This window comes from Mesorhizobium sp. M0615 (genome assembly GCF_040320805.1).
In the GTDB taxonomy this organism is placed as follows: domain Bacteria; phylum Pseudomonadota; class Alphaproteobacteria; order Rhizobiales; family Rhizobiaceae; genus Mesorhizobium.
The window spans coordinates 280673-335319 of record NZ_JAMYQI010000002.1; the positions used below are offsets into that span (position 1 = coordinate 280673).

Sequence of the window (54647 nt, forward strand, 5' to 3'; positions counted from 1 at the left end):
TCGACCTGCGCTTTACCCAGGCGCTGCTCTATGTGCCGTTCAAGCTCGCCTACCGGATCGATGACCGGCGCATCCGCATTGCCCGCAACGCGCCGACGCCGGTGATCTATGTGGTCTCGCACCAGTCACGCTTCGAGCCGGCGCTGATGCTGTCGCTGCTGCCCGACGACACGCTGCACATTCTCGACGAGGCCTCGGCGCGCTCGCCCTGGATGGAGCCTTGGCGCGAGCTTGGCCGCACCATCGCCTTCAACGCCGAGCATCTCTTCGTCAGCCGGCGGCTGGTCAGGGTGCTGAAGGGTAAAGGCCGGCTTGCCGTCTATCTGCCCGATGACGTCGAGCCCGATGTGAAGACGTTTCGCCTGTTCCGCGCCGTCACCCGCATCGCCATGCAGGCCGACGCCCGCATCGTGCCGATCTTCGTCACCGGCTCGCGCGACCTGCCGGTTTCCTTGACGCCAAAGAACCGGGCGCCGCGCCACTGGTTCCCAAAACTCTCGATCAGCGTGCTGGAGCCAATGACGATTGCCGAACTGGTGGCGCGCAACCCCGACCAGGCTTCCAACACCAATGCGTTGTTCGACCGCATCGCCGAGGCGCGGCTTTATGGCAGCAACCTCGATCGCGGCCTGTTCCTGGCCATGCGCGATGCCGCGGATCGCACCGGCGCCTCGCACCCGATCATCGAGGATGTGATCAGCGGCTCGCTCAGCTATCGAAAAATGTTCATCGGCGCGCGCGTGCTCGGCCGCCGTTTCGAGGCGGTGGCGGCGCCCGGCGAAGCGGTCGGGGTTTTGCTGCCCAACGCCAATGGCGTGGTGCTTTCCTTCGTCGGCCTGCTCTCGGCCGGCCGGGTGGCGGCGATGATCAACTACACGGCAGGGCCGGCCAGCGTAACCGCCGCGGTGCGCACGGCAGTCATCCGAACGGTGGTTTCCTCGCGCGCGTTCGTCGAGAAGGCGGCGCTTGCCGACATCATCGCCGCGGTCGAGGCCGGCGGCGCCAAGATGCTGTGGCTGGAGGATGTGCGCGCAAGCGTCACCACACTGGAAAGGCTCGCAGCAGCGGTGCTCTGGCGGTTCCCGCTGCAGCGGCAGGATGCGGCCAAGCCCGCCGCAATCCTGTTCACCTCAGGCTCGGAAGGCACGCCCAAGGCCGTGGTGCTGTCGCACCGCAATCTCCACGCCAACGCCATGCAGGCCGAGGCGCGCATTACCATTTCGCCGTCCGACATCCTGCTCAACGTGCTGCCGGTTTTTCACTCTTTCGGCCTGACCGGCGGCACCATCCTGCCGCTGGTGACCGGGGTGAAACTGTTCCTCTACCCGTCACCGCTGCACTACAAGATCATCCCGGAGATCGCTCGCAAGGTGAAGCCGACCATCATGTTCGGCACCGACACGTTCCTTGCCAACTATGCCCGCACCGCGAAGGATGGCGATTTCTCCAGCCTGCGCTTCGTCGTCGCCGGCGCGGAAGCGGTGAAGCCGGAGACGCGGCGCGTTTATCGCGAGCGCTTCGATGCCTCGATCATCGAGGGGTTCGGGCTGACCGAGGCCGCCCCAGTCGTTGCCGTCAACACCGCCATCCATGGCCGCGACGGTACGGTCGGACGGCTGTTGCCGGCGATGCGCATGAAGCTCGAACCGGTCGAGGGTATCGAGGGTGCCGGCCGCCTGTGGCTCGACGGGCCGAATTTGATGATGGGCTACATGACCGCTGACCGGCCCGGCGAATTGCAGCCGCTGGACGGCTGGCACGACACCGGCGACATCGTCTCGGTAGACCGCGAAGGCTTCATCACCATTCGCGGCCGGGCAAAACGCTTCGCCAAGATCGCTGGCGAGATGGTGTCGTTGGGCGCCGTCGAGATGCTGGTGCAGTCGCTGTGGCCGGAAGAGCGCCACGCCGCGGTGGCGGTGCCGGACAAGAGGCGCGGCGAGCGCATCGTGCTGGTCACCACCGCCGACGACGCCGATCCGGAAGAACTGCGCGCCTTCGGCAAGAAGGCAGGTGCGGCCGAACTGATGGTGCCCAACGACATCGTCAAGGTCGAGGAGATCCCGGTGCTGGGTTCCGGCAAGACGGATTATGTCTCGACGCGGAACCTGGCGATCGAGAAGCTGGGGCTGGGCCTGGCGGCTTAGCGTATCTCCCTCCTTGAGGGGGAGATGGCCGGCAGGCCAGAGGGGGTCGCCTCGCGTGAAGCGCCGACGTCCTCTTCGCTCAAACGAGGTCGCGTCCGGGGCGTACCGACCCCCTCTGTCGCCTTCGGCGACATCTCCCCCTCAAGGGGGGAGATAACAACTACCCAATATCCGACGGCGGCACTTTTTCGCCCTCGCGCTTGGCGCGCTTCGAATACGCCCGCACGCTGAAAGGCAGGAAGATGAGATAGCCTGCGACAGAGGCGGTCAGCGTGTACCAGGGATAGGTCATCAACAGCAGGACGTAGAGAACGACCGCCAGGATGATCGGCAGCACCTTGTCGCCCGGCACTTTCAGGCTTTTGCCGGAATAGACCGGCAGCCGGCTGACCAGCAGGAAAGCGACCAGCACAGTGAAGCCGGTGGCGACGAATGCCGTCAGGCGGTCCGGCTCGAGACCGAGCCGCAGGAAGGACAGATAGAGCGGCAGCATAACCAGCACGGCGCCGGCCGGCGCCGGCACGCCGACGAAGTATTCGCTCTGCCAGATCGGCCGGTCATGGTCTTCGTCGAGCACGTTGAAGCGCGCCAGCCGCAGGCCACAGGCGATGGTGAACAGAAGGGCTGCGATCCAGCCGAAGGAGCCGGCGCGGTCGAGCAGGAAGGCGTAGAGCACCAGTGCCGGCGCGACGCCGAAATTGACGATGTCGGCCAGCGAATCCATCTGCGCGCCGAATTTGGATGTCGCCTTCAACATGCGCGCCAGGCGCCCGTCTATGCCGTCCAGGAAGGCGGCGAGCAGCACCATCACCACGGCCGGCTCGAAACGGCCCTCGAAGCCGAAGCGGATGCCAGACAGGCCGGCGCAGATGGCAAGCACGGTGACCAGATTGGGCAGCACCATGCGCATCGGAATTTCGCGGATGCGCGGGCCGCCGCTGCCATGGGCCTCGAACTTTTTGAACGGCGCGCCCACCGCTTACGAAATCCTGACGAGCGGGGTTGCGGCGACGCCGCCGAATTCGGCGAGCACGGTTTCGCCGCCGACCGCCGTCTGGCCGACGGCGACGCGCGGCACCGCGGTCGACGGCAGGAAGACATCGACGCGCGAGCCGAAGCGGATCAGGCCAAAGCGTTCGCCGACTGCAATGGAGCCGCCGGTCTCGGCCCAGCAGACGATGCGGCGCGCCACCAGGCCGGCAATCTGCACGGCGACAACGATGCCGTTGGGACTGTCTATGACCAGCCCGTTGCGCTCGTTCTCCGAGCTTGCCTTGTCGAGTTCGGCATTGAGGAACTTGCCCGGCCGGTGCTCGATTTTGGTGATGCGGCCGCGCACCGGAGCGCGGTTCACATGGCAGGAAAAGACGTTCATGAACACCGAGATGCGGGTCATCTCGGTGTTGCCGAGGCCAAGCTCGCGCGGCGGCACGGCCGGGCCGACCGCCGAGATGACGCCGTCGGCGGGACTGACCACCAGCCTGTCATCGACGGGGGTGACACGCTCGGGGTCACGGAAGAAATAGACGCACCAGGCGGTCAGGATCAGGCCGATCCAGAACAGCACCGAGGAGAAATAGCCGAGGAACAGCGTGCCCGCACCAAAGGCGGCAATGAACGGATAGCCCTCGCGATGGATCGGAACGAAGGCATTCTTGATCGAATGGACAAGGCTCATCGGCTGGGGCTCATGGGATGGGGGCGGTCCCTGTTTCAGGTCCGGCCTCAATACCGGAAAGGCTCCGCTGCCGCAACGCAACATTGGGCAAGGCCGCATCGTCCGCAGCCGGCAGAAACGGTGACGTGCCTGCCTGTCGGCTGCTTTGCCGCCAGAATTCGGGCCAACGCCGGCTGAACGCGCGGCGAAAAGGCCGACTGGCATGGCGCCGAATTCAGGCAAAACGTATCTTGTTGCCATACGATCGTCAGCCGTGGGTGCCGTTTGACCGTACTTGTGGCAGCGAGCGACCACGCAGTTGCGCAAGGCAAGCCATCCTTCGACTGCGCCAAGGCCGCCAGCGTGGCGGGAAAGGCCATTTGCGCCGATCCGGTCCTGGCGCAAGCCGATGCCGACGTCGCGAAGAATTATACCGCGCTGCTGAAGAGGCTCGATGCTCATGCCGGCAAGGCGCTGCGGGACGACCAAAGCGATTTCATCGCCTATCGCGACCAGATCGCCGGCTTCAACGAAAGTTCGCCCAAGAACCAACAGACTTTCGATCTCGGCGAATTCCTGCGCGACCGCGCAACCTTCCTGTCCGGCATACGCAAGCCCCCCGATGCAGGTTTGATCGGCACATGGAGCAGCGTGCGCGGCAGCGTCGACATCAAGGCTGTTGGCGGAGGCAAGGTCGAAATCTCGGAAGATGTCGTTTCCAATCCAGTCTCGGGAAGTGGGTCATGCGAGATCGACGGCACGGTCGAGGAGCGCAACACTCTGCGGCTGGTCGACCGTGCCGTCGACAACGACAACCCAACCGGTTTTGTCTTTACCTTCCGACGCGACGGCGATGCGCTTGTCGTCGAGCAGAGCGACGCCGGCAAGGATGGCAGATCGGAGCCACCGTCATGCGGCGCCACGGCCATGCCGATGGAACGTTCCTCCTGAGCGAAAAACAGTAAACCTGCTGTCGGCAAAACCACCCCTCACCCGTCCTTGGTGAGACGGCGATCATGGTTCCTTGCCATGATTGCGCACCCAACAAGGAGTTACCTCAAAATGCTGAACCAGACGCGTCTCGTTGCCGCCGGCCTCGCGTTCGGGGAGTCGCCGCGCTGGCATGACGGACGGCTGTGGCTCTGCAATTGGGGCACCGGCGAGATCGTCGCCGTCGATGCAGACGGCGACAGCGAGATCCTGCTCAAGATACCAGCCACCCTGCCCTATTCCATCGACTGGCTGCCGGACGGGCGGCTGCTGGTCATCTCGGGGCGTGAAGGGCTGCTGCTGCGGCAGGAGGCGGACGGGACGCTCGCCACCCATGCCGATTTGAGAGAACTGTCAAAGAGCCCGTGGAACGAGATCGTCGTCGACGGGCGCGGCAACACCTATGTCAATGGCGGCGGGTCGGCGCCTGCACCGGGCGAGCATTTCGGGCCCGGCACCATCGTGCTGATCACGCCGGACGGCTCGGTTCGACAAGTGGCCGAGAACATCGCTTTCGCCAACGGCATGGCGGTGACGCCGGACAACAGGACACTGATCGTGGCGGAGTCGCATGCCAACCGGCTGACCGCCTTCGATATCGCGGAGGATGGCGGGCTTTCCAACCGCCGGGTCTGGGCCGATCTCGATGGCTTTCCCGACGGCATCTGCCTCGATGCCGAAGGGGCTGCCTGGTACGCGGATGTTCCCAACAAGCGCTGCGTGCGGGTGCGCGAAGGTGGCGAGGTGTTGCAGACAGTCGATGCCGATCGCGGCTGCTTTGCCTGCATGCTGGGCGGGCCGGATGGCACGACACTGTTCATCGTCGCCGCCGAATGGCGTGGTTTCGAGAACATGATCAGCGATGCCCGCACCGGCCAGGTGCTGAGCGTCGAGGCGCCAGCACCTGGCACGGGCTGGCCCTCCTACATCTCAGGCAGACGCTGATAGTTGGCGATATCGGCCTTCACACCCAACCGGGCAATGGTCTCCTGCGGGTTGAAGCCCGCCCGCTCGTGGGCCGCCTTGACGATCGGCACGACATTGTCGACGGCCGCCTGGTTTTCCCATTCGACAATGGTGACCAGGTTGAACTCACCCGGACCCGAAAATTGCTCGAGCACGAAATCCTGGACGAAGCCTTGCTGCAGACGCAGCAATTCATGAGTCGCCCTGACCTTGCGAAGGATTTCTTCACGGGCCTCGGCAGGAACGACGAATTTGTCGACCCTGAACACGGCTGCCTCGGCAAGTTTATCCATTTGAATCTGTCTCCGTTCTTGAACGACTTGGGTTCGGTGGCTCAGGAAAGGGTTTGCGATCTCAACTTAGGTTGAGGTCAAGGGGAAATTTTCGGTGGTGATGATGGCGACGACGCTGCGTATCTCCCCCCTTGAGGGGGAGATGGCCGGCAGGCCAGAGGGGGTCGGTTCGACTGGATGCGCCCCCCTTGCGACCGATGAAGGTTAGCGCTCCACGCGCGGTGAGCCCCTCTGTCGCCTTCGGCGACATCTCCCCCTCAAGGGGGGAGATCGGCGCTCCGCCGCCTAGCTCACCTCCGAAGTCCTTCTGCGCACAACCACACCCAACTCATCGCTCTCCCTGGCAATCCGAAGCCTCTCTTCGGCTTCCGTCGCCTCGCGCTGGCGATCCCACATCGAGGCGTAGAGGCCATGTTGGCGCATCAGCTCGGCATGGGTGCCGCGCTCGGCGATCTCGCCGTCCTTGAGTACGATGATCTCGTCGGCGGTGATCACCGTCGACAGGCGGTGGGCAATGACGATGGTGGTGCGGCCCTTGCTGACTAGGTCGAGGGCGGCTTGGATCTCCTGTTCGGTGTGGCTGTCCAGCGCCGAGGTCGCCTCGTCGAGCATCAGGATCGGCGGCGCCTTCAAAATCGTGCGGGCAATCGCCACGCGCTGCTTTTCGCCGCCCGACAGCTTTAGCCCGCGCTCACCGACCATCGAGCGATAACCTTCCGGCAGCCGTTCGATAAACGGGCCGATCTGGGCAAGCTCGGCGGCTTTCTGCATATCCTCTTCGCTGGCACCGATGCGACCGTAACGGATGTTGTAGGCGATGGTGTCGTTGAACAGCACGGTGTCCTGCGGCACCATGCCGATGGCGCCGCGCAGGCTCGCCTGCGTCACATCACGGACATCTTGGCCGTCGATCAGCACCTGACCGCCCTGGACGTCGTAGAAGCGGAACAAGAGCCGCGAAATCGTCGACTTGCCGGCGCCGGACGGGCCCACGATGGCCACCGTCTTGCCGGCCGGAACCTCAAAGGAGACGCCCTTCAGAATCTTGCGGCTGGGGTCGTAGGCGAAGTGCACGTCGCGGAACTCGACCTTGCCGGCTGTAACAGCGAGCGGCTTGGCATCCGGCTTGTCGGTGATTTCCTGCGGCACATCGAGCAGGTCGAACATCTGCTCGATGTCGGTCAGCCCCTGGCGGATTTCGCGGTAGATGAAGCCGATGAAATTGAGCGGCACCGAAAGCTGCATCAGCATGGCGTTGATGAAGACGAAGTCGCCGACCGTCTGCGTGCCGGCCTGCACCTCCAGCGCCGACATGCACATGACGATGACGGTGCCGAGACCGAAGATGATGCCCTGGCCGAAATTCAGCCAACCGAGCGAGGTCCATATCCTGGTCGCCGCCATTTCATAGCGCGCCATCGAACGGTCGAAGCGCTCAGCCTCCATACCCTCGTTGTTGAAGTATTTGACGGTCTCGTAGTTGAGCAGCGAGTCGATCGCCTTGGTGTTGGCGTCGGTGTCGCTGTCGTTCATGTCGCGGCGGATCGAGATGCGCCAGTCGCTGGCGCGCACCGTGAACCAGACGTAGAGCCACACCGTGGCCGCCACCACGACCACATATTTCCAGCCATAGGTGTAGGCGAAGATGCCGGTGGTCAGCGCGAATTCGAGGATGGTCGGCGCCGTGTTCAGCATGATGAAGCGCACGATCGTCTCGATGCCCTTGGTGCCGCGCTCGATGATGCGCGACAGGCCGCCGGTGCGGCGCTCGAGGTGAAAGCGCAGCGACAGCTGGTGCATGTGAACGAAGGTGCGGAACGCAAGCTGGCGCACCGCATACTGGCCAACGCGGGCAAACAGCGCATCGCGCAGCTGGTTGAAGCCGAGTTGCACCAGCCGCACGACATTGTAGGCGACGACCAGCATCACCGGCGCCAGCAGGAAGGACGGCAGCGGCGGCGGCGATTTGGCGTCACCGGCCAGAGAATCGGTCGCCCATTTGAAGAAGTACGGCCCGGCAACCAGTGTCAGCTTGGCAACGACCAGAAGCAGCGTTGCCCAGGTGACGCGTGCCCTGAGATCGGCGCGGTCGGCCGGCCACATATAGGGCCACAGATTGCGCAAGGTGCTGAAGGTCGAGCTATCGGAAACGGTTTTTTCTGCCACTTGTCTTGCCTTTTGGGTGAGAAATCAGCGGCCGGAGCAGCAGGAATTGACGAGTGCGGTCAGCGATGCGGAAACGTCGGCGAGCGCGGCGCGGTCGACTTCGTAGCGCGAGCGCTGACGGTCGGATTGGAAGCGGACCAGCCCGGCTTCGACCAGGATCTTCAGATGCTGGGACACGGTGGACTGCGCCAGATCGAGATGATCGACCACCTCGCGGCAGCAGCAGGAATTGCTGGCCGAGAGATGTCTAAGGATCTCGATGCGCGCCGGATGCGAGAGTGCCGCGAAGCGGGCGGCAACGGCGCGGCTTTGGGGCGGTGCGCAGTTTGCGTGGTCTGGTTCAGCGAGCGAGTCTGCCATCGTTCATCGGCGATAGACGATGAACGGGTGCGTGGCAAGCTAACCCGATGGGTAGAGCGACCTAATCTCCCCCCCTCGAGAGGGAGATGTCGCCGAAGGCGACAGAGGGGGTCGGTACGTCCTGACGCAACGTCGTTTGCAGCAAAGAGAAGGTCGGCGTTCTATGCGCGGCGACCCCCTCTGGCCTGCCGGCAATCTCCTCCACTCGGGGGGAGATTAGCCAATCGCCAAACTACTGCGTCTTCGTCTGCGCCGTCGTCGCTTGCTCGCCCATCGCCTTGAGGTCGGCGGCTTCGCCTTCCTTGGACTTTTCCGGAACCTTGAACACCTGCCCCGGCCAGATGCGGTCGGGATCGCTGATCTGGTCCTGGTTGGCGAGATAAATGGTCGAGAAGCGCACGCCGTGACCGTAGACGCGCCGCGAGATCCGCCACAGCGTGTCGTGCCTGCGGATGATGACCGCGCCGTCGGCATGTTCGAGCTTTGGCGCCACCGTCTCGGGCACGTCGGGCGTTGCCGCCGCGACGACGGCTGGAGCCTCAGCGGCGGGCGCTGCCGGTGACGCAGGTGCCTCGGCAACCGCCGGGGCAGCCGGAGCCGGGGCTTCAGCCGCCGGTGCGGCTGGTGCGGATGCGGCAGCAGCCGGTGCGGGCTTTGCAGGGGCAGCCGCGACATTGGCTGGCGCAGGCTCCGGAGCGGCTGGTGCTTCGGCAGCAGCCGGTGCGGCCGGCTCAGCAAGCTTTGCTTCGGCGGGCTTGGTCTCGGCGGGCTTGGCCTCCGCGGGCGCCACGGCGGCGATCGCCTCGCCGGGTTCGCGCTCGAACGGCACGGCGGCACGCGCTACCACCTTCACGCCGTCCGCATCGAGACCGTCGACATGGATGGTGTAGTTGCCGACCGGGATATCGCGCGTCGCCTCGACCAGGAAATGACCGTCGGGCGAGGTCACCGCATCACCAAGCAGGATATCGTTGGCATAGGCGCGCACCTTGCGGCCGGCGTCAGCCAGACCGGCAACGAAAATTTTGTCGCCGTCGATCTCGACCGCTTCGACGACGATCTTGGGTTCAGCCACGGCGGCAGCCGGCGGCGTCGCCGGTGCCGGCACCGGTGTTGCCGGAGCGGCGGCGGCTTCCACAGCCGGAGCTGCAGGCGCGGTTTCAGCGGGAGCGGCGGGTGCGGTCGCGGCAGGTGCATCGGCGGCCGGGGCAGCAGCCTGATCGCCGGCGGCCGGTGCCGCGGGCTTGGTCTCAGGCGCCGGGACGCTAAGCAGCTCGGCCGGCTTGCCGGGTTCCTCGACCATCGCCAGCACCTGGCCGGCGGCGTCCTTGGGAACCGAAACGACGGCGGTCTGCACGGAAGGGGTAACCACATCGTCGGCCGTCGCGCGCAACGCAATCGTATAGTCGCCGGGCTTCAGCGGATCGTCGAGAACGATGACGAAGGCGCCGTCCGGACCGGCGACAGTCGAGCCAAGCACCGAGGAGCCGTTGAGGATCTCGATCTTCGAATTGGGCGCAGCATTGCCGGCAACGACGATCGAGCCGTTGCTTTCGACGCGCACGACGTCGAAGCTCGGCGCAACCGGGCCGGCCGCGGCCGGCGCTGGGGTTGTTGGGGCAGCAGCGGGCGCGGCAGGTGCCGCCGGAGCCGCAGCTTCGGTCGCGGGAGCCGTTGCGTCGGCAGGCGCGGGTGCTGCGGGAGCCTTGGCATCGGTGGGCGCGGCGGGCGCCGGCGGCAGCCTTCCCTCGGTCCCCGGATCGGCCGGCTTTTCAGCCGGCGGCGTCAGCGATGCAATCGCCGCAGGCGGCGTGGGATTCAGATACGGGTCGAGTGCGCCCGATACATAGGCGGTTCCGACGACCGCGACGGTCCCACCGGCCGCGAACAGAAACGCCTTCAATGGATTAACAGCCATATTTCCCCTACCCCTTAGCCACCTGAAGCCGGTCTAGCGTGTTTTGCCGGCACCGACAAGAAAAAGCCCGGGCTTGTCAGCCCTTGGGGCTTGACCCCGCATTCAGACCCAATCACCAATCACGAATGAACACGATTCGATCCGTCTGCGTCTATTGCGGCTCGTCTCCGGGCCGCGATGAAATCTATGCCAAGGCCGGGCACCTGCTTGGCCGCTCGCTCGCCAAAGCCGGCCTGCGGCTGGTCTATGGCGGCGGCACCAAAGGCATTATGGGCGCAGTCGCCGAAGGCGCGCTCAAGGCCGGCGGCAAGGTAACGGGCATCATTCCGCGCTTCCTCATCAACAAGGAGGCGACCGAAACCGCGCTTGACCGGCTCGACGAGTTGCTGATCACCGACAACATGCACGAGCGCAAGCACAAGATGTTCGAGAAATCCGACGCCTTTGTGGCGCTGCCCGGCGGCATCGGCACGGTCGAGGAAATCGTCGAGATCATGACCTGGGGCCAGCTCGGCCATCACCGCAAGCCGATCGTCTTCGCCAACGTTCAAGGGTTCTGGGATCCGATGCTGGCGCTGCTCGACCATATGGCCAGCGAAGGCTTCATCCACACCGCACAGCGGGTCAGGCCGCTGGTGGTCGAAGACCCCGAGGCAATCGTCGCCGCCATCATGGTGGCGGGGTCGTCGGTCGATGCCCCGACGGAAGGCGTGCAGTCGGTGATTGATAAGATGTGATAGTGAATAGTGAGAGAGGCCCCGCTGCCCATCACGCCGTAGCGCGAAGATCCTCGACGATAGTGCCGGAGGCAGCGACCTCCGCTTCATGGTCCGGCTCCCGCCAGGTCTCGGCGAGACCCGCCGCATACCAGTCCTGCATCGCCGGCAGGCCGAGCAATTGCGCGGGATAGGCGGCAGCAGCACCTTCGAAAGACAATCCATAGGACTGGACGCGGAACGCCACCGGGGCGAAGAAGGCATCGACTGCGGTGAAATGGCCGCCGGCAAGGAACGGCCCGCCGAACCGGGCAAGGCCATCGTTCCAGAGATCGCCCAAACGGAACAGATCCTGCTTAAGCGCGTCCGACATCGGCAACGGTTTTACCCGCAAGCCGCAATTCATCGGGCATGCGCCGCGCAAGGCCGTGAAACCAGAATGCATTTCGGCGGCGGCCGAGCGCGCCCAGGCTCGCGCCTTGGCCTCGGCAGGCCACACGCCATGGTGGCGCTCGGCGAGATACTCGGCAATAGCCAGCGAATCCCAGACAGCCCAGCCGTCATCCACCAGGCAAGGCACGCGCCCGCTGGGCGAGAACGCCCGGTAGAGATCGAAACTGGGCCCGGTCGGAAACGGCGTCAATTGCTCCTCGAACGGAATGTCGAGGGTGCACATCAGCACCCATGGCCGCAGCGACCATGACGAATAGTTCTTGTTGGCGATATGCAGCACGTACATCGAAAGGCTCCCTACTTCGGGGCCAACGCCACCGGGCGGATTTCACGGCCACGAAACATCGACCAGGAATACATCGCCAATGCCGCCCAGATCAGCGCAAAGGCAATTGCTTGCGTGGTGCCGAACGGCTCGTCGAAAATCAGCACGGCGATCAGGAACACCATGGTCGGTGCGATGTACTGCATGATGCCGATGGTGGAGAGGCGCAGAAGCTTGGCGCCGAAGGCGAACAGAAGCAGCGGCACCGAGGTGACTGGCCCGCAGCCGATGAGCAAAGCCATATCGGTGCCGTTGCTGGAGATGAAATGGTCCTGGCCGTTGACGACTAGGAAGACGATGTAGGCAAGCGCCGGCACCGACAGCAAAAGCACTTCGAGCAGAAAGCCCTGGCTCGGGCCGATCGGCAGCGTCTTGCGGAAGAACCCATATGCAGCGAAGGAAAACGCCAGCGCCAACGATACCCAAGGCAATTTGCCGGCATCGACGGTCAGAACGGCAACTGCGACCGCCGCCAGCAACACGGCCGCGATCTGCAGCCGGTCGAGCTTCTCGCCGAGCAACAACGCGCCGACGACGATGCTAACTAATGGGTTGATGTAGTATCCGAGCGCGGTCTCGACGGTGCGGTCAACCGAGATCGCCCAGACATAGATGGCCCAATTGACGGAGATCAGGGTCGCCGTCAACGCCGCCATGGCGATGCTGCGTGGTGAGCGGATTGCCCCCTTGAAATCGGCGGTCCGACCGGCCCAGACCAGCACTGCAGCAGCAATCGGCACCGACCAAACGATGCGGTGGGCGATCACCTCGATCAGCGGCAGATGCGCAACCGCCTTCATGTAGAAGGGCAACAGCCCCCATAGCAGATAAGCGCCGAGCGCGAGGAGAAAGCCGTTGCGGGCTTTGGAGTCGGCGTCGGGCTGGATCGTGTCGCTGGCCATGGCAAACGCTATGGCCCAGTGGGCCATCCAAAACCATCGCAAAATTATGATGGATCAATGGACTTCCGCTGATGGTTCAAGGGGCGGCGCCAGTTCCTCGCCCCACTTCGGGGGGCGAGAAACCCACGTCTTGCAACCCTACTCCGCCGCCACCAATCCCGCCATGTCGCGGTTCTTCATCAGCTTGTAGACAATCGAATCCATCAGCGCCTGGAAGGAGGCGTCGATGATGTTTTCCGAGACGCCGACCGTCCACCAGCGTGCGCCGGTGCCGTCATGCGATTCGATCAGGACGCGAGTGATCGCCTCGGTGCCGCCATTGAGGATACGCACCTTGAAATCGGCGAGCTCCATGTCGGCGATCTCGCTCTGGAACTTGCCGAGGTCCTTGCGCAACGCGATGTCGAGCGCGTTGACCGGGCCGTGGCCTTCGGCCACCGACATTTTCTCCTCGCCCTCGACCATCACCTTGACGATGGCTTCGGAGACCGTCTTCAACTGGCCGTTGGCATCGAAGCGGCGCTCGACCATGCAGCGGAACGAAGTGACGTTGAAGAACTCCGGCAGGCCGTGCAGCATTTTGCGCGCCAACAGCTCGAAGGAGGCATCGGCCCCCTCATAGGCGTAGCCCTCGGCCTCGCGCTCCTTGACCACCGAGATCAGCTCATCGAGACGATGGTCGTCTCTGGGCACATCGATGCCGCGCCGCTTCAGCTCGGCGAGGAAATTGGCCTTGCCACCCTGGTCCGAAACCATAACGCGGCGGCGGTTGCCTACCGCCTCGGGCGGCACATGTTCATAGGTCGCCGGCTCCTTGGCCAGTGCGGAGGCATGGATGCCGGCCTTGGTGGCGAAGGCTGAGGCGCCGACATAGGGCGCCTGCGCTTCCGGAGCGCGGTTCAGCAATTCGTCGAAGGCGCGGGAAAGCCGGGATATCCCGGTCAGCGCCTCGGCCGAGATGCCGGTTTCAAACCGATCGGCGAAGGCCGGCTTCAGCGCCAGCGTCGGTACGATCGAGACCAGATTGGCGTTGCCGCAGCGCTCGCCGATGCCGTTCAGCGTGCCTTGGATCTGGCGCACGCCGGCCTCGACGGCGGCGAGCGAATTGGCCACCGCTTGGCCGGTGTCGTCATGGGCATGGATGCCGAGATGGCCGCCCGGAATACCTGAAACAATGACCTTGTCGACGATGGCGCGCACTTCCGAGGGCTGCGTGCCACCATTGGTGTCGCACAACACCACCCAGCGCGCGCCGGCATCATAGGCGGTCCTGGCGCAGGCCAGTGCGTAGTCCGGATTGGCCTTGAAGCCGTCGAAGAAATGCTCGCAATCGACCATCGCTTCCTTGCCGGCGGCAACAGCTGCTTCGACCGACGCGTTGATCGAGTCGAGGTTTTCCTCATTGGTGCAGCCGAGCGCGACGCGGACATGATAGTCCCAGCTCTTGGCGACGAAGCAGATGGCGTCGGACTTGGACTGCACGAGCGCTGCCAGGCCCGGGTCGTTGGATGCCGACACGCCTGCCCGCTTGGTCATGCCGAAGGCGACGAACTTTGCCTTCGCCGTGCGCTTCTGCTGGAAGAAGGCGGTGTCGGTCGGATTGGCGCCGGGATAGCCGCCTTCGACATAGTCCATGCCGAACTCATCGAGCAGCTTGGCAATCGCGATCTTGTCCTCGACGGAAAAGTCGATGCCCGGCGTCTGCTGGCCATCGCGGAGGGTTGTGTCGAAGAGATAGAGGCGTTGTTTGGTCATTGTTCTGTTGGCGCGCGAGCACCCCCCTCTGGCCTGCCGGCCATCTCCCCCTCAAGGGGGAAGATCGGCAGCTTTAGCGTCGGATCGTTTCCTGCAGCGACGGAGATTTGCGAAAGCGCCGATGACAGCCAATCTCCCCCCTTGAGGGGGAGATGTCCGGCAGGACAGAGGGGGGTGCCACGCGCTGTCATTTCCCCGCAAACCCATCCGTCGCGCGTATCAGCCGATCCAGAATCCCCGGCTCCGAATAGGAATGGCCGGCGCCTTCGATGAGGTGGAAATCCGCCTTCGGCCAGGCCTTGTGCAGGGCCCAGGCATAGCGCGCCGGGCACGGCATGTCGTAGCGGCCGTGGACGATTGTGCCGGGAATATCCGCGAGCTTATGGGCATCGCGCAGAAGCTGCCCCTCCTCCAGCCAGCCGGCGTGGACGAAATAGTGGTTCTCGATGCGGGCAAAGGCGATGGCGAAGTCGTCCTCGCCGAACTTGTCGCTGGTCTCCGGCTCCGGTAGCAGCGTGATCGTCTCACCTTCCCACAGGCTCCAGGCAAGGGCGGCTTCCAGCTCCGCCTTGCCATCGGCGCCGACCAACCGCCTGCGGTAAGCGGCCATCATGTCGCCGCGCTCGGCTTCAGGAATTGGCGCCAGGAAACGCTCCCATTTGTCGGGGAACATCTCGGAGACGCCGAACTGATAGTACCATTCGAGTTCGGCGCGGGTCAGCGTGTAGATGCCGCGCACGACAAGCTCGCTGACGCGATTAGGATGCGTCTCGGCATAGCCCAGCGCCAGCGTCGAGCCCCACGAGCCGCCGAACACCAGCCATTTTTCGAAGCCGCACATCTCACGCAGCCGCTCGATGTCGGCAACCAGGTGCCAGGTGGTGTTGGCCTCGAGCGAGGCGTTGGGTGTCGATTTCCCGCAGCCGCGCTGGTCGAACAGGATGACGTCGTAAAGCTTCGGGTCGAACAATTGCCGATGTTTTGGCGAGAAGCCGCCGCCGGGACCGCCATGCAGGAAAACGGCCGGCTTGGCGCCCCTGGTTCCGGAGCGCTCCCAGTAGATATGATGGCCGTCGCCGACATCGAGCATGCCGGACTCGAACGCCTCGATCTCTGGATAAAGAGTACGAAGTTCACTGTTCATTTCATTGCTCATATTTTCAGGCCGTGCGCGGGCCAGTCCGTGGTTTCGTGGTCGGGATGCTGGAAGGAGATGATCTGCTCCTGGCGGGAGTAGAAATCCGGATCCTGATGCATGGGCTGGTCAAAGATCGTTTCCACCCAAGGCAATCGGACCGCGTAGTTGACCTGGATCTGCGGCGCCAGATCGGAGCGGTCGTCGAAGGCGCCGATGGCGATCTCCAGTGCGCCAGGTTGGCGATAGGTCAGCGGTGTACCGCAGCGGGCACAGAAGCCGCGATCGATGTTGACCGACGACTGGAAATAGGTGGGCTCTTCGCGCGTCCATTCGACGCCATCCTTGGGCACTGTCACCAGCGCGCCGAAAAACGAACCGAACTGTTTCTGGCACATGCGGCAATGGCAGATGGACGCCCGGCCGAGCTTGCCCTTGATGCGGAAACGCACGGCACCGCACTGGCAGCCGCCGGTTCGAACTTCATCGGTCATGATTTTCCCTCTGGCGGCCGGTGTTCGGTGTCCCATTGTTCGGTGTCATGGTCGGGATGCTGGTAGGAGACGAGCTCGGCGAGATAAGGCGCCGACGACATGTCGGCCATGGTGTCCTCGCCCGGCAATTGCGGGATGGTATCGACATAGGGAAGTTTTGCCTCCGTGCCCCACTGGATCAGCGGCACGATATCAGCCGGATTGTCGAAGGCGCCGATGGCGAGGCCGATGCCGTCGGGCGCGGTAAAGGTCAGCGGCGTGCCGCAATTGGCGCAAAAGCCACGATCGACATGGCTGGACGAGGCGAAATATTTCGGTTCGCCGCGCGTCCAGTCGAGTTTGGCGCCACGCACCGAGACCAGGGGCGCGTAAAATGAGCCGAACGCCTTCTGGCACATGCGGCAATGGCAGATCGAGGCGTCACCCAGCGCACCCTCGACGCGAAAGCGCACCGCGCCGCACTGGCAGCCACCGGTGTAGATCGGCCGGTTGTCGAGGCTCATGGCGTCTCACTCCGTTTCATAGTCATTCGGGCGCATGGCAGACGGCCTCGACATTGTTGCCGTCGGGATCCAAGACGAAGGCGCCGTAATAGTCCGGGTGATAATGCGGGCGCAGCCCCGGCCCGCCATTGTCCTTGCCGCCGGCGGCGAGCGCCGCGGCATGGAAGGCGTTGACCTCGGCGCGGCTGCGCGCGGTGAAGGCGACGTGCTGATGGGTCCTCGGCTTGTCATCGCTGGCCTGCAGCCAGAACACCGGCCGGTCGCGGCCATAGCCACCGACCTTCGCGCCGCCGGTATATTCCAGTGGCACCATGTAGATCAGCGAGGCGCCAAGCGGCGCTATCGCCTGGTCATAAAAGGCTTTCGACGCGTCGAAGTCGGCGACATTGATGCCGAGATGGTCGATCATGAAACAAGCTCCTCCCTTGCTGGCGCCGGCACGTCGGCGCCGGCCAAGCCGGCCCCGATGAACGCTGGCGTTCCTTCGAACCCCCCTCTGTCCTGCCGGACATCTCCCCCGCAAGGGGGGAGATTGGCTGTCGCTGCCGCCTTCGCCAATCTTACAACGGTGTCTCGCGCCACCCTCACCGCTTCACCTCCCACGTCGTCACGCGTTCGTTGGTGACAGGATCCTTGCCGTCCTTCAGCTGCACGCCTTGCTCCAGAAGCTCGTCGCGGATGCGGTCGGCCTCGGCCCAGTTTTTCGCTGCGATCAGTTCCAAGCGCTTGGCGATCGCCTTGGCGATCGCTGCCTCGTCGACCTTGGCCGCGCCGATATCGAAGCCGAGGAACAACAGCGATGCCTTCAGCGATGCGGCCGCTTCGTTGCCCTCCGCGGCCTCACCGGCAAGCTGCGTGAGCTGCTGGAAGGCGGCATAGGTGGCGAGGTCGTCAGACAGCGCCGCCACAATCTCCGCCGGGACTTGCCCTGCCGACGGCGCCAGGTCAGCCGCGCGTTTCCATTTGCGCAGCGTGTTCTCGGCTTCCTCCAGCTTGCGCACGGAGAAATCGATCGGCTCGCGGTAATGCGTCATCAGCATCGCCAGACGCAGCACCTCGCCCGGCCATTTGCGGCCGCCGAAAGTTTCGGTCTCCAGCAGTTCGGCGATCGCGTAGAAATTGCCGACGCTCTTCGACATTTTCTGGCCCTCGACCTGCAGGAAGCCATTGTGCATCCAGATATTGGCCATGACGTCGGTGCCGTGGGCGCAACGCGACTGGGCGATCTCGTTCTCATGGTGCGGGAAGATCAAATCGAGGCCGCCGCCATGGATGTCGAAGACATCGCCGAGATAGGCGGCCGACATGGCCGAGCATTCGATGTGCCAGCCCGGCCGGCCCCTGCCCCATGGGCTGTCCCAGCCGGGCTCTTCCGGTGACGACAATTTCCACAGCACGAAATCGCCCGGGTTCTTCTTGTGAGCGTCGACGGCAATTCGCGCACCGGCCTGCTGTTCGTCGAGATTGCGCTTCGACAGCTCGCCATAATCCGGCATCGAGGCGGTGTCGAACAGCACTTCGCCGGCGGCGACATAGGCGTGGCCGCGTTCGATCAAACGTTCGATCAAGGTGATCATGTCAACCTTGCCGTCGGCGCGGCGCGCGACGAACTCGGTGGCGCGTGGCTCGACCGTCGGCGGCAAGCAGCCGAGTGCGGCGACATCCTTGTGATACTGGTCGGCGGTTTTTTCGGTGACGCGGCGGATCGCCTCGTTGAGCGTCAGGCTTCCCGACGCGATCTCGGCGCCGAAATCGCGCAGCGCGCGGGCGTTTATCTTGTCGTCGACATCTGTGATGTTGCGCACATACGTGACACCAGCCTCGCCATAGAGGTGACGCAGCAAACGGAACAGCACGTCGAAGACGATCGCCGGACGCGCATTGCCGATATGGGCAAAGTCGTAGACGGTTGGGCCGCAGACATACATGCGCACATTCGACGGGTCGATCGGGAGGAACACGTCCTTCGTCCGCGTTAGCGTGTTGTAGAGGCTGAGACCCTTCGATGCGTCAGACATGCGTGCCCTTCCGGTCCGTTAAGTTCTGGAGAGAGCCTTACCTGTGCCAAGGCACAAATCGGGCTCCAGCCTGCTGGCCGGGGCGTTTGTCCACTCTGGGGAAAGATGAGGCGAAAACGTCCTGACCAGCGCGAAGCTAGCCAATAATGCAAATGCCACAAATGGCGAAAAACGTTTTCATCGGCGGCTTTATCGCCTTGGCCGGTGTTGCCGTCAAGTCGCAACTTCCGGCAAAAGCATCGCTGGTTCATAGGTCAGGAGCCGCTGAAACATTTTATTAAACATGTCGGCACAGTCATGAAACATTCGCCGGCTAGTTCACCATAGGTCACGATTCGGTCAGATTCGGCCGGCAAACGCAGACACGGAAATGTTACAGGGAAGAGATCGATGTCACGAACCAAGCAGGAATCGAGCCGCGCCAAGCAACCGGCGCTCGCCAACCACTACCGTGCGATCGGCCCGGCCGCGATCGTCGCCGCCCTTCTCCACACCGCGAAGAATAAAAAGCCGGCGCCGAAAATCACTTCGCCCCGCGCTGCCTGAACAGGCATCGTGCCGCCGCCGACAAGGCGTGCGCCGGAACGGAAGGCTGAGGCCCCATAGCGCGCCTGAAAACAACAGCTCTTCCTATTGAGCAGGTTCTTCCCGAAGACCGGACATGGCTTCTTGGGAGCGCGCTCTAAAACAGCGTCATCTGACTGTCGTCCGCGCCGGGCTTCTGGCGCCTGACCTTGCCGGGCTCGACGATGCCCATGTCCTGTATCTCGGGCCCGATGTTGGCGACCTTGTTGACGAGGTCGGAGACCGGAATTGCCTCGAAGAAATCGGGCAGCGCGGGCTTGAGCAGGTCGGCCACATCGCGCGGTTCGAGCGTGCGGCAGTCCAGCCAGCGGGCAAAATCTTCAGGCGCGATCACCACCGGCATCCGGTCATGGATATGGGCGGTGCCGGCATTGGCGTTGACGGTAAGAATAGCGCCGGTGTCCATTTCCGAACCGCCCGGCTCGGCATAGGTTTCGATCAGCCCGGCAAAGGCGATCAACCCGCCATGCCTCGGCCGTATCCAGTAGGGCTGGCCCTTCTTGCCGCTCCCGGATTGCTGCCACTCATAGAAGCCGGAGGCCGGCACCAAGGCACGGCGATGGCGCATGGCGGCTCTGAACGAGGCTTTTTCAATAGCGCCTTCCGAACGCGCGTTGATGAGCAGCGGAAATTCCCTGGTGTCCTTGACCCAGGTGGGGATCAGTCCCCAGCGCACCAGCATCGCCTGGCGATCCGGGAAATTCGAGCCCGGCATGCGCGGCGGCCCCGACAGCGCCATCAGCACCGGCTGCGTCGGCGCGATGTTGTAGCGGGCCGGAAAATCCTCCAGCTCCGCCAGGCCGAGCAAGGCGGCAGTCTGGTCCGGCGTGGCCGTCAGGGCAAAGCGTCCGCACATGGGAAAGCTCGATGAAATGATCCGATCGCGAAAGTGGCGATGGAACCGGCGTTGCGCAACCGCTAAAGCTCAATGCCGCCGGCCGGTCCACAAGGGTCGGCCTCAAATAGGCGAAAACGAGATCGATGAACGAGCAGCGCAAGACACTTCCCGCAGTCTCGGTCGCCGTCGTGCGCGGCAGGACGGTGCTGCTGGTCAAGCGGGCGCGGCCGCCGTCGCAGGGGCTTTATGCCTTTCCCGGCGGCAAGGTCGAGCCCGGCGAGACGCTGCAAGAAGCAGCAGTGCGCGAGTTGCTGGAGGAAACCGGGCTGCGGGCGCAGGACTATCGTCCGCTTCGCGACATCCACATCGACGGCAGCGGCGAGAATCACCCGGTCGACTATCTGCTGACCGTGTTCGGCGCCGTTTATGCCGGCGGCGAAGCTACGGCCAGCGACGATGCCGAGACCGCCGCCTTCTATAGTCTTGATGAAATGGCGACGCTGCCGCTCGCGAGTGACGTCGTGGAGGTGGCTGAAGAGCTTTTGGCCTGAAGCAAACCGGTATCCGCCCCTCCGAGAATCGCCTTGCAGGCGACAAAATGTTTCGCCAGATAGACTTATGACCCGCACCTCGCTGTTCCTTGCCGCATGCCTCGCCGCCGCCACGGCTGTTGGCGTGCAGCCGGCGCTGGCCGCCGAGTCGCCGTTCGAGCCCGGGCTGATGCGACTGGCCGAGGTGCTGGGATCGCTGCATTTCCTGCGCAATCTGTGCGGCGAAAAGGGCGACCAGTGGCGCACCGAGATGGAAAAGCTGATCGATTCGGAAAATCCCGATCCGGAGCGGCGTGCCCGCTTCATCGCCAGCTTCAACCGCGGTTACCGTTCCTTCGGCGGCACCTATACCCAATGCACGCCGTCAGCGACCGAAGCCATCAGCCGCTACATGAAGGAAGGCGAGACGCTGTCGCGCGACATCGCCTCGCGTTACGGCAACTGACGAGCGCCAGACGGCGTTTAGCCAACGCCTTTTCGAGCACCCGCCTTGTATCCACGGCACGTTGATGCAATCTTGGTGTTGCACTTGCGCAACAGTATTAACGAAACGTTAGCGCGCGAATGCGGAATTAACTCAAACTGAAGGTTTTCATCCCGCTCACCGGTCTAATCGGCTAAGTTTGAATCGGACCGAACGCAGGCGACGAAGTTTGTAAAGACGATCAAAAAAATGTCGTATTTACAGATACTTACTTAGCCTGCGTGAGATAGGGGCAGCCCAAGCCGGATCCGACCCGTCGGACCGCCGCTTGAAAAGGTGGACATCGCAAATGGAACATGGCGTCAACGACATCGACGCGCTGGTCAGGGAAGAAAAGCGCCTGACCGCGGTGGAAAGCCATAGCGAGGCCTGGGCGGAAGGTCTGTCGGCCGGCATAGAACCTGAAATCATCGCCGAGGCAGCGCTTGAAACCGCGTTCGGCGAGATGCTGCGAGCCAATGGCGAGACCTCGGCCCTTGCCCTGCTCGACCGCATGCGTGAAAAGGTGATCGCCGGCGCCTTCGAGCCGGAGCGGTTTCGGCACTAGGCGGCGCGCGTCTCAGAGGGTGCATCGCCAGCTTACCGGTTCTTTGACGACGGCGCGCCGTTTGGGCATCATGCCTGAAGAGCCTAGGCCCAAGGAGAGGCAAGCGGTGAATTTTTCGATGTCAGGCCGGCCTCGCGGCGTGGCCCTCAGCATCTGGCTTGCCGCTTCCTGCGCCGCGGGTCCGCTGGCGTTTGTCCTGACCAGCAACCCTGCCTACGCGTTGAGCGAGATCAAGCGCGAGGAGCTTCCAGTTCCTGCCGGGCCACCAGCCAATGGTGAGACGGCGCCGTCTGAAAATTCAGTGCCAATGCCCGATCTGCCCGGCACGGCGCCACCGGCCGCCAGCCAGCCGAAATCGCCCACGGAGCCCGAACAAAGCCAACCGGAAGCCCCCGCCAACGATGGAGGCGTGGCCAACCCGCGTGCCGATCCAGAAGCGCCGGTGCCCGAAGTCGTCTATGACCTTTCCAAATTGCCCGAGCCCGTCAGGCGCATGCGCGATCTGATGGTCGAGGTCTGCGTCAGCGGCGACATCGAGAAGCTGCGGCCGCTGATCGGCAAGGGCGACACCATGACCCAATTGTCGCTGGGCGAAATCGAGGGCGACCCGATCGCCTTCCTGAAAGGGCTATCGGGCGACAAGGAAGGTCAGGAAATCCTCGCTATCCTGGAAGAGGTGCTCAATGCCGGCTATGTCCATGTAGACGTCGGCACACCGCAGGAACTCTATGTCTGGCCATATTTCTTCGCCCTGCCGCTGGACAAGCTCAACGCCAGGCAGCGGGTCGAATTGTTCAAGATCGTCACCGCCGGCGACTATGACGACATGAAGCAGTTCGGCGCCTACATCTTCTACCGCGTCGGCATCACGCCGGCCGGGCAGTGGACATTCTTCGTCGCCGGGGATTGAACGGCGATTCCCCCTGGGATGGCTACTGGCTAGGGCTAGAAAGCTCGAGGCCTGTGTCAGGCCATATGCGGATACCTTCATTTCGAAGGGCCGAAATCGCTTCGACCGCCGCGTTGGGATCCATTTGCAGCACCTCGGCGGCATGCCGCAATTCTTCCTTGTCCCGCAGCCTGTTTACCACCCAAGCCACCTTGCGCTCGATATCCACGCCATAGGCCGCCTTCGCCTTGCCAACAGCGTCGCTCGGGATTTCCTTATAGATGCCAACCAGCACTCCAAGATCGATGGCATCGCGATATGCAATTGCACGGTCCTGACATCGATCCGCGTTCGCCAGCAACTTCTCGGCAAACATATCCGCCGGGACCAGGGCGGATACATTCAGATCGTCGTCGAAATGGCCTCGCAGTTTTATGCGGCCTTCGCGGATGACTTCGAACTTGATCGTTTGGCCTTTCAACCGCACGATCGTCCGCAAGCCATATTGATCGATCTGGAAGTCCCGAACAGCCTCGACCGGCTCAGGAAAGAATGCTCTGACGCCACGTTCGGCTGCGGAGGTCCGCAATTCGCGATAGCCATCACTGTCGGCACACAGGAAGTCCACATCCAGTGAGCGGCGATATTCCCCGAATTTCATGACGATCGCAGTGCCACCGCCGAACCAGCACTGGTTTGCGGTCAGGAAATGGCGATCCATCAATCCGAGCGCTTCGGCAATGATCTGGTGCTCGGGCCTCTTGAATTCCATCATGACGCTCGCGGTGTGTCCTGTTGATATTCCGGCTGCGAGGAACGATCAGGTGAGGGAAATCAGCCGGCGGTCAAGAGCACGCCGTGACCGAATTTGTCTGCCAAACTTTGGATAAGCATCTTCTCACGCACAGTAAGACGCTTTTGATCGACAAACCGCCAATTACGCTCATACAGCGCAAATGCCTCTTCAGCCGGAATCGGGCGTGCCGCATCGCGGTTCCAGGCGAGCGCCTGGAGCTCCGGAAACTCCGCAGGGACAATCATGGGCGCGATATCTGCGTTCATAATGCCCTTAACGTAGTGGATAGCGCTTAAAAAATCCAACGCAGCAAGAAACCGCTAAGCCGGCAGCGCCTCGGAAAACTCCACCGGCCTGCCCTGTCCTGGCGTGACGATCTCGCCGTCCCACATCACGCGACGACCGCGCACGATCGTGCCGACCGGCCAGCCGGTGACTTCCTTGCCGCCATAGGGCGTCCAGCCGGCCCTGGAGCCGGCCTGCGCATTGGTGATGGTTTCGCGGCGCTTCATATCGACAATTGTGAAGTCGGCGTCGTAGCCGGCGGCGATGCGGCCTTTCCTGGCCATGCCGAAGATGCGCTGCGGGCCGTGGCTGGAGAGGTCGACGAAGCGCTGCAGGGTCAGCCGGCCTGAATTGACGTGGTCGAGCATGATCGGCACCAGCGTCTGCACCCCGGTCATGCCAGACGGCGAGGCCGGATAGGGCTTTGCCTTCTCGGCCAGCGTGTGCGGGGCGTGGTCGGAGCCCAGCACGTCAACGATGCCTTGCGCAATGCCGTGCCAGACGCCGTCGCGATGGCGTGCCGCCCGCACCGGCGGGTTCATCTGGATCAGCGTGCTCAGCCGCGCATAGTCGTCGGCGGCGAGCGTCAAATGGTGCGGCGTCGCCTCGCAGGTGGCGACATCCTTGTGCTGTTCGAGGAACACGATCTCTTCGGCAGTGGAGATGTGCAGGACATGGATGCGGGCGCGGGTGCTGCGCGCGATGCGCACCAGCCGCTCGGTGCAGCGCAAGGCCGCGATCTCGTCGCGCCAGACGGGGTGTGAGGACGGGTCGCCCTCGACGCGCAGGCCGAGGCGCTCGCGCAGCCGGAACTCGTCCTCCGAGTGAAAGGCGGCTCGGCGGCGGGTGTTGCGCAGGATCGATGCGACACCCTCGTCGTCCTCGACTAGCAGGTCGCCGGTGGACGAGCCCATGAACACCTTTATCCCGGCAGCACCCGGCAGCCGCTCGAGCTCACCGACATCATCGGCATTCTCGCGCGTGCCGCCAACCCAGAAGGCGAAGTCGCAATGCATCCGGCTGGTGGCGCGGCGCACCTTGTCGGCAAGCGCCGCCTCGCTGGTGGTCAGCGGATTGGTGTTGGGCATTTCGAAGACGGCGGTGACCCCGCCCAGCACAGCCGCGCGCGAGCCCGTCTCCAGATCTTCCTTGTGCTCCAGCCCCGGCTCGCGAAAATGCACCTGACTGTCGACGACGCCTGGCAGGACGTGCAGCCCGCGACAGTCGATCGCTTCGCCGGCCGAAGCTTGGCGAAGATCGCCTACTGCGACGATACGACCACCCTTGACGCCGACATCGCGCGCGCCCTCGCCATCATGGTTGACCACAGTGCCGCCTGTCAGGATGAGGTCGTAGGTGGTGGCCATGGGCGTTCGGTCTCTTGCGGGGGGAGTATCGTCGGCTTACGTAAAGGCCGACTGTTTTGCAAGATCAGGTTCTTTGCCGCCCATGCCTTTTGCCCTGTTCAAAGACCGCGCCCTCATTTCCGTGTCAGGCCCGGATGCCGAGCATTTTTTGCAGAATATCCTCACCACCGACCTCGACACGCTGGCCGTCGATGCGGCAAAGCCAGGTGCGCTGCTTTCGCCGCAAGGCAAGATCCTGTTCGATTTCCTGATCTCGCGTAGCGGCGAGAACGCATTCCGGCTGGATTGCCGTGCCGACATCGCAGACGATTTCCTGCGCCGGCTGATGCTTTACAAGCTGCGCGCCAAGGCCGAGATTGCCAGGCAGGATCAAGTGCTTGTGACGGTTGCGTGGGGCGATGATTCAAGCGCTTCACAGTCTGATTCAACGGTACTTGCCGATGCCCGCTTCCGCGAGGTGGCTGTGAGCCGCTCCTATGGCGGCGCATTCGTAGGTGGCGACCCGGCTGCGTGGCAGGCGCTCCGCATCGCCAACGGCATTGCCGAAAGCGGTTCCGATTATCAGCTCGGCGAAGCCTTCCCTCACGACGTGCTGCTCGACGAGACCGGCGGCGTCGGCTTCAAGAAAGGCTGCTATGTCGGCCAGGAAGTGGTCTCGCGCATGCAGCATCGCGGCACCGCCAGGCGCCGCGTGCTGATCGTTTCGGCCGACCGCGCCTTGCCCGCGCCGGGCTCGGAGCTGACGGTTGCGGGGCGGCCGGTCGGCACGCTCGGCTCGACCGCGGGCATGGCCGGCCTCGCCATTGCCCGCATCGACCGGGTCAAGGCGGCGCTCGACGCTGGCCAGCCGGTACTGGCCGGTGATGTCACCGTCTCGCTCGCCATCCCGGCCTGGGCGCAGTTCAGCTTTCCCAGGGAAGCCATCGGCGCGGAGGATGCCTGATGGCTGCCGATCGCGTCGGAGCGCCACCCCGCGCGTGGCAGCGCATGCTGTCGGGACGGCGGCTCGACCTGCTCGACCCCTCGCCGCTCGACATCGAAATCTCCGACATCGCCCACGGGCTTGCCCGCGTCGCCCGCTGGAACGGCCAGACCCGCGGCGATCACGCCTTTTCGGTTGCCCAGCATTCGCTGCTGGTCGAGGCGCTGTTCAGCGAGTTGCAGCCGGACGCCTCGGCCAACGCTCAGTTGGCAGCACTGCTGCATGACGCGCCGGAATATGTCATCGGCGACATGATCTCGCCGTTCAAATCGGTAATGGGCGGCTCCTACAAGGAGTGTGAGCTGCGTCTCCAGCGCGCCATCCATCAGCGCTTTTCGCTGCCGCCCGAACTCGGCGTCGGCTTGCGCAAGGAGATCAAGCGCGCCGACCAGATCGCCGCCTATTACGAGGCGACGCTGCTTGCCGGTTTCTCGACCGCAGAAGCAACCGAGTTCTTCGGCCGGCCGCGCGGGTTCAATGCCGACCGCTTCGACTTTAAGCCGCACTCGGTGACCTCGGCGCAAGCTGCCTTCCTCAAACGCTACGCAACGCTTGAAAAGCAACGCCAGGCAACGGTTGCCGTGCATTCGGCGCAGTGAACATACGCTAAATTAACCAGCGGTAACCACAGTACCGGGTTTCGATCACGGTCAGCAGGCACGCCTCATGTCCGTTGCGCACGTCAAGGGTGGTTCGCCCGTCCGCAGACGGGGAGCCGGAGGCGTCGCCGCGCCACGGCAGATCGCCGACGAACTGCGCCACCAGAACGAGCGCTTTTCGGCGGCCGTCGAGAATATGTCGCACGGGCTGTGCATGTTCGACGCCGACGAGCGGATGATCATCTGCAACGGCAACTATATCAGCATCTTCTCCCTCGACGCGAAGATCGTGCGGCCCGGCATCGCGTTCCTGGACATTCTAAAGCACAGCGTCGACATCGGTGTCGCCTCACAGAGCGCCGAAGACCTGTATGCCATCCGCAAGCCCTATATCGAGCGCGCGCAAGCCTCGACCTACGAGGAAATACTGTCGGACGGACGCATCGTTTCCATCACGCACCGGCCGCTGGCCTCAGGCGGCTGGGTGTCGATCTATGAGGACATTACGGAGCAAAGGCGGGCCGAGCAGGAACTGAAGGAGCAGCACCGCCGCTTCGATGCGGCGCTCGCCAACATGTCGCAAGGCCTGTTGATGTACGACGCCGAAGGCACGCTGATCGTGCGCAACCAGCGCTTCCTCGACCTCTACAAGGTCACGCCTGACGACTTCCCGCTCGGCATGAGCCAGCGCGCCCTGCTCGAACAGATGGTGCGACTGCGCATCTATCCGTCGATGGACATCGACGGCGAGATCGCCAACACCAGAGCCAGCCTGCAGGCCGGTGAGGAGCGTTCGACAGACCGCAGCCTTGCCGATGGCCGAACGCTGCTGGTTGCGCGCCGGCCGCTTGCCGGTGGCGGCTGGGTGGCGACCTTCGAAGACATCACCGAGCGCCGGCGCGCCGAAGAGCGCATGAGCCACCTTGCCCATTACGACACGCTGACCGACCTGCCCAACCGATCGATGTTTCGCGAACGGCTCGACCAGGCGATGGCCGGCGATACACCGTTGGCGATCTTCTCGCTCGACCTCGATCGCTTCAAGGCCGTCAACGACACCTGGGGACACCCGGCCGGTGACTGGCTGCTGAAATGCGTGGCGGAGCGGTTGCGGCACAGCCTGCGCAGCGACACCGATGTGGTCGCCCGCCTCGGTGGCGACGAGTTCGCCATCCTGCAGTTCAATCCCAAAGGCGCCACCGATGCGGAACAACTGGCAAAACGCATCGTCGCTGTCGTCAGCCAGCCGTTTCGCGACAAGGGCCGCGACATGCATGTCGGCATCAGCCTTGGCATCGCGCTGTATCCCGGTGACGGCAAGGACGCCGACACGCTTTTGAAGAACGCCGACATGGCGCTTTACAGCGGCAAGAGCGAAGGCCGCAACGTCTACCGCTTTTTCGAGCCCGGCATGGATGCCTTGGTGCGGGCGCGCCTGGCGCTCGAAACCGATCTCGAGACGGCACTGAAACGGCGGGAGTTCGTGCTGGAGTTCCAGCCGATCACCAACATCGCGTCGGGCAAGATCGTCGGCGCCGAAGCGTTGATGCGGTGGAATTCACCGACGCGCGGCCTGGTGGCGCCCGACGATTTCATCGCAGCCGCCGAAGACAGCGGGCTGATCGTTCCGCTGGGCGAATGGGCGCTGAAACAGGCCTGCAGCGTGGCCGCCGGCTGGCCGCCTGGAATGCGCATCGCCGTCAATGTCTCGGCAGTGCAGATCAGAAGCGCCGACTTTGCCCGCAGCGTGATTTCGGCGCTGGCCGTTTCCGGTGTGCCGGCCAGCCGGCTCGAACTGGAAATCACCGAGACCGTGCTGATGGATGAGAGCGAGACGGTGCTGAAGACGCTGAGGCAGCTGCGCGAACTCGGTATCCGCATCGCGCTCGACGATTTCGGCACCGGCTATTCGTCGCTCGGCTATCTCAGGCGTTTTCCCGTCGACAAGATCAAGATCGACCGCTCCTTCATCCACGATATCGACAACAAGGACACGGCGGCGATCGTGCGCACGATCATCGGGCTTGGTGCCGAACTTGGCATCACCGTCACCGCCGAAGGCGTCGAGACCGAAGCGCAGCTCGACATATTGCGCAAGGCTGGCTGCGTCGAGGCGCAGGGCTTTCTGATCGGCATGCCGTCAAAGGCCGCCGACATGGCTCGACTTCTCAAGACGAGGGCAGCGTCCCGGCGCGCCTGAACATCCCCGGCGTCATTCCATGCGCGGCGCGGAAGGTGCGCGAGAGATGGCTTTGGTCGGAGAAGCCGGCCGCAAAGGCGGCACCGGCGAGATCTGAACCTTGCCGGATCAGCAGATCGGCACGGCGCAGCCTGCGGTCACGGATGAAGGCAGCAGGGGTGAGACCCAGCACTTTCCTGAAATCGCGGATAACTTGAAAGCGCGTCACGCCTGCGGCTTCAGCGAGCCGCTGCAAATCGAGGTCCGAGTTCAGATGGTCTTCGATGACCTGTTCATAGACCCGGAGCCGGCTTTTCGATCCGAAGCTTTCGACCGCCTCGCGCCGCCGGCCGCCCCAATCGCCATGGCGCAGGATGAGCTTGCGCAAGGCGATCAGCATGGATGTTTCGGCGCTCGTGGCATCACCCGATGTCGAAGCCAAGTGCGCGACGCCTACTGCCTGGACGAGATCGGCATCATCGACGATCGCTTGCGAAAACAACGGCGGGCGATCCTGCCCGAGTTCGTCCGCGATCGCACCCATGAGCCAGGCCGACGGATAGAAGGTGCGGTAAGCCCAACCCTGGTCGGCACCCGCCTCGCCGTCATGCCATATCTCCGGATTGACGAGCAGAACCGTGCCCGACGGCGCGAGGACAGTCTCGTTGCCGATGCGGACCCGCTCGCACCCTTGCGTGATCAGGGCGACGACATAGGTCGGGTGCGTGTGCAGCTGGTAGCGATGCCGCGTGAAGCGCGCCTTGAGCATGCCAAGATCGCGAAAGCGCGGATGACGCCAGAACTGCGTCGTCTCCTGAGGCTGTTGAATTCCAGACACGGTCAATCCTGTTCAAGACGCTGCCGGCGCAAATCCTTTACGTGCTGGCATCGACAAGGCCGAATTTACGATAGCCGGCAAGGAGAGCGCAATGCTGCACAACGACCCCATCGCCGCCCTCACCCCGCAGGTGGTGGAATGGCGGCATCACATCCACGCCAACCCCGAACTCGGTTTCCAAGAGTATGAGACCGCGCGCTTCGTCGCCGACAAGCTGCGCACCTTCGGGCTCGACGAGGTTCATGAAGGCAAAGGCGGCACCGGCGTGGTTGGCGTCCTCAGAGGACGACCAGGCGTGCGCGCCATCGGGCTTCGCGCCGAACTCGATGCCTTGCCCGTGCTGGAGAAGACAGGATTGCCATATGCGTCGAAGAAAGACGGCGTGATGCATGCCTGCGGCCACGACGGGCACATCGCGATGCTGCTCGGCGCCGCCAAGCTGCTCGCCGACAACAGAGCCTTCGACGGCACCGTCTGTTTCATCTTCCAGCCGGCGGAAGAAAATGAAGGCGGCGCCATGCGGATGATAGAGGACGGACTGTTCGAGCGCTTCCCCGTGGAAGCCATCTACGCCGTCCACAACTGGCCGGGGCTGCCGCTCGGAAAGATCGCGGCCCGTGCCGGGTCGATGATGGCGGCCGTCGACACTTTCGAACTGAACTTTGAGGGGACCGGCGCGCATGCCGCCATGCCGCAGCTAGGCGACGATCCCGTGCTCGCGGCCGGCGCCTTCGTTCAAGCCGTGCAGCGCATCGTCAGCCGTTCGGTCGACCCGCAAATGGCGCTGGTCGTTTCGATCACCCAGATCCATGGCGGCAATGTCGGCAACATCGTGCCGGGCAAGGTCTGGCTGCAGGGAACCTGCCGCTTCTTCGAGCCCACTTTGTCGGGCCATTGCGAAAGGCTGATCGGCGACATCGCGCAAGGCATTGCCTCGGCGCATGCACTCACCGCCAAGCTCGCCTACAAGAAAGGCTACCCGCCGCTGGTCAACACGTCGGCTGCCACTGACCGGGCCGTCCAGGCGGCAACCGCGGTTGTCGGCCGCGAGCAGGTCGAGACCGCATTCAACCCGAGCCTCGGCTGCGAGGATTTTGCCTACATGGTCCGCGAAGCCGGCGGCTGCTATGCCTGGGTCGGCGCAGGAGCTGTCAGACCGGGCGAAGGGCTGCACGGCGATCGCTATGTCTTCAACGACGCCATCGTCCCCACCGTGCTCCGCTATTTCGTCACGCTCGTTGAGCAGACGCTACGCTGACGCCTCAGCGCAAGGTCTCGACGTATTTCTCGTGGAAGCTGACATAGCCGGGTTCGACGACTTTGAGATGGCGCTCGATCAGCTGGTGGAAGGCCGGCAGCTGATGGAAGGGCACGCCGGGATAGGCGTGGTGCTCGGCGTGATACGGCATGTTCCAGGCGACTTTGCGCACCAGCCAGTTGGTCAGCGTGGTGCGGGTGTTTTCCAGCATGTTGGCGACAAGCGGGCAGCGGCCATGCTCGGCCAGCAGATAGAGCCTGAGGAAGGGCTGGCCGAGCAGCGCCGGCACGATCCAGACATAGAGCAGTACACTTGCCTCGAACCACAGGGCTAGCGCGGCGACCACGACATAGAAAGCGATCATGGCGCGGGCTTCAGTGCGCACCTTGGGCAGGCCTTTCGGCGGCACGTAGCTGTCGTGGCAGCCGCCAATCGCGTTGGTGTAGAGTGTCTGCAAATGCCCCCACCACACCGGCAGGCCCGAGACGTGGACGATGTATTGCCGCATCGTCTCCGGTTTCGGGAAGGCGAGTTCCGGATCGGTCTCTGGATCCTGGGTGAAACGGTGATGGGCGAAGTGGAAATAGCGAAACCAGTCGGCGGGCAGCGCGATCGCCAGGCTGCAGACCCTTGCGGCGGCATCGTTGAGCCACTGCGTCTCGAACGCCGTCCTGTGCACCGTCTCATGCAGCAGCGTGAACAGGAAGACGATAAGAATGCCTTGCGGCAACATCAACAGCGGCCAGTACGACACCTTGGCCGCAATCAGCCCGCCGATAGCCACAATCGCGCCGAGATGGAAGGCGAGTTGGACCAGACCCGGCCCGTCCGACTTGCCGGTCAGGCGGCTGCGCTGCTCATTGGTCAGGAACGCGATGACGTCGAGATGGTCTCTGGGTTCAAACTGGGCCGATACGGTCATGGCGCCAAGCTACTCGAATAAGAAAGCTTTCGAAAGACGAGGATTTCTGCGACACAGATAAGCTGACCTTACCTATCGGATCACCCAATGACCGCGCTTCCTTCCCTGAGAGGACTTCAAGCCTTCGAGGCGGCGGCGCGCTCGGGGAGTTTCGCCGCAGCGGCGGATGAGCTCTCGATCTCGGCGGCTGCGGTCAGCCAGCTCATTCGCACCGTCGAGGAGCAGATGGGTCGAAAACTGTTCCATCGCGTCAACCGCCGCGTGGTGCTGACGGAAGCCGGCGTCGAGATGCTGCCCCGGCTGACCCTGGCTTTTCGGGAGATCGGCAGCATCGCGCGTGGCAGCGATGCCTTCCGCCCGCGGCTTGTCGTATCGGTGCCGCCGTCCATGGCGATGGGCTGGCTTTCCGAACGCCTCGCCGGCTTTGTCGCCAGCCACGGCGCCGTCGACATATCCCTGCGCGGCGATGACGATCCGGTGCCGTTCGACCGCGAACTGATCGACATCCGGCTGTCCTTCGGCCCGCACTATCGTGAACACCCGAGCGAGGAGATCGTCAGGGACGCCGTCTACCCCGTCTGCGCGCCAGAACTCACCGCCAAAACCGACAGCCTCGCCGGCCTGCCACTGATTCACACCGACTGGGGACCGACCGGCGCGTCGTTTCCGTCTTGGCGCACATGGTTCGAGGCGGCGGGCATAGAGCCCGGCCGCACAGTGCAGCGCGGCCTGTCGGCGAACTCGTCGCGGGCAGCGCTCGACCTTGCCATTTCGGGGCTGGGCGTGGCGCTGGCGCAAGGCATTTATTGCGCCGGGGCGCTGGAAGAGGGCCGTTTGGTCCGGGCTAATGCCCTATCGATCGCGCTGCGTCAGCCATATTGCCTGACGATCCCGGAACGCAGTGCAAGGCGCGACCTGGTGGCGGCGTTTCGCAATTGGCTGATTGAGGAATGCCGGCGGTCGGTGGGTTCGCCGGTGCTCCTATGATGGTCAGCAGCGTCAGAGATGCGCAGCCAGCGCTGCTGTCATGTCCTTGTTCGTCGCCACGGGAATGATCTCGAACTCCACCAGGTCAGACCATTCGATGACCCAGCGCTGCAGCAGCGTGACGTCATCGGCCTCGACCAAAAGGAAGCAGCGGCTCATATCAGCCGCGATCCAGGAGAGTGGTACACGACAAGCGCGTCCGGCTTCAATCTGCCGCGCTCGCCGAAACGGCGGTAGATCTCCTTGCGGTCGCAGCCGGTGAAATCCTCGATGACGATGAACTGCATTTTTCCCCCTCGGTTGAATTGCCGCCCGGGACGGCAAACTAACGCCCGGGACGGTCCAGCCGCTCCAGGAACCATTGCGTCAGCCGCACCCAGACTTCGTCCTTTTCGCCGGAATCCTCCCAGCCATGGTCGAGGTTCGGGTTGTCGTTGACCTCGATGACGAAGACGCCATCCTTGGTTTCCTTGAGATCGACGCCGTAAAGCCCGTCGCCGATGCAGCGCGCCGCCTTCACCGCGGTGTCGACGACATGCGGCGGCGTCTCTTTCAGCGTGAAGGTCTTGATACCGCCCTGGTCGGGCTTGCCGCTGGCCTTGTGGTTGACGATCTGCCAGTGTTTTTTCGCCATCAAATAATGCACGGCAAACAGCGGCTGCCCGCCGAGCACGCCGACGCGCCAGTCATATTCGGTCGGGATGAATTTCTGCGCGATCAGAAGATCGGAATCCTCCAGCCACTCGGTGGCGAGCGTCTTCAGTTCTTCGAAGTTGCCGCATTTCTTGACGCCGCGCGAGAACGATGAATCCGGGATCTTCAGCACCAGCGGAAAGCCCAGCGTCTGCGCCGCCAGTTCGAGGTCCGAGGTGCCGGCTATCATCACCGTCGGCGGCACCGGCACCTTGTTGTAGGCCATCAGTTCGTTGAGATAGACCTTGTTGGTGCAGCGGATCATCGACAGCGGGTCGTCGATCACCGGCATGCCTTCCTGCTGGGCGCGGCGCGCGAAGCGGTAGGTGTGGTTTGAGATCGAGGTGGTCTCGCGGATGAACAGCGCGTCGTAATTGGCGAGCTTGGCCAGGTCCTTCCTGGTGATCGGCTCGATTTCGACGCCCATCTTTTCGGCGATCTTGGCCCAGTAACGCAGCGAGGAAATCTCCGACGGCGGCAGTTCTTCATGCGGATCGACCAGCGTGGCGAAGGTGTAGCGTGCCGGCGTGCGGCCCTTGGTGTCGCGCCACTCGCGGTTGGTGTATGTCTCGAGCGCCTGCACGAAGAGGGCTTCTTCCTCCTCGGCCATCCTGGCCAGCGGCAGGAAGCCGATCTTGCGGATCGAGGCCCATTCGGCGCTGTCCTTGATGTGAACCTCAAGCGCCGGAGCGCGGAACCAGTCGAACAACAGCTTGGCGAAGCGGTCCCAGACCTTCGACGGTCCGATGCCGAAGAAGATGCAGATTTTTTGCGGGAAAACGCCTCCGAGATCCTTGCGGCATTTGTTGAGCGCCAGCTCCAGTTCCGGCAGCGCGTGCTCGTAGAGCTTGCGCTCGGACAGGTCGATCATCGTCTCGACCGTCGGGATGACCTTGTGGCCGCGCGAACCGGCGAGCAGAGAGGCATAATAGCCGCGGCTCTGGTAGGCGTAATTGTTCGATAGGTTGATGACCTTCGGCTGCTGGCCGCGAAACAGCGCCGGATGCGCAAGATAGTCACGGTTGGTGATGATCTTGTGCGGCGTCGCCGCCGGGTCGAGATCGTTCTGACGGCCGGTGAGGATGACCCAGGTCATTGTTATCAGCGTTTCCCAAGAGTGATGGCAGCACGCAGTCCGTCGCGGCCGAATTGCGCCATGTTCATGAAGATGCCGTGCGGCACGGGAATGTTGGCGGCATCGAGGATGGTCTCCTGTCTTTCGTCCTCGACCCAGGGATCGTGGATCAGGATGTGGTCGCCATCGTCGCCGATAGCCAGCACCCAATGCGGCACCTTCTTGCCGAACATCAGGAAGCCGCTGATCAGCACCAGCACCAGTTTTCCCTGAGCCAGGGCGCCGCGGATATCATCGATGGTGAACGGACGGTAATTCACCGGGATGCCGTAAAGTTCCGCGCGGCGGCGAAAGTCCACCTGGGCAAGTTCCATCACCCGGCGCTTGTCGTCGCTGCGCACCGATTGCAAGAACAGCGCGCCATAGAAGGACACGAAGATTTCCGCCGCAAGCCCGCTTTCGTAGCCGGAAACCGCAAGGCCGAAGGGCTCGCAGCCGCCCGGGCCGGACATCATGAACACGGTCGTTGCCTCGCGCCATAGGCGGATTTCCATGACCGGATCGGGCACGAAGCCGGAATCGAAATTGGCCATCGCCATCATCAGGCAGCATGGACCGCAGGTGAACTCGCAGGTCTGCTGGTAGAACGGGACTTTGGTGGCGACCGGAATATCGCCGCGCAAGGTCTTTTCGTAGCGCAGCGCGGTGGCGCCATCCTCGTAATAGTGGGGCTCGCCACCGATCTTGCGGTAGCCGCTCTGCTCATAGATGCCGATGGCGCGAAGATTGTCCTCGCGCACTTCGAGGCGCAACATCATGCGGTCGTGCTCGAAGGCAGCTTCTTCGGCCGCTGCAAGCAGCATGCGGCCAGTGCCGCGGCCGCTGAAAAACGGGCTGGTGGCAAGCGAATAGAGCCGGGCGACGCCGCTGCCCTTGCGAAACAGCACGATGGCGTAGCCGGCGACACGGCCATCGCTTTCGGCGACCAGCATCTCGGCTGTCTCGCGTTCGATCAACAGGCGGAAGGAGCGCCGGGAAATGCGGTCACTGGAAAAAACCGCCTTCTCGATGGCGGCGAGGTCATCGACGTCGGACGCGCGGGCCTTGCGAATCTCGGCAGGCATGCGGGTTTGGAAAACCTCGATTGGGTGGAGGAAAAGGCCGCGGTCAAAAACGTCGCAAACATCAGCCGAAACGCTGATATCCATCAAGCGCTATCGCACTTCGAATAGGGCCGAATTGTGACACTTTCTACCCAGGCGCATTCCCGAAACGGAACGCGCTTAACTGGCGATACCCGCCAGAAGCTGACCGTAGGCGCGCTTGGCGACCGCAGCCAGTTGCTCGCGCGGCAGCGAGCCGACGACGGCACAGGCATAGCCCTTGTCCAGCCAGTAGATCGCCTCGGGGCCGTCGGCGTCGGCCATATAGGTGCCCTTGGACTTGGCGGACGAATCAGCTGTCACAAACAAAGAGATGCGCTGGCCCTTGGCGTCCTCGTAAAGCAGCATCGCGGCCTTGCCCTGGCCGGCGGGCAGCAGCCGGCCGCCAACCAGCTGGAAACCTTCCGCCACCAGATCCGGCGCCACCAGTTTCAAGCCGACGCGGTTGGACAGCCAGGTCTGCAGGTGATCCTTGTCGCTTGCCGGCACTTCCACTGCATGGCGCTGTTCGGCGGCATAGATGACATGGGCGGCGATCGCCTCTTCGGCCAGTTGGTCATCGGCGCCATCTTCCCTGCCGATGCCGTCGATGCCGGCAAAATAGCCGCCAAGACCGCCGATGACGAGCACTGCGGCCGCCGCGGCCGCAAGCCACCAGCGCGACTGCCGCGCCGCCGCTTTGGTCGCGCCTTCACCGCTAACGATCTGCTTGAACAGCACCGGCACGGGCTCGTCGAGCACACCGGCAAAGGCGGCGCGCAACGCGGCGCGGTCGGCGGTGTAGCGGGCGCTTTTGGCCTTCATTTCGGGATTGGCGTCGATCCAGGCGTCGTAGGCGGCGCGCTCGTCGCCCGGCAGCTCGCCGTCGAGAGCCATGTGGATATCGCGTTCGGAAAAATCGCTGCGGGTCATTTCTCGACGATCCTTATCGAGCGGCGGCGCGCCGTGTCATCGAGCAGGCTGCGCAGCTCCTCGCGTCCGCGCGCTATGCGCGACATCAGCGTGCCGGCGGGCACGCCGAGAATGTTGGCGGCTTCGGCATAGGAAAATCCTTCGATGGCGACCATGACGAGAGCGGCGCGACGGTCGGGGCTGATCGCCTGCAATGCGTCGATGATCTCGCGCGAGGCGGCGTTCTCCGCCTGCTCGGCGGGGACTGCCTGCGCCTCGTTTGCGTCAAGCGGCAGGATCGCCGCCTCACCGCGCCGGTTCACCTTGCGCATCTGATCGATGAACAAATGATGCATGATCGTAAACAGCCACCTCCGGGGGCTTTCTCCCGTCTGCCAGCTTTCAAGCCGCAAGAGCGCTCGTTCGAGGCAATCCTGGACGAGATCGTCAGCGGATTCGCGGTCGCGCAGAAGCGAGCGTGCGTAGCGGCGCAGGCGCGGTATTTCGCCAAGGATTGCTGCCTTCTTTTCGTCCATGACCGCTGGTTCTGAGGTCGCCCTTGTTTAACCCGATTGAACGCGCCTTCCCGGCGCGGCGCAAGCGGCCAGCGCGAAGCGGTCTGCCGCCCCGGTCACCCAAGCAGTGAGATAACGAGTTGATCGGCTAAATTATTCCCGGCAATCAACAAAAGGGCCGAATTATCCTAAATCGGTCAGTGCGAAATCATGGCCTTTGTACAGCAGTGGAAGATCGCGGCTTTTCGCGCAGGCGTAAGCAAAACAGTCCCCGAGATTCAGATCCGCCTTGTGGCCAACGGCTTTGCCGTAACGGGCGCTCGCGTCAATGGCCCGAGAGCCGATGTTGTCGTCAATGGCCAGACTCTCTCCCATGATCTCCACAATGAACTCATCGATCAGATCGCGGGCATGGAGAAGGGCTTCAGCGCTGGGTCTGCGCGGGCCGGCGCCGGCCCTTGCCAATGCCTGTGTTGCTTCGAAGTGAACCAACGGAGAAACCCAGACCTGCCCGGAAAAACCGGATAGCTGCTTCAGCAATTCCTCCCACCCAGGTTCCTGGTTGAGAATGGCGACGATCACCGACGCGTCGACAAACATCAGTCTTCCCACATCTCGTCGGTGAACTTCTTCATATCGAAATCGGGATTGGGCAGGCCAAGCTTCCTGGCCCTGTCCTGAAGACTGGCGATCCGATCGCGCAGCGGCACCTTCGCCCGATTGCGCTCAAGTTCGTGCACGAGCGCGACCCGCACCGCCTCCGTTTTGCTCGGAGCGTTCGTCTCGCGTTGCAATCTGCTGGCCAGCGCATCCACTTCGTCGTCGCGGATATAGAGCGGCATCGAATATCCTCCGTTGGATATTCATATATTCCATCCCGTATATCACTTCAAGTTGCAGCGTTGGCCTCCCTCGCCGCCCGCGTCAGCAGCCGCTGGTAGAACAGGCCGATGCCGATCAGCACGGCGCCAAGACCGATGAAGGACAGCGCCCTGAGCACGCCTTCCAGTTCCGACATGTCGAACAGGAAGACTTTTACCACGGCAATCGCGATCAGCGCCGCCGAGGCGATGCGCAGCACCTGCGACTTCAGCCAGACGCCGGCGGTGAGCAGCACGACGCCAATGACCAGCCAGAGCGCCGAATAGGTGTAGGTCTCGAGCTGGCCGAGGCCGCTCCACAGGCCGATGAACTCGCCCTTGAACACGCGCCTGACCGACAGTGTGGCGTAGGCGAAGACAAGCAATGCCGCCACCACCGCCAGCATCTGCGCATACCATGGCGGCCGCTTGTCCCTGGCATAGAGCGCCAGCCCGCCGACAGCGATGGCCGGCAGGAGATAAGCCAGGAACAAGAGGTTGAACACCGGGATCTGGCCGGTCGATTCGTCGGTGAACAGCGGATTGAGCACCAGGAAATGCTGGAGGACGATGAAGGCGACCGAGAGCACGCCGGCAGCCATCGAGCCGTAGCGCAGCACAGAGCTTGGCGAGCGCATGTCGATGGCCACCAGTATCGCGCCGGCGCCGATGGCGATCAGCGTATAGATCGCCTGTTCGGCGAGCGTCACCGGGCCGGTGTCGATGACGCCGCCATGCATGGCGTGGCGCACCAGCATGGCGACGGTGAGCAGCGCAAACAGGGCTGCACCCGCCTCCATCGCTAGGCGCGGCCGGCCATTACCAGTTGTTGGTAGTGCGGGGGTGGTACGCGCGAGTTGCCAGGCGGCAAAGCCGAAGGCTAGCGCCGGTACGCCGTATCCCGGCAGCAGCCAGTTGAACACCCGCGTCGTCGTCAGGAACTCGGCGCCGACGATGGTCGGATCGAAGGCGACGCGGCCGAGCACGGCGACGACCGCGCCGACCGAAATCCAGCCCAGCACCGGATAAGAACGCCAACGCGTCGCCAGCGCCGGCACGATGGCGGCAACGCCGGCAAGCAACGTGGTCCAGCCGGAACCGAAGGCCATGTGCAGCATCAGGAGCCCGGCCAGAGCCGAGCCGCAAAGCGCGAAGGAGACGGCGACGTCGCCCTTGAGCGGCGGCTGTTCGGCGCGCGCAATCCATTCGCCGCCGGCGGCGAAGACGACGACCAGAAGGGCAGCTATCGCTGCGTAGACAAGGTCGCGGTCGGGATTGCCGTAGGCGAGCCACAGCGTCAGCAGAATAAGCAGCGGCGCAGCGACGCCCCATGCCGCCCAGCATGCCGCGCGGACCCGTGCTGAGGCGGCGAAGCGGCGTGCGGCCCAGAAGCCGGCGCCGATGAAAACCAGGCCGAGGGCAATGCCGATGCGCAGCGTCAACGGATTTCCGGCCGCCACCGGCATGCCGTCAAAGCCGATATTCCCCTGGGTTATGTCGGAGCCGATGGTGGTGGGCGGAATGATGCCGAGATGGATCATCACGCTCACCACGCCGGCGGCATGCAGCAGCGGCAGCGCGCGCGGCCGGTAGAGTGCGGTGGCGACAAGGGCGACGAGGACGAAGGCGCCCGGCAAGGCGCCACCGGCGGCGACCAGCGTCGTGTCGACGGACAGGCCTAGCGCTGAAAACGCAACGAAAACGCCTGGCACGATCGAGGGCCAGTCGAAGCCGGTCTTCGCCGTCTCCGCTTCGCTGTCACGTGTGCCCAGCCAGACAAAGGCAAGCACCGCCAGCGTCACCGCGTCGATGAACAGGATGACGGCAAGGTCGGCGACTAGCGTGCTCATCATGTAGACGATGGTCCAGGCGCCGGTGCCGAAGAAGGCCGCCGCAATCAGGAATTTCCAGTCGCGAATGCGGGCGATCACGGCTGTAGCGGCAAGCACGATCGCCAGGTAGACGAACAGCGCCCATGGGTTGGGCGCCTGCGAGGACACAAGCGCCGGCGTCGCCATCGAGCCGACGAGACCGATGCCGGCCAGGGCCTGGCCGTGGACGAGGGCGGCGGCAATGGTCGCCACGCCGATGGCGCCGAGCACGGTGAAGGCGAAGGCCGGCCCGACGAAACCGTAAATGGCATGCGCGGCATAGACCGTACCGAACAGGATGAAGGCGCCGGCAGCCGTCAGGATCGCCGGAATATAGGCGCCTGCAGCCCCTTGCACCGGCACCTTGAAGCCGGTGCGGCGGATGAACTCGCCGCCGCCGATCAGCACCAGGCCGAGCAGCGCCGCCAGGGACAGCCGCACTTCAGGGCCGAAAATGCCGGCCTCGATGGTGTAGCGGATCAGGAACAGGCCGCCCAGGGCCAGCGCGACGCCGCCGACCCAGACCGCCCAACGGGTGCCGAGCGCCGTTTCGACCTCTGACTGGCGGGCTGCCTTCGACGTGGCGGCAGGCGCGGATCCGGTGAATGCCGCCTTGGCCGCGGCCGACAGTTCTGGCACGGCCTCGCTGGTGGCCGCATCGGCTTCGGCGGCCGGTGCCTGGGCATGTGCCGCGTCTGCTGTTGTTGGCGAAGCTATGTCGGCAACTGGTGCGCTAGCGTGAGCGGCATCCGCCGGTGCGCTTGCAGCCTGCTCGGCCGGTTTGGCAACGGGCGGTGTCGCATGCACTCCGGACAGAACCAGGCTGCGCAGCGCTCCGAGCTCGCGCTCGATCAGACTGACGCGGCCCTGCTGGCGCAAGACGAGGACAAAAAGCACGATAACGACGACGGCGCCAATCAGGCTTTCAAACATGGCGGTTCCCCCAAACCAGGCCAGTTTTCACTGACAATTGCGGCGGCCACACGGCCACCCCAGACGGCTATTCAAGTCACGCCACCGCAATGGTGGCCGAAAAGAAGTTATCGAGCATGTTTCCTCGGCAAATTCCAGCGGCCTACGGTCTTTATCCTCACCCATCATCTGAGATAGCCAGGAATGGCATGCCGCCGCCACTTGCCCAGGAGCCATGCTATCCTCGGATGAACTACGAGGAAATCGAATGCCGAAACGAAGTGCAGGGCTGCTGATCCACCGGACAAGGGCCGGCATTCTCGAATTTCTGCTCGTCCATCCCGGCGGCCCGTTCTGGGCAAGGAAGGATGAAGGCGCTTGGTCGATCCCCAAGGGCCTCGTCGAGGACAATGAAGATGAGTTGGCCGCCGCCCGGCGCGAGGCTGGGGAAGAACTCGGAGTCAGCATCGATGGCGATTTCGAACCTGTCGGCAGCTATCGGCAAGCCGGCGGCAAGATCGTCATCGCCTGGAGTGTCGAAGCCGATTTCGATCCCGATGCCGTTAAAAGCAACATGTTCACGATGGAATGGCCGCCCAGGTCAGGCGTGACGAGGGAATTTCCCGAAATCGACAGGGCCGGCTGGTTTTCCTTCGCCGAGGCCAGCCTCAAGATCCTCGGCGGTCAGCGCGCCATCCTCGATGATTTCATGGAGCATCGCAAAGCCGGCTGAGGCTCTTGCCCTACGAGTACCCCCACCCTAACCCTCCCCACAAGGGGGAGGGAATGCTGCCGCATGCAGCTTTTGGTGTGAACCTGGACGGTTTGCGGAGGTCAGCACCCACCGAGTCTCCCTCCCCCTTCTGGCGCAGCGTCTGCCGTAAGGGCGGCCTTGCCGCCCGAATGATGCTTGCGCAAGGCGGCGAGGAAGCCGGCACGGGCATCGGGCTGTTCGATGCCGCGCGGCTCGTAGACATGGCGGGTGAAAAAGAAACCGGTCAGATGGAAGGCGTCCTCGAGTGCCGCGTGGTCCGCCCGCAAGCCGGAGCCGCGCCGCAGGAAGGCCGGCAGCGCCAGCATCTTGTCGCGCCATGGCGCGCCGGCCTGGCGCGAAACCGCGCGGCCGGATTTCGGCGAGACATAGGCCAGATCCTGCCTGGCGCCGGTCGCCGCGCACTGGCTGAGATCGAGGCCGAAGCCGAGTTCGTCGAGGATGAGCAGTTCGAAGCGCGCCACCAGTTCGCCGGCGGCATCCGAATCGTCCAGATGGGCGATCATCACGGCAAGCGTCTCATACAGGCTGCCATGGGCGTCGCGCTCCGGCAGGAGCCTGAGATGCGCGGCCATGGTCTGCAGGCCGTAGACGGCGACTGCGCTGTCCATCAACCGGGCGGCATTCATCTCGATCGCCTCGGCCTGGAAGGTGCCGAGATGCTCGTCGAGGCGTGCCCGCCACAAAAGGTCGACGCGGTTGCCGGGCTGCAGCACCGGCTGCTGCTTGCGCGAGCGCCCGCCGCGCACCAGGCCGAGATGGCGGCCATGCGCACGCGTCATTACCTCGAGAATGGCGCTGGTTTCGCCATGCTTGCGGGTGCCGAGTATGATTCCCTCGTCGCGCCATTCCATGGCAGGAGCTTGTCACCGGTTGCGTGGCTAAATCAAGATTTTGGCGCGCCGCGTGCGATCTGTGCTGACATTGGATCCCCACACATCGTCGAAAGGCTCTGATCACGCGAATTCCCGGTGATCGGCCAGGACGTCGTCGATGACGCGGCGCGATCGCTCGGCTTCGGCTTGGTTGGCGTCGTGTCCGGCAACCGTGATCAGCGCCTTCCACAGCGTCCAGCCGCGGCCGCGCGCCCAGATCGCTTCATCGACGTCGATGGCGGCGCGGAACGCCTCCCGGCTCTCGCCCTGGAAGAACGTCCAGGCGATCGCCAGGTCGCAAGAGGGATCGCCGATGCCTGAGGTGCCGAAGTCGATGATGGCGCTCAAACGGCCGTTTTGGACCAGAAGGTTGCCCCAGGCGACGTCGCCGTGAAACCAGACGGGCGACCCTTGCCAGGTGGCGGCAAGGGCCGCATCCCAGACAGCGGTGGCCGCCTGGGTGTCGATCTGCCCCTCCAGCGCCTGGAGTGCTTCCCTTGTCTGGTTGTCATACACGCTCGGCGTTCCGCCGCGGAAGAAATTGTGCTGGCCCGCGGGCGGCCCGCCCGCCGGATCGATCCGCCGGAGCGCAATGAGGAACTTAGCGAGATCGACCGCGAACTGTGGGCGATCGGCGATTTCGGCGGTCTTGGCTGTTTCGCCGTCGATCCAGCGGTAGACGGACCATTGCCAGGGGTAGTCCTCCCCAGGCTCGCCCATCGCCAGTGGATCCGGGATCGGCAGCGGCAGAAGCGGCGCCAGCCTGGGCAGCCAGCGGTGCTCTTTTTCGACCTGCAAGGAATATGGTGCGGCACTCGGCAGCCGCACAGTCATATCATTGCCGAGGTGGAAGGTTCGGTTGTCCCAGCCGCCAAACGCCACCGGCCTCACCGGCAGATGCCGCCATTGCGGAAATTGCGCGGCGATCAACCGGCGCACGAGATCGGTATCGATGGTCGGTTTTGGATCAGGCATGTCATCGTCTCAAACTGCCGGGCGGCATTTCTAGACGATGAAGCTCAATGGGGAAACTCAAGCCCCATCTCGCGGTAGCGCTCGGGGTCGTCGCCCCAGTTTTCACGCACTTTGACAAACAAGAACAGGTGCACTTTCTGCTCGAGAATGCCGGCTATTTCCATGCGCGCCGACTGGCCGATGGCACGGATCGTCTCGCCCTTGTGGCCGAGCACGATCTTCTTCTGGCTGTCGCGCTCGACATAGATGGTCTGGTCGATGCGTACCGAGCCATCCGGTTTCTCTTCCCATTTCTCGGTCTCGATATGCGAGGAATAGGGCAACTCCTGATGCAGCCGCAGATACAGTTTCTCGCGGGTGATCTCGGCCGCCAGCTGGCGCATCGGCAGGTCCGAGATCTGGTCTTCCGGATAGTACCAGGGGCCGACCGGCAGCGCTTGCGCGAGATAGTCGAGCAAATCCTTGCAGCCGGAGCCGGTCAGCGCCGAGACCATGAAGGTGCGCTTGAACGGCACCTTTTCGTTTGCTGCCGCGGCCAGGGCCAGCAGCGCCTCGTGCTTGACCCGGTCGACCTTGTTGAGGATCAGCACCATCGGCTGGCGGACGTCCTTCAGCCGCTCGAGGATGGCGTCGGCGTCGCCCCTGATGCCGCGCTCGGCATCGATCAGCAGCAGCACGATATCGGCGTCCTTGGCGCCACCCCAGGCGGTGGTCACCATCGCGGTGTCGAGCCGGCGCTTCGGCTTGAAGATGCCGGGCGTGTCGACAAAGACGATCTGCGCGTTGTCATGCGTGGCGATGCCGCGCACGATGGCGCGGGTGGTCTGCACCTTGTGAGTGACGATCGACACCTTGGCGCCGACCAATTGGTTGACCAGCGTCGACTTGCCGGCATTGGGCGCCCCGATCAGGGCAACGAAACCGGAATGCGTGGCCTCCGCTGCCGGAGGGAGATCTTCGCTGCCGGTCACGCCGCACTCCCTTGGTTGGCCCAGATGCCCTCGCGCATAAGAAACGTCGATGCCGCCGCTTCTTCGGCTGCGCGGCGAGAGCCGCCCGTGCCGCTTGCCGGCGCAAAACCGCCGACCTTCACGGACACCGTGAAAACCGGTTGATGTTCAGGTCCCTCGCGTTTCTCGATCGCGTATTCGGGCCTGACATCGCTGGTCTTGGCGATCCATTCCTGCAGGTCGGATTTCGGATTGGGCGGCTTGGCCACCACCTTTTGCGAGCGCGGCTCCCAGTAGCGCAGGACGAATTGCCTTGCCGCATCGAGGCCGCCATCGATATAGACCGCCGCGATCAGCGCTTCGACCGCATCCGCCAGATAATTTCCGCCCGAGCCGCGCGAGCGCGCCTTCAAGGCAGCGTCGGCCCGAACCAGATCTTCGAGCTGCATTTCAATGCCGATCTCGGAGCATGTCCGCGCATCGACCAGGGCATTGAAGCGCGGGGCGATTTCACCTTCCGGCGCCTCAGGAAACTTTTCGAAAAGCAGGTCGGCAACGATCAGGCCGAGCACGCGGTCGCCAAGGAATTCGAGGCGCTGGTTGTTGCTGCTCGCCTTGACCGCACTGGAATGGGTCAGCGCGGTCTCGAGCAAACGGACGTCCCGGAAGGAATGGCCGGTTTTGGCTGTCACCAAATCGGCCAGAGTTTCACCCGTCGGGCGCTTCAAAGCCATCAATTCACGAAATGGAACAGGCGCGACAGGCGCACGAGCGACGGCCATTTCCAGATCTCGAGGGGGCTCGCCTTCCCGGCGATCGAGAAGAAGACGATGTTGGCGCGGCCGACAAGGTTCTCCGCCGGCACGTAGCCGACGCTGAGGCGGCTGTCGGAGGAATTGTCGCGGTTGTCGCCCATCATGAAATAGTTGCCGGGGGGCACGACGAACTCGCGGGTGTTGTCGGTGATCGAATTCGGTGTCAGGTCGAGCGTGTCGTAGCTGACACCGTTGGGCAGGGTCTCGCGATAGACGTCGACCGGCTCAGGCACTTCCGTGATATCAGGATTTTGGATCTGGCCGGTTTTCACACGAGGCACGCCCTGGCCGTTGATGAACAATTGGCCGTCCTTCATCTGGATCTTGTCGCCGGGCAGGCCGACGACGCGCTTGATGTAGTCGAGCGACGGATCCGGCGGGAACTTGAAGACCACCACGTCGCCGCGCTTCGGATCGGAACCCCAGATGCGGCCGGAAAAGATGTCGGGGCCGAATGGCAGCGAATAACGCGAGAAACCATAGGACCATTTGGTGACGAACAGATAGTCGCCTTCGAGCAAGGTCGGCCGCATAGAGCCGGACGGAATCGAGAAGGGCTGGAACAACAAGGTGCGGATGACCATGGCCAGCAGCAAAGCCTGGATGATGACGCTGACGATTTCGCCAAGCCCGCCGGATTTCTTCTCGGATTTTTCAGCCACGCTCATGTCGTCCTCGATTGTGCGTTGGATGGTATAGAGTCTCGGCGCGCGCTGGGCAACGTCAAGTCGGCGTTAGATAGCGGTCGTCTGATGCAATCAATGTGGCGCTTGTTCGGCGGGCAACGCCTCGATGATCACAAAGGCTTGAGCAAGCGGGAAATCATCGGTGATTGTGAGGTGGATCGCCGCTCTGTGCCCGTGTGGCAGGATTTTGGCCAGCCGTGCCGCCGCTCCCCCGGTCAGCGCCATGGTCGGCGCGCCGCTGGGCAGGTTGGCGACCCCCATGTCGCGCCAGAACACGCCCTGCGCCAGGCCGGTGCCAAGCGCCTTGGCGCAGGCCTCCTTGGCGGCGAAGCGCTTGGCATAGGAGGCTGCGCGGCCCTTGCGGCCTTCCGAGCGGACCTGTTCGACCTCGGTGTAGATGCGCTGGATGAAGCGCTGACCATGCCGTTCCAGCGACTTTTCGATGCGTCTGATGTCGATCAGGTCGCTGCCGATGCCGATGATCATTCCGCCGGAACTTCCCGTCCGCGGTGCTCGGCCTTATGCGCCCGCTCTGCCATGCGCTTCCTGCGCTGCTCGCGAAAGGCTGTCATCCCCCAGCGGGTGATACCGTAGAAGATCAGCCCGAAGATCAGGCCGAGCGGCACAGCGCCGATCAGCATCGGCTCGAGCACCGGATGCCACAGTTTTGCAAACGACAGCGTGTGCATCATCTCACCAAGATGCGCAGGCGGTCCGTTCTTGGGCAGGCGTTCATGCAGGATCAGCTTGCCGACTTCCCAGGACGCTCCCCACAGCAGCGGGAAAGTCAGCGGATTGCCGAAGAATACCGCGCCGAGGGCGGCGGCCACCAGATTGCCGGCGACCACCCAGCAGAGCACGGCGGCGACGGCGAAATGGAAGCCGAGCGGAAAGAAGGAGGCGAAAACGCCGGCCGCGACGCCGGCCGCGACCGCATGCGGTGTCGCCTTCAGCCGCAGGATGCGCTTGGAGAAATATTGCAACGAGCGCGAAAACGAGCGGCGCGGCCACAGATAGGTACGCACCCGCTCCAGAATGCCATCAGGCTTTCGGCGTCGAAAAAGCACTCTGTTCCAGTTCCCGGTTCGTCACGCCCAAATTGCAACCATCCCTGGCCGGGCGCGGTCGCTCCATCTTGCGCTTCGAGGGCGCAGAAAGGCAACAACGACTTTGATATAGCGACTGCCTTGCGGCGGAACAATGAAACGCCGCCGCGATGGTCTGCCGCAGGCGGGTAACGATGGTCTGCCGCAGGCGGGTAACAAGAGCGCCATTGGGGCGAAACTGAGGACAATATCGATGAAAGCTCCCTGACGACGGCAATGTCCGCGCGAAGACGACGCCGAGGCGGATAGACTATTCCCGATATTCGCTGACTTCGACCAAATTGCTGTCCGGATCGCGGAAATAGACCGACATCATCTTACCGCGGGCGCCGGTGCGCTCGACCGGGCCGACTTCGATGGCAACGCCGTTGGCTTCCAGACTGGCGCAAATCTCGGCAAGCGGCCTTGCGGCGATCAGGCAGAAATCGCCGGACCCAGGCATCGGCGTCTTGGCTTTCGGTTCGAAAGTGTGCGTTGCCTGATGCAGATTGATCTTCTGCGATCCGAACAGCAACCCCGTCGGCCGGTTCGGCTCGTCGAGGCGCTTGAGGCCAAGCACCCGCTGGTAGAAGGCGCAGCTGTCCTCCACCGAGCGGACCGTCAGCACGAAATGATCGATGCCGGCGATCATGGTGATGTCCCCTAAATGTTGCGGCTACCCGGCTTGATCGCCGGGATGGCGGCAAGTTCCGGCGGCAGGCGGTCGGCGGGATAGGCCGGCACCTCATATTCGGCAAGCGCGATCAGCGGCACGCCGACATTGGTCTTGCCGGCCGAGCGGTCGATGATGCAGGCCGCCGCCACGACCTCGGCGCCAATCGCGCGCAGGCAGTCGATGGTTTCGCGGATCGAAAGACCAGTGGTGACGATGTCCTCGACGATGACGACGCGCGATCCCGGCGCGATCTCAAAGCGGCGCAGCCTGAACTCGCCGCCTTCGCGCTCCACCCAGATTGCTGGCACACCGAGATGGCGCGACGTCTCATAGGCCGGGATCAGGCCGCCGATCGCCGGGCCGACGACGTAGTCGACCTTGCCCGGCACCGCCTTGCGGATCTTTTCGGCCAGCGCCTTGCAAAGCCGCTCGGTCTTGTCGGCATGCATGAAGACGCGCGCCTTCTGCAGGAAGACCGGGCTGCGCAGACCCGACGTCAGGATGAAATGTCCCTCCAGAACAGCGCCTGCCTCGCGGAAAATGCCCAGAACTTCGTCGGTATTCATAACTCGCCCCATGTCCATGGTGAATGGTGAATGGTGAATGGTAGTGAGAACGCCTTCTTTCACTATTCACTATTCACTATTCACTATTCACTATTCACTATTCACCCATTCACACGCCGCGCATCGCTGACGCTCGAATTATCCTTGAGCTGCGACAGCAGCCGGTTGAGGTGCTTCAGATCCCAGACTTCGAGATCGATCAGCATTTCGGTGAAGTCGGGCGCGGTGCGCACCATCGACAGCGTATGAATGTTGGCGTCGTTGGAGGCAACGACCTGGGCGATGTCGGCGAGCGAGCCCGGCGCGTTGATGGCGGTGACCGAGACGCGCGCCGGAAAGCGCTCCTTGGTCTGCTCGTCAATGTCCCAGCGCACGTCGATCCAGCGCTCCGGCTGGTCGTCGAAGGCCTGCAGCGCCGGCGACTGGATGGGATAGATGGTGATGCCGGTGCCCGGCTGGACAATGCCGACGATGCGGTCGCCAGGCACGGCCCCTTCCGGCGCGAAACGCACCGGCAGGTCGCCGCGCACGCCGCGGATCGGCACCGCGCCATCGCGCGGCTGGTCCTTGTCCTTGCGCGCGGCTCGTGTGCCGGGCATCTGGAACAGCATGCCGGCGGCGTTGCGGATCTTCGACCAGCCCTCCTCGCGCTGCTTGGGGGCGCTGACGGTGACGCGCTCGTCCTTGTAGTCTGGGAAGACGGCCTTCATGACGTCGGTCGAGGCAAGTTCGCCGCGCCCGACCGAGGCCAGCACATCCTCGATGTCCTTGCGCGCCAGCCGGTGCAGCACCGGCTTCAGGCTTTCCTTGGTGAAGGTCTTGCCGGCGCGTTCGAAGGCGCGCTCGAGAATGCGGGCACCAAGACCTGAATATTGCTTGCGAATGGCGTTCTTGGTGGCGCGGCGGATGGCTGAACGCGCCTTGCCGGTGACCACCACCGACTCCCACGCCGCCGGCGGCACTTGCGCCTTGGAGCGGATGATCTCGACCTCGTCGCCGTTCTTCAGTTCCGTCATTAGCGGCATGATGCGGCCGTTGACCTTGGCACCGACGCAGGTGTCGCCGACATCGGTGTGCACGGCATAGGCGAAGTCGATGGGCGTGGCGCCGCGCGGCAGCGCAATCAGCATGCCTTTCGGCGTGAAGCAGAATACCTGGTCCTGGAACAGCTCCAGCTTGGTATTTTCGAGGAAGTCTTCCGGGTTGTCGCCTTCTGCCAGTTGCTCGATGGTGCGCCGCAGCCAGGCATAGGCGTTGGTCTCCTTCGAGATCGCATGGGCGGCGCCGTTCGTCTTGCCGCCGGTGTCCTTGTAGATCGAATGGGCGGCGACGCCATATTCGGCGATCTTGTTCATCTCGCGGGTGCGGATCTGCAGTTCGACGCGCTGGCGCGACGGGCCGACAATGGTGGTGTGGATCGAACGGTAGTCGTTCTGCTTGGGCGTAGAAATGTAGTCCTTGAAGCGGCCAGGCACCATCGACCATGTGGTGTGGATGGCGCCGAGCGCGCGGTAACAGTCTTCGACGCTGTCGACGACGACGCGGAAGCCGAAGATGTCCGAGAGCTGCTCGAAGGACAGCGCCTTGGCCTCCATCTTGCGGAACACCGACCACGGCTTCTTCTGCCGGCTCTTCACCCCGGCATTGATGGCATGCTTCTCGAACAGCGCCGACAGCGCCTTTTCGATGTCGGTCAGCACACCCTTGTTGCGCTCGAATATCTCGGCAAGCCGCGCGGTGACGGCGCGGTAGGCTTCCGGATTGATGAAGCGGAAGGCGATCTCTTCCAGCTCCTCACGCATGCCTTGCATGCCCATGCGCCCGGCCAGCGGCGCGTAGATGTCCATCGTCTCCTCGGCGATGCGCAGGCGCTTGGCCTCGGGCATGTGGTCGAGGGTGCGCATGTTGTGCAGCCGGTCGGCGAGCTTGACCAGCAGAACGCGGACATCCTCCGAGATGGCCAGCAACAGCTTGCGCAGGTTTTCCGCCTGCTCGGCCTTCTTGGAGACGAGATCGAGCTTCTTCAGCTTGGTCAGGCCTTCGACCAGCTTGCCCATTTCGGGGCCGAACAGATCGTCAATCTCGGCCCTCGTCGCGGTGGTGTCCTCGATCGTGTCGTGCAGCAAGGCGACAGCGATCGTCGCCTCATCCATGTGCATTTCGGTGAGGATGGCGGCGACTTCGAGCGGATGCGAGAAATAGGGATCGCCGGAAGCGCGCTTCTGGTGGCCATGCTTCTGCATGGCGTAGACATAGGCCTTGTTGAGCAACGCCTCATTGACGTCAGGCTTGTAGCGCGCAACGCGCTCGACAAGCTCATACTGACGCATCATGGGCGGGTTCTCACGGTGCTGAAATGATTGATGCGCCGCACTGATGTACGGCGCATCTCATAGATAGCCACCAAACACACGGGACGGAAGTGCCGGAACCATATTCCCGGCAGGTCCAGGGCAGCGATTAGTAGTCGTCGCTCTTTTCCGGGGGAACCAGGCCCTCGATGCCGGCCAAAAGGTCTTCCTCGGTCATGCGATCGAAGGTGACGTTTTCTTCCGCGTCGTCGGCGTCGGTAGCTGCAACTGCGTTGCCGGTCTGGTCGGCGATCGCCTCGCCGTCGGCCTCGGGCTCGTCAACCTCGACATGCTTCTGCAGCGAGTGGATCAGATCTTCCTTGAGGTCGTCGGGCGACAGCGTCTCGTCGGCGATCTCGCGCAGCGCCACGACCGGGTTCTTGTCGTTGTCGCGCGGCACGGTGATCGGCGCGCCCTGGCTGATCTGGCGGGCGCGATGGCCGGCAAGCAGCACGAGCTCGAAGCGGTTGTCGACCTTGTCGATGCAGTCTTCAACGGTTACGCGGGCCATTGATTGCCCCTTTCATGCCTGGATTTGATGGAAAACAGGCGCGGTCCATAACCCGAACGCCGCCAAAATACAAGCATTATGGCTCTGTGGCCCCATGGGCTGGCGAATGCCAGCTTCTGGCGCCGCTGAATGCCTTGCCGGCGAAGCCCGCCTACCGGGCGACGACACGGCTCCGATCACAATTGCTTGCAGTGCGCCCCGGCACCCTTGGATTGCCGTAAAACTGGCGCTATCTCGGTTGACGAAAGGTCAGCCGGTTTATTTACGAGCCGAGCGATATAAACGACCCATTTCGATTAGTCCGCCACCTATTTCGAAAAAGGAATATTGCCATGTTCGACCCCCGTGAAAAAATCGCTCTTTTCATAGACGGCGCCAATCTCTACGCCACCTCGCGCGCACTCGGCTTCGACATAGACTACCGCAAACTGCTGTCCAGCTTCCAGAAGCGCGGCTATTTGCTGCGGGCCTATTACTACACCGCTCTGGTCGAGGATCAGGAATACTCTTCGATCCGTCCCCTGATCGACTGGCTCGACTATAATGGCTTCAAGGTGGTGACCAAGCCGGCCAAGGAGTTCACCGACTCGACCGGCCGCCGCAAGATCAAGGGCAATATGGACATCGAACTGACCGTCGATGCGCTCGAACTTGCCGATGTCGTCGACCACTATGTCATCTTCTCCGGCGACGGCGATTTCCGCACACTGGTCGAAGCGCTGCAGCGGCGCGGCCGCAAGGTCTCGATCGTCTCCACCATGGCCTCGCAACCACCGATGATCTCGGACGATCTGCGCCGCCAGGCCGACCATTTCATCGATTTGACCTCGCTGAAGAACGAGGTCGGCCGCGATCCCTCCGAGCGACCGGTGCGCAGGCCCGAGCCGGCCGAGGTCGAAGAGGAAGACTATTGACGGCGGCGGCCTTGGTCGCCGAACCCGACCGCGACTGCCCGCTCTGCCCGCGCCTGCATGATTTCATCGCAGACTGGCGGCAGCGCGAGCCGTCGTGGTTCAACGCGCCGGTGCCGACCTTCCTGCCGCCTGATGGCGAGGACGCCGTCGAACTGCTGATCGTCGGGCTGGCGCCCGGCCTGCGCGGCGCCAACCGCACCGGCCGACCGTTCACCGGCGACTATGCCGGCGACCTGCTCTACTCAACGATGATCGCTCACGGTCTTGCCCGCGGCGAGTTCAAGGCGCGGCCGGATGACGGGCTCGAACTGATCGGCACCGCGATCACCAATGCGGTGCGCTGCGTGCCGCCGGAGAACAAGCCGGTCGGCGCCGAGATCGCCACTTGCCGCAGCTTTCTGGTGCCGACGATCGCGCGCTTTCCCAGATTGCGCGCCGTGCTGGCGCTGGGCTCGATCGCCCACCAGTCGACCGTCAGGGCGCTCGGTCAGCGCCTCGCTGCCTATCCGTTCAAGCACGGCGGTCAGTTGCCGGCCGGCGGCGTCACGCTGTTTTCCAGCTATCACTGCTCGCGCTACAACACCAACACTGGGGTGCTGACCGAAGCGATGTTCGTCAAGGTATTCAGCGACATCGCCGCCTTCCTGCGGAAGTAGCGTCCTTCAAACCATCCAGCACGATCTTGCCCTTGGCTTGCCCGGGCGCGGATGACGAAGCTTGCCGAAAGGCGGGCATGACGAGACAGGCGCTCTCCAAAGCCTTGAGCGGCGACGGGAACCCGGAATTGCGACAATCATGAAAGTCCTGGAAGCGCTCGGTCTGAAACCGACCTTCGTTAGCGCGCAGACTGGCCGGAACGCTGGGTAGGGCCGATCAGCGCCGCGATGTTTGGTTCCAATCTCGCGCCGGTCGAGCACGCCAGGTCAAGGCGCGGCAAACAACTCAGCCAGCTTCTCCTGCCCGCCCTTCAGCACATTCAGATCGACATCGCCGGTGATGCCGTCGACGCGGCCCATATTGTGGTACTGCCAGTAGATCCAGTCGTTGCGACCTGGCTCCAGGAGCAACGAGCGACGCCAGAGCGGGCGAACGTCGATTTTCCCGGCATAGGCGTCCTCGGCCTCGTCGGTCAGGTAGATGATCGCCGGCTTGCCGAACGCAGCTTCAACCGGTCCGAGGAAGGCCTGGAGTTCCGCGCTCAGCTGCTCCGGCGACGGGCGTTGCGGGCAGTTGCCGCCGAATTCGATGTCGACGACCGGTGGCAGCAGCGGCTGGTCGTGCGGCACCACCGCGATGAAATTTTTCGCCTGGTCGGCGCCCGGCCGGCAGAAGGTGAAGAAGTGATAGGCGCCGACGGCGAGGCCCGCCGCGCGCGCCTCGCGCAGATTCTTGGCGAAGGCATCGTCGACATGGTCGCCGCCCTCGGTCGCCTTGATGACCGCGAAGGCGACATCGTCGGCGGCAACGCGCCGCCAGTCGATCTCACCCTGATGATGGGAAACGTCGATACCCCTGACCGGATAGCTGTCACGATCCGGCGAGAAGGCCCGGAAATAGAAGAAGCCGCCTGCCCCGACAAGACCCGCAAAGACCAGACTGGCCGCACCCCAGAGGATGATCCGGTTCTTCAAGCCTTCCCCCATCGTGTTTTGCTGCTGCAGCTGTTCGAAACCTGAAAGCCGACGTCTGGCTTTTCTGGGACTGCCCGAGGTTCTAGCCGCGTTCCTTCATGAGCCGGCCCTTTTCGCGCGACCAGTCGCGCTGCTTTTCGCTCTCGCGCTTGTCGTGCAGTTTCTTGCCGCGGCCGACGGCGAGCAGCAGCTTGGCACGGCCCTGGTCGTTGAAGTAGATTTTCAGCGGCACCAGCGTCATGCCTTCGCGGTCGATGCTCTGCGCCAGTTTTGCCATCTCGCGCTTGTTGAGCAGCAGCTTGCGACGCCGCCTGGGCTCGTGGTTGAAGCGGTTGGCCTGCAGGTATTCCGGCAGATAGGAATTGATCAGCCAGATCTCGCCACCCTCGACCGAGGCGTAGCTGTCCTGGATGTTGGCCTGGCCCTGGCGCAGCGACTTGACCTCGGTGCCGGTCAGCACCAGGCCGGCCTCGACCGTGTCGAGCACCTCATAGGAAAACCGCGCCTTGCGGTTTTCCGCAACGGTTTTGTTGTTTGGATCGGCTTTTCTGACCTGGTTCATGATGTGGAGAGGTGGCGCCTCATCCCTAGTTTATCAAGCCGGCGTGCTTCATCGCCGCATCGATCTTCTCGGCGGTCGACGCCTCGATGGTCACCAGCGGCGAGCGCACCACGTTCTCGACCTTGCCAATCTTCGACAGCGCGTATTTGACGCCGCACAGGCCGGGCTCAAGGAAGATCGCCTTGTGCAGCGGCAACAGACGGTCCTGCAATTCCAGCGCCTTGGCGCTGTCGCCGGACAGTGTGGCCTCCTGGAACTCGGCGCACAGCCGCGGCGCGACATTCGACGTCACCGAGATGCAGCCGACGCCGCCATGGGCGTTGAAGCCGAGCGCCGAGGCATCCTCCCCTGAAAGCTGGATGAAATCCTTGCCGCAGGTGGCGCGCTGTTCGG

General features: G+C 63.5%; 60 protein-coding genes (2 of these 60 running past the window's edge). 17 read left to right on the forward strand and 43 right to left on the reverse strand.

The annotated features are described in order from the left end of the window. Positions 1-2147 carry the 3' portion of an AMP-binding protein gene (locus NKI46_RS04145; protein ID WP_352459637.1) on the forward strand. The gene continues 76 nt to the left of window position 1, outside the view, so 2147 of the gene's 2223 nt are visible here — the last part of the coding sequence; its start codon lies off the left edge, out of view; the stop codon is at positions 2145-2147. A 160-nt stretch (positions 2148-2307) separates the two neighbouring features. Here the strand turns inward: NKI46_RS04145 and pssA are convergent, their stop codons facing one another. Beyond that, positions 2308-3123 (reverse strand): CDP-diacylglycerol--serine O-phosphatidyltransferase, encoded by an 816-nt coding sequence (pssA, locus tag NKI46_RS04150; protein ID WP_023672701.1) that lies wholly within the window; start codon positions 3121-3123, stop codon positions 2308-2310. 3 nt (positions 3124-3126) lie between these two features. Continuing rightward, a complete protein-coding gene (locus tag NKI46_RS04155) occupies positions 3127-4065 on the reverse strand; it encodes a phosphatidylserine decarboxylase (RefSeq protein ID WP_352459638.1) in 939 nt (312 codons plus the stop codon). A 24-nt stretch (positions 4066-4089) separates the two neighbouring features. On the opposite strand from NKI46_RS04155, the gene NKI46_RS04160 reads away from it, so the two are divergent. Together NKI46_RS04160 and NKI46_RS04165 are read left to right on the forward strand one after the other, a co-directional pair. Continuing rightward, positions 4090-4755 carry a lysozyme inhibitor LprI family protein gene (locus NKI46_RS04160; protein ID WP_352744884.1) on the forward strand — a complete coding sequence of 222 codons (666 nt, stop codon included), beginning with the start codon at positions 4090-4092 and terminating at the stop codon, positions 4753-4755. Positions 4756-4866: 111 nt separating this feature from the next. Beyond that, on the forward strand, positions 4867-5739 hold the full coding sequence (locus NKI46_RS04165; protein WP_031253539.1) for an SMP-30/gluconolactonase/LRE family protein: 873 nt from the start codon (positions 4867-4869) through the stop codon (positions 5737-5739). On the opposite strand, the gene NKI46_RS04170 is transcribed toward NKI46_RS04165, so the two are convergent. From NKI46_RS04170 to NKI46_RS04185, 4 genes are all read right to left on the reverse strand, one after another. Then, positions 5718-6053: an antibiotic biosynthesis monooxygenase gene (locus tag NKI46_RS04170; RefSeq protein WP_023685667.1), complete on the reverse strand. Its 336-nt coding sequence runs from the start codon at positions 6051-6053 to the stop codon at positions 5718-5720. The genes NKI46_RS04165 and NKI46_RS04170 overlap by 22 nt on opposite strands. Before the next feature lie 285 nt (positions 6054-6338). After that, positions 6339-8219, reverse strand: a complete 1881-nt coding sequence (locus tag NKI46_RS04175) for an ABCB family ABC transporter ATP-binding protein/permease (protein ID WP_023738590.1) — start codon at positions 8217-8219, stop codon at positions 6339-6341. Between the two features lie 24 nt (positions 8220-8243). Next, positions 8244-8579, reverse strand: coding sequence for an ArsR/SmtB family transcription factor (locus NKI46_RS04180; protein ID WP_352459640.1), 336 nt, complete (start codon positions 8577-8579; stop codon positions 8244-8246). Between the two features lie 232 nt (positions 8580-8811). Next, positions 8812-10497: a LysM peptidoglycan-binding domain-containing protein gene (locus tag NKI46_RS04185; protein WP_352459641.1), complete on the reverse strand. Its 1686-nt coding sequence runs from the start codon at positions 10495-10497 to the stop codon at positions 8812-8814. 125 nt (positions 10498-10622) lie between these two features. Here NKI46_RS04185 and NKI46_RS04190 point away from each other — a divergent pair, with 125 nt between their 5' ends. Beyond that, complete coding sequence (locus NKI46_RS04190) at positions 10623-11234, forward strand: LOG family protein (RefSeq protein ID WP_023705376.1); 612 nt, start codon at positions 10623-10625, stop codon at positions 11232-11234. Positions 11235-11265: 31 nt separating this feature from the next. Here the strand turns inward: NKI46_RS04190 and NKI46_RS04195 are convergent, their stop codons facing one another. The 8 genes from NKI46_RS04195 to cysS form a co-directional block, all read right to left on the reverse strand. Continuing rightward, positions 11266-11952, reverse strand: coding sequence for a glutathione S-transferase family protein (locus NKI46_RS04195; protein WP_023738589.1), 687 nt, complete (start codon positions 11950-11952; stop codon positions 11266-11268). An 11-nt stretch (positions 11953-11963) separates the two neighbouring features. Further along, the gene (gene rarD / locus NKI46_RS04200) at positions 11964-12893 is read right to left on the reverse strand and encodes an EamA family transporter RarD (RefSeq protein WP_023743784.1); all 930 of its coding nucleotides are present in this window, start codon (positions 12891-12893) and stop codon (positions 11964-11966) included. Positions 12894-13031: 138 nt separating this feature from the next. Next, a complete protein-coding gene (gene cimA / locus NKI46_RS04205) occupies positions 13032-14648 on the reverse strand; it encodes a citramalate synthase (RefSeq protein WP_023738587.1) in 1617 nt (538 codons plus the stop codon). A 187-nt stretch (positions 14649-14835) separates the two neighbouring features. Further along, positions 14836-15792: a prolyl aminopeptidase gene (gene pip, locus NKI46_RS04210; protein WP_023738586.1), complete on the reverse strand. Its 957-nt coding sequence runs from the start codon at positions 15790-15792 to the stop codon at positions 14836-14838. A gap of 8 nt (positions 15793-15800) precedes the next feature. Next, the gene (locus NKI46_RS04215) at positions 15801-16277 is read right to left on the reverse strand and encodes a GFA family protein (RefSeq protein ID WP_352744891.1); all 477 of its coding nucleotides are present in this window, start codon (positions 16275-16277) and stop codon (positions 15801-15803) included. Continuing rightward, positions 16274-16780, reverse strand: a complete 507-nt coding sequence (locus NKI46_RS04220) for a GFA family protein (protein WP_023687308.1) — start codon at positions 16778-16780, stop codon at positions 16274-16276. Before NKI46_RS04220 ends, NKI46_RS04215 begins: the two co-directional genes overlap by 4 nt. Before the next feature lie 22 nt (positions 16781-16802). Then, entirely contained in the window at positions 16803-17189 is a 387-nt protein-coding gene (locus NKI46_RS04225) for a VOC family protein (RefSeq protein ID WP_352459642.1), read from the reverse strand. A gap of 175 nt (positions 17190-17364) precedes the next feature. Then, positions 17365-18798, reverse strand: coding sequence for a cysteine--tRNA ligase (cysS, locus tag NKI46_RS04230; protein WP_023738583.1), 1434 nt, complete (start codon positions 18796-18798; stop codon positions 17365-17367). Between the two features lie 390 nt (positions 18799-19188). Here cysS and NKI46_RS04235 point away from each other — a divergent pair, with 390 nt between their 5' ends. Next, positions 19189-19344, forward strand: coding sequence for a hypothetical protein (locus NKI46_RS04235; RefSeq protein WP_023673568.1), 156 nt, complete (start codon positions 19189-19191; stop codon positions 19342-19344). A 136-nt stretch (positions 19345-19480) separates the two neighbouring features. Here the strand turns inward: NKI46_RS04235 and NKI46_RS04240 are convergent, their stop codons facing one another. Next, on the reverse strand, positions 19481-20239 hold the full coding sequence (locus tag NKI46_RS04240) for an SOS response-associated peptidase (protein ID WP_352459643.1): 759 nt from the start codon (positions 20237-20239) through the stop codon (positions 19481-19483). 125 nt (positions 20240-20364) lie between these two features. Between NKI46_RS04240 and NKI46_RS04245 the strand changes: the two genes are divergently transcribed. The 4 genes from NKI46_RS04245 to NKI46_RS04260 all read left to right on the forward strand — a co-directional run bounded on the left by NKI46_RS04245 (position 20365) and on the right by NKI46_RS04260 (position 22713). After that, entirely contained in the window at positions 20365-20772 is a 408-nt protein-coding gene (locus NKI46_RS04245) for an NUDIX hydrolase (protein ID WP_031253485.1), read from the forward strand. 67 nt (positions 20773-20839) lie between these two features. Then, positions 20840-21217: a TIGR02301 family protein gene (locus NKI46_RS04250; protein ID WP_023684478.1), complete on the forward strand. Its 378-nt coding sequence runs from the start codon at positions 20840-20842 to the stop codon at positions 21215-21217. Between the two features lie 328 nt (positions 21218-21545). Further along, positions 21546-21803, forward strand: a complete 258-nt coding sequence (locus tag NKI46_RS04255; protein WP_023673564.1) for a hypothetical protein — start codon at positions 21546-21548, stop codon at positions 21801-21803. Between the two features lie 106 nt (positions 21804-21909). Continuing rightward, complete coding sequence (locus NKI46_RS04260) at positions 21910-22713, forward strand: hypothetical protein (protein ID WP_023738581.1); 804 nt, start codon at positions 21910-21912, stop codon at positions 22711-22713. A 22-nt stretch (positions 22714-22735) separates the two neighbouring features. Here the strand turns inward: NKI46_RS04260 and NKI46_RS04265 are convergent, their stop codons facing one another. The 3 genes from NKI46_RS04265 to NKI46_RS04275 all read right to left on the reverse strand — a co-directional run bounded on the left by NKI46_RS04265 (position 22736) and on the right by NKI46_RS04275 (position 25140). Further along, entirely contained in the window at positions 22736-23464 is a 729-nt protein-coding gene (locus NKI46_RS04265) for a nucleotidyl transferase AbiEii/AbiGii toxin family protein (protein ID WP_023684480.1), read from the reverse strand. A 62-nt stretch (positions 23465-23526) separates the two neighbouring features. After that, positions 23527-23754: a hypothetical protein gene (locus tag NKI46_RS04270; RefSeq protein ID WP_027049982.1), complete on the reverse strand. Its 228-nt coding sequence runs from the start codon at positions 23752-23754 to the stop codon at positions 23527-23529. Between the two features lie 54 nt (positions 23755-23808). Next, the gene (locus NKI46_RS04275; RefSeq protein WP_352744897.1) at positions 23809-25140 is read right to left on the reverse strand and encodes a dihydroorotase; all 1332 of its coding nucleotides are present in this window, start codon (positions 25138-25140) and stop codon (positions 23809-23811) included. Positions 25141-25222: 82 nt separating this feature from the next. On the opposite strand from NKI46_RS04275, the gene ygfZ reads away from it, so the two are divergent. From ygfZ to NKI46_RS04290, 3 genes are all read left to right on the forward strand, one after another. Next, positions 25223-26083: a CAF17-like 4Fe-4S cluster assembly/insertion protein YgfZ gene (gene ygfZ / locus NKI46_RS04280; RefSeq protein WP_352744900.1), complete on the forward strand. Its 861-nt coding sequence runs from the start codon at positions 25223-25225 to the stop codon at positions 26081-26083. Continuing rightward, on the forward strand, positions 26083-26721 hold the full coding sequence (locus NKI46_RS04285; RefSeq protein WP_023670260.1) for an HD domain-containing protein: 639 nt from the start codon (positions 26083-26085) through the stop codon (positions 26719-26721). Before ygfZ ends, NKI46_RS04285 begins: the two co-directional genes overlap by 1 nt. A gap of 67 nt (positions 26722-26788) precedes the next feature. Next, positions 26789-28921, forward strand: a complete 2133-nt coding sequence (locus NKI46_RS04290; protein WP_023670259.1) for a putative bifunctional diguanylate cyclase/phosphodiesterase — start codon at positions 26789-26791, stop codon at positions 28919-28921. Here the strand turns inward: NKI46_RS04290 and NKI46_RS04295 are convergent. Beyond that, entirely contained in the window at positions 28890-29738 is an 849-nt protein-coding gene (locus NKI46_RS04295; protein WP_031195762.1) for an AraC family transcriptional regulator, read from the reverse strand. The two genes, NKI46_RS04290 and NKI46_RS04295, sit on opposite strands and share 32 nt — an antisense overlap. A gap of 91 nt (positions 29739-29829) precedes the next feature. Here NKI46_RS04295 and NKI46_RS04300 point away from each other — a divergent pair, with 91 nt between their 5' ends. Continuing rightward, positions 29830-30996, forward strand: coding sequence for an amidohydrolase (locus NKI46_RS04300; RefSeq protein ID WP_023687295.1), 1167 nt, complete (start codon positions 29830-29832; stop codon positions 30994-30996). A gap of 4 nt (positions 30997-31000) precedes the next feature. Here the strand turns inward: NKI46_RS04300 and NKI46_RS04305 are convergent, their stop codons facing one another. Continuing rightward, complete coding sequence (locus NKI46_RS04305; protein WP_031195761.1) at positions 31001-31918, reverse strand: fatty acid desaturase family protein; 918 nt, start codon at positions 31916-31918, stop codon at positions 31001-31003. An 87-nt stretch (positions 31919-32005) separates the two neighbouring features. On the opposite strand from NKI46_RS04305, the gene NKI46_RS04310 reads away from it, so the two are divergent. Then, positions 32006-32905, forward strand: coding sequence for a LysR substrate-binding domain-containing protein (locus NKI46_RS04310; protein ID WP_023753089.1), 900 nt, complete (start codon positions 32006-32008; stop codon positions 32903-32905). Between the two features lie 12 nt (positions 32906-32917). Here NKI46_RS04310 and NKI46_RS04315 read toward each other — a convergent pair whose 3' ends face one another. The 9 genes from NKI46_RS04315 to NKI46_RS04355 form a co-directional block, all read right to left on the reverse strand. Beyond that, entirely contained in the window at positions 32918-33064 is a 147-nt protein-coding gene (locus tag NKI46_RS04315; RefSeq protein ID WP_352744904.1) for a DUF3303 domain-containing protein, read from the reverse strand. Further along, positions 33061-33192 carry a hypothetical protein gene (locus tag NKI46_RS04320; protein WP_352744907.1) on the reverse strand — a complete coding sequence of 44 codons (132 nt, stop codon included), beginning with the start codon at positions 33190-33192 and terminating at the stop codon, positions 33061-33063. The genes NKI46_RS04315 and NKI46_RS04320 overlap by 4 nt, the downstream gene beginning before the upstream one ends. Before the next feature lie 38 nt (positions 33193-33230). Beyond that, positions 33231-34694, reverse strand: coding sequence for a RimK family ATP-grasp domain-containing protein (locus tag NKI46_RS04325; protein WP_023692866.1), 1464 nt, complete (start codon positions 34692-34694; stop codon positions 33231-33233). A 5-nt stretch (positions 34695-34699) separates the two neighbouring features. After that, positions 34700-35797 (reverse strand): peptidase C39 family protein, encoded by a 1098-nt coding sequence (locus NKI46_RS04330; protein ID WP_023738571.1) that lies wholly within the window; start codon positions 35795-35797, stop codon positions 34700-34702. A gap of 159 nt (positions 35798-35956) precedes the next feature. Then, complete coding sequence (locus NKI46_RS04335) at positions 35957-36748, reverse strand: anti-sigma factor family protein (protein ID WP_023738570.1); 792 nt, start codon at positions 36746-36748, stop codon at positions 35957-35959. Continuing rightward, entirely contained in the window at positions 36745-37263 is a 519-nt protein-coding gene (locus NKI46_RS04340) for an RNA polymerase sigma factor (protein ID WP_023670250.1), read from the reverse strand. Before NKI46_RS04340 ends, NKI46_RS04335 begins: the two co-directional genes overlap by 4 nt. 162 nt (positions 37264-37425) lie before the next feature. Continuing rightward, positions 37426-37842 (reverse strand): type II toxin-antitoxin system VapC family toxin, encoded by a 417-nt coding sequence (locus NKI46_RS04345; protein ID WP_023692861.1) that lies wholly within the window; start codon positions 37840-37842, stop codon positions 37426-37428. Continuing rightward, positions 37842-38084, reverse strand: coding sequence for a type II toxin-antitoxin system VapB family antitoxin (locus tag NKI46_RS04350; RefSeq protein WP_023670248.1), 243 nt, complete (start codon positions 38082-38084; stop codon positions 37842-37844). Before NKI46_RS04350 ends, NKI46_RS04345 begins: the two co-directional genes overlap by 1 nt. A gap of 47 nt (positions 38085-38131) precedes the next feature. After that, positions 38132-40906, reverse strand: coding sequence for a DUF2339 domain-containing protein (locus NKI46_RS04355; protein WP_023738569.1), 2775 nt, complete (start codon positions 40904-40906; stop codon positions 38132-38134). Positions 40907-41153: 247 nt separating this feature from the next. Here NKI46_RS04355 and NKI46_RS04360 point away from each other — a divergent pair, with 247 nt between their 5' ends. Beyond that, entirely contained in the window at positions 41154-41618 is a 465-nt protein-coding gene (locus tag NKI46_RS04360) for an NUDIX hydrolase (protein ID WP_023670246.1), read from the forward strand. A 101-nt stretch (positions 41619-41719) separates the two neighbouring features. Here NKI46_RS04360 and recO read toward each other — a convergent pair whose 3' ends face one another. From recO to rpoZ, 11 genes are all read right to left on the reverse strand, one after another. Then, the gene (gene recO, locus NKI46_RS04365; RefSeq protein WP_023738568.1) at positions 41720-42511 is read right to left on the reverse strand and encodes a DNA repair protein RecO; all 792 of its coding nucleotides are present in this window, start codon (positions 42509-42511) and stop codon (positions 41720-41722) included. A gap of 102 nt (positions 42512-42613) precedes the next feature. Next, positions 42614-43507, reverse strand: a complete 894-nt coding sequence (locus NKI46_RS04370) for an aminoglycoside phosphotransferase family protein (protein WP_352744912.1) — start codon at positions 43505-43507, stop codon at positions 42614-42616. 44 nt (positions 43508-43551) lie between these two features. Then, positions 43552-44478: a GTPase Era gene (gene era / locus NKI46_RS04375; protein WP_023670243.1), complete on the reverse strand. Its 927-nt coding sequence runs from the start codon at positions 44476-44478 to the stop codon at positions 43552-43554. Beyond that, a complete protein-coding gene (gene rnc, locus NKI46_RS04380) occupies positions 44475-45191 on the reverse strand; it encodes a ribonuclease III (protein WP_023738566.1) in 717 nt (238 codons plus the stop codon). Before rnc ends, era begins: the two co-directional genes overlap by 4 nt. Then, the gene (gene lepB / locus NKI46_RS04385) at positions 45191-45940 is read right to left on the reverse strand and encodes a signal peptidase I (RefSeq protein ID WP_023670241.1); all 750 of its coding nucleotides are present in this window, start codon (positions 45938-45940) and stop codon (positions 45191-45193) included. Before lepB ends, rnc begins: the two co-directional genes overlap by 1 nt. A gap of 90 nt (positions 45941-46030) precedes the next feature. Further along, on the reverse strand, positions 46031-46444 hold the full coding sequence (acpS, locus tag NKI46_RS04390; RefSeq protein WP_023738565.1) for a holo-ACP synthase: 414 nt from the start codon (positions 46442-46444) through the stop codon (positions 46031-46033). Further along, positions 46441-47025: a DUF2062 domain-containing protein gene (locus tag NKI46_RS04395; protein ID WP_023709783.1), complete on the reverse strand. Its 585-nt coding sequence runs from the start codon at positions 47023-47025 to the stop codon at positions 46441-46443. The genes acpS and NKI46_RS04395 overlap by 4 nt, the downstream gene beginning before the upstream one ends. 289 nt (positions 47026-47314) lie before the next feature. After that, complete coding sequence (locus tag NKI46_RS04400; RefSeq protein WP_023702681.1) at positions 47315-47695, reverse strand: VOC family protein; 381 nt, start codon at positions 47693-47695, stop codon at positions 47315-47317. Between the two features lie 11 nt (positions 47696-47706). Beyond that, positions 47707-48285: an orotate phosphoribosyltransferase gene (gene pyrE / locus NKI46_RS04405; RefSeq protein ID WP_023670237.1), complete on the reverse strand. Its 579-nt coding sequence runs from the start codon at positions 48283-48285 to the stop codon at positions 47707-47709. Between the two features lie 101 nt (positions 48286-48386). After that, the gene (locus NKI46_RS04410) at positions 48387-50618 is read right to left on the reverse strand and encodes a RelA/SpoT family protein (RefSeq protein ID WP_023670236.1); all 2232 of its coding nucleotides are present in this window, start codon (positions 50616-50618) and stop codon (positions 48387-48389) included. Positions 50619-50745: 127 nt separating this feature from the next. After that, positions 50746-51147 carry a DNA-directed RNA polymerase subunit omega gene (gene rpoZ, locus NKI46_RS04415; RefSeq protein WP_023670235.1) on the reverse strand — a complete coding sequence of 134 codons (402 nt, stop codon included), beginning with the start codon at positions 51145-51147 and terminating at the stop codon, positions 50746-50748. Between the two features lie 332 nt (positions 51148-51479). Here rpoZ and NKI46_RS04420 point away from each other — a divergent pair, with 332 nt between their 5' ends. Together NKI46_RS04420 and NKI46_RS04425 are read left to right on the forward strand one after the other, a co-directional pair. Continuing rightward, positions 51480-52061: a LabA-like NYN domain-containing protein gene (locus tag NKI46_RS04420; RefSeq protein WP_023670234.1), complete on the forward strand. Its 582-nt coding sequence runs from the start codon at positions 51480-51482 to the stop codon at positions 52059-52061. Then, entirely contained in the window at positions 52058-52717 is a 660-nt protein-coding gene (locus NKI46_RS04425; RefSeq protein ID WP_352744917.1) for a uracil-DNA glycosylase, read from the forward strand. The genes NKI46_RS04420 and NKI46_RS04425 overlap by 4 nt, the downstream gene beginning before the upstream one ends. Positions 52718-52984: 267 nt before the next feature. Here NKI46_RS04425 and NKI46_RS04430 read toward each other — a convergent pair whose 3' ends face one another. The 3 genes from NKI46_RS04430 to dapA form a co-directional block, all read right to left on the reverse strand. After that, positions 52985-53704 (reverse strand): glycoside hydrolase family 25 protein, encoded by a 720-nt coding sequence (locus NKI46_RS04430; RefSeq protein WP_352744920.1) that lies wholly within the window; start codon positions 53702-53704, stop codon positions 52985-52987. 70 nt (positions 53705-53774) lie between these two features. After that, on the reverse strand, positions 53775-54254 hold the full coding sequence (gene smpB / locus NKI46_RS04435) for an SsrA-binding protein SmpB (RefSeq protein WP_023687280.1): 480 nt from the start codon (positions 54252-54254) through the stop codon (positions 53775-53777). 25 nt (positions 54255-54279) lie between these two features. Beyond that, a protein-coding gene (dapA, locus tag NKI46_RS04440; RefSeq protein WP_023732000.1) for a 4-hydroxy-tetrahydrodipicolinate synthase crosses the window boundary here: on the reverse strand, positions 54280-54647 show its final stretch. 514 nt of this gene lie beyond the right edge of the window; the window shows 368 of its 882 coding nt (coding positions 515-882); its start codon lies off the right edge, out of view; the stop codon is at positions 54280-54282.

Coding starts and splice junctions, on each gene's coding strand:
- rnc (WP_023738566.1), bottom strand. CDS start 45,191: ATGGCTTTGAAGCGCCCGACGGGTGAAACTCTGGCCGATTTGGTGACA.
- NKI46_RS04315 (WP_352744904.1), bottom strand. CDS start 33,064: ATGAGCCGCTGCTTCCTTTTGGTCGAGGCCGATGACGTCACGCTGCTG.
- pip (WP_023738586.1), bottom strand. CDS start 15,792: ATGAACAGTGAACTTCGTACTCTTTATCCAGAGATCGAGGCGTTCGAG.
- NKI46_RS04240 (WP_352459643.1), bottom strand. CDS start 20,239: ATGTGCGGACGCTTTGCCCTGACGGCCACGCCGGACCAGACTGCCGCC.
- NKI46_RS04305 (WP_031195761.1), bottom strand. CDS start 31,918: ATGACCGTATCGGCCCAGTTTGAACCCAGAGACCATCTCGACGTCATC.
- NKI46_RS04265 (WP_023684480.1), bottom strand. CDS start 23,464: ATGGAATTCAAGAGGCCCGAGCACCAGATCATTGCCGAAGCGCTCGGA.
- NKI46_RS04360 (WP_023670246.1), top strand. CDS start 41,154: ATGCCGAAACGAAGTGCAGGGCTGCTGATCCACCGGACAAGGGCCGGC.
- NKI46_RS04410 (WP_023670236.1), bottom strand. CDS start 50,618: ATGATGCGTCAGTATGAGCTTGTCGAGCGCGTTGCGCGCTACAAGCCT.
- rarD (WP_023743784.1), bottom strand. CDS start 12,893: ATGGCCAGCGACACGATCCAGCCCGACGCCGACTCCAAAGCCCGCAAC.
- NKI46_RS04400 (WP_023702681.1), bottom strand. CDS start 47,695: ATGATCGCCGGCATCGATCATTTCGTGCTGACGGTCCGCTCGGTGGAG.
- rpoZ (WP_023670235.1), bottom strand. CDS start 51,147: ATGGCCCGCGTAACCGTTGAAGACTGCATCGACAAGGTCGACAACCGC.
- lepB (WP_023670241.1), bottom strand. CDS start 45,940: ATGAGCGTGGCTGAAAAATCCGAGAAGAAATCCGGCGGGCTTGGCGAA.
- NKI46_RS04310 (WP_023753089.1), top strand. CDS start 32,006: ATGACCGCGCTTCCTTCCCTGAGAGGACTTCAAGCCTTCGAGGCGGCG.
- acpS (WP_023738565.1), bottom strand. CDS start 46,444: ATGATCATCGGCATCGGCAGCGACCTGATCGACATCAGACGCATCGAA.
- NKI46_RS04355 (WP_023738569.1), bottom strand. CDS start 40,906: ATGTTTGAAAGCCTGATTGGCGCCGTCGTCGTTATCGTGCTTTTTGTC.
- NKI46_RS04300 (WP_023687295.1), top strand. CDS start 29,830: ATGCTGCACAACGACCCCATCGCCGCCCTCACCCCGCAGGTGGTGGAA.
- NKI46_RS04245 (WP_031253485.1), top strand. CDS start 20,365: ATGAACGAGCAGCGCAAGACACTTCCCGCAGTCTCGGTCGCCGTCGTG.
- NKI46_RS04220 (WP_023687308.1), bottom strand. CDS start 16,780: ATGAGCCTCGACAACCGGCCGATCTACACCGGTGGCTGCCAGTGCGGC.
- NKI46_RS04350 (WP_023670248.1), bottom strand. CDS start 38,084: ATGCCGCTCTATATCCGCGACGACGAAGTGGATGCGCTGGCCAGCAGA.
- NKI46_RS04235 (WP_023673568.1), top strand. CDS start 19,189: ATGTCACGAACCAAGCAGGAATCGAGCCGCGCCAAGCAACCGGCGCTC.
- NKI46_RS04165 (WP_031253539.1), top strand. CDS start 4,867: ATGCTGAACCAGACGCGTCTCGTTGCCGCCGGCCTCGCGTTCGGGGAG.
- NKI46_RS04215 (WP_352744891.1), bottom strand. CDS start 16,277: ATGACCGATGAAGTTCGAACCGGCGGCTGCCAGTGCGGTGCCGTGCGT.
- NKI46_RS04190 (WP_023705376.1), top strand. CDS start 10,623: ATGAACACGATTCGATCCGTCTGCGTCTATTGCGGCTCGTCTCCGGGC.
- NKI46_RS04225 (WP_352459642.1), bottom strand. CDS start 17,189: ATGATCGACCATCTCGGCATCAATGTCGCCGACTTCGACGCGTCGAAA.
- NKI46_RS04180 (WP_352459640.1), bottom strand. CDS start 8,579: ATGGCAGACTCGCTCGCTGAACCAGACCACGCAAACTGCGCACCGCCC.
- cimA (WP_023738587.1), bottom strand. CDS start 14,648: ATGACCAAACAACGCCTCTATCTCTTCGACACAACCCTCCGCGATGGC.
- NKI46_RS04420 (WP_023670234.1), top strand. CDS start 51,480: ATGTTCGACCCCCGTGAAAAAATCGCTCTTTTCATAGACGGCGCCAAT.
- NKI46_RS04155 (WP_352459638.1), bottom strand. CDS start 4,065: ATGGCAACAAGATACGTTTTGCCTGAATTCGGCGCCATGCCAGTCGGC.
- NKI46_RS04270 (WP_027049982.1), bottom strand. CDS start 23,754: ATGAACGCAGATATCGCGCCCATGATTGTCCCTGCGGAGTTTCCGGAG.
- NKI46_RS04250 (WP_023684478.1), top strand. CDS start 20,840: ATGACCCGCACCTCGCTGTTCCTTGCCGCATGCCTCGCCGCCGCCACG.
- NKI46_RS04285 (WP_023670260.1), top strand. CDS start 26,083: ATGGCTGCCGATCGCGTCGGAGCGCCACCCCGCGCGTGGCAGCGCATG.
- cysS (WP_023738583.1), bottom strand. CDS start 18,798: ATGTCTGACGCATCGAAGGGTCTCAGCCTCTACAACACGCTAACGCGG.
- NKI46_RS04275 (WP_352744897.1), bottom strand. CDS start 25,140: ATGGCCACCACCTACGACCTCATCCTGACAGGCGGCACTGTGGTCAAC.
- NKI46_RS04170 (WP_023685667.1), bottom strand. CDS start 6,053: ATGGATAAACTTGCCGAGGCAGCCGTGTTCAGGGTCGACAAATTCGTC.
- NKI46_RS04370 (WP_352744912.1), bottom strand. CDS start 43,507: ATGCCTGATCCAAAACCGACCATCGATACCGATCTCGTGCGCCGGTTG.
- NKI46_RS04345 (WP_023692861.1), bottom strand. CDS start 37,842: ATGTTTGTCGACGCGTCGGTGATCGTCGCCATTCTCAACCAGGAACCT.
- NKI46_RS04335 (WP_023738570.1), bottom strand. CDS start 36,748: ATGACCCGCAGCGATTTTTCCGAACGCGATATCCACATGGCTCTCGAC.
- pyrE (WP_023670237.1), bottom strand. CDS start 48,285: ATGAATACCGACGAAGTTCTGGGCATTTTCCGCGAGGCAGGCGCTGTT.
- NKI46_RS04255 (WP_023673564.1), top strand. CDS start 21,546: ATGGAACATGGCGTCAACGACATCGACGCGCTGGTCAGGGAAGAAAAG.
- NKI46_RS04430 (WP_352744920.1), bottom strand. CDS start 53,704: ATGGGGGAAGGCTTGAAGAACCGGATCATCCTCTGGGGTGCGGCCAGT.
- NKI46_RS04330 (WP_023738571.1), bottom strand. CDS start 35,797: ATGCCTGCCGAGATTCGCAAGGCCCGCGCGTCCGACGTCGATGACCTC.
- NKI46_RS04290 (WP_023670259.1), top strand. CDS start 26,789: ATGTCCGTTGCGCACGTCAAGGGTGGTTCGCCCGTCCGCAGACGGGGA.
- NKI46_RS04195 (WP_023738589.1), bottom strand. CDS start 11,952: ATGTACGTGCTGCATATCGCCAACAAGAACTATTCGTCATGGTCGCTG.
- recO (WP_023738568.1), bottom strand. CDS start 42,511: ATGGAATGGCGCGACGAGGGAATCATACTCGGCACCCGCAAGCATGGC.
- NKI46_RS04185 (WP_352459641.1), bottom strand. CDS start 10,497: ATGGCTGTTAATCCATTGAAGGCGTTTCTGTTCGCGGCCGGTGGGACC.
- NKI46_RS04320 (WP_352744907.1), bottom strand. CDS start 33,192: ATGCAGTTCATCGTCATCGAGGATTTCACCGGCTGCGACCGCAAGGAG.
- smpB (WP_023687280.1), bottom strand. CDS start 54,254: ATGAACCAGGTCAGAAAAGCCGATCCAAACAACAAAACCGTTGCGGAA.
- NKI46_RS04325 (WP_023692866.1), bottom strand. CDS start 34,694: ATGACCTGGGTCATCCTCACCGGCCGTCAGAACGATCTCGACCCGGCG.
- ygfZ (WP_352744900.1), top strand. CDS start 25,223: ATGCCTTTTGCCCTGTTCAAAGACCGCGCCCTCATTTCCGTGTCAGGC.
- NKI46_RS04340 (WP_023670250.1), bottom strand. CDS start 37,263: ATGGACGAAAAGAAGGCAGCAATCCTTGGCGAAATACCGCGCCTGCGC.